The organism is Streptomyces canus (assembly GCF_030816965.1).
GTDB classification, from domain to species: domain Bacteria; phylum Actinomycetota; class Actinomycetes; order Streptomycetales; family Streptomycetaceae; genus Streptomyces; species Streptomyces canus_E.
In genome coordinates this window covers 6,392,754-6,449,703 of record NZ_JAUSYQ010000002.1, presented here as the reverse complement: position 1 = coordinate 6,449,703, position 56,950 = coordinate 6,392,754, and the positions used below count along the sequence as shown (strand labels likewise).

Here is a 56,950-nt window from a genome sequence, read left to right as displayed (position 1 = left end):
GCGTCCTGCGGCTCCGCCGCCACCGGCCCTCGCCGTGCGTCGTAGGTCACCAGCACGAGCACGATCAGCCCGAGCATCACGATCATGAAGAGGAACTGGGGCCAGCCGATCAGCGCCCACGCGACCGCGCCCAGCAGGGCGTGCACCACGGCCGCGCTGATCAGCAGGACCCGGCCGAGCCCGGCGGGCTGCCGGTCGCGCACCGCCACCAGCAGGGCGACCAGTGCGCACAGCGCGAAGTAGAGGCCGAAGACGATCCCGCCGATCTTCGAGGACATCGACATCGCGTCCGGGTCCAGACCGGCCAGCGACATGTTCTGCGCGTCGACGAGGTTGCCCATGAGCCAGTTCAGCATCGCCACGCCGAGAGCCTCGACGAAGAGAACGACCGCCACGATCCACGCCACCGGCCTGCGGATCACCGGTCCCCACCCACTTTCGAGCCGTGTTCTGGCTACCAGACGTACGTTCAATACAGCGCGAACGCTACTAACGGGTAAACCCGGGGACAAGGGTTCGGCCGCAGGCAAAGATTCATTGGGCCATTCGTAGGGACTCCACAAAGAAACGGAGTGGTCCGCAGCACGCTCTCACAGAGACCTTGGCCACAGAGGAAGGCTAGGGTTTCCGGGAGGAGTCCTGCGTAACGAGGTGCGACAAGGGATTTCGCGGGTCGAGCAAGCTCCGCATCACGCTCCGTGTGGGGAAGCTCACCACAGGGGATGGGTCGAAGAGCCGTGTCGGCAGTCCCTAAACTCGGCTTGTTTCAAGGAGGGAGCCTCAATCGTGCGCAAGGTGCTCATCGCCAACCGTGGCGAAATCGCTGTCCGCGTTGCCCGGGCCTGCCGGGATGCCGGTATCGCGAGCGTGGCCGTGTACGCCGACCCGGACCGGGACGCTCTGCATGTCCGCGCCGCGGATGAGGCGTTCGCCCTGGGCGGTGACACCCCGGCCACCAGCTATCTGGACATCGGCAAGGTCCTGGGCGCCGCGCGCGAGTCGGGCGCGGACGCCATCCATCCCGGCTACGGCTTCCTCTCCGAGAACGCCGAGTTCGCGCAGGCGGTCCTGGACGCGGGCCTGATCTGGATCGGCCCGCCCCCGCAGGCCATCCGCGACCTCGGTGACAAGGTCGCCGCCCGGCACATCGCCCAGCGGGCCGGTGCCCCGCTGGTGGCCGGCACGCCGGACCCGGTCTCGGGCGCCGACGAGGTCGTGGCGTTCGCCCAGGAGCACGGCCTGCCGATCGCCATCAAGGCCGCCTTCGGCGGCGGCGGACGCGGCCTGAAGGTCGCCCGCACCCTCGAAGAGGTCCCCGAGCTCTACGACTCCGCCGTGCGCGAGGCGGTCGCCGCGTTCGGCCGCGGCGAGTGCTTCGTGGAGCGCTACCTGGACAAGCCCCGCCACGTGGAGACCCAGTGCCTGGCCGACACCCACGGCAACGTGGTCGTCGTCTCCACCCGCGACTGCTCGCTGCAGCGCCGCCACCAGAAGCTGGTCGAGGAGGCTCCCGCGCCCTTCCTGTCCGACGCTCAGGTCGCCGAGCTGTACTCGTCCTCCAAGGCCATCCTCAAGGAGGCCGGCTACGTCGGCGCCGGCACGGTGGAGTTCCTGGTCGGCATGGACGGCACGATCTCCTTCCTGGAGGTCAACACCCGCCTCCAGGTGGAGCACCCGGTCACCGAAGAGGTCGCCGGCATCGACCTGGTGCGCGAGATGTTCCGCATCGCCGACGGCGAGGAACTCGGCTACGGCGATCCCGAACTGCGCGGCCACTCCTTCGAGTTCCGCATCAACGGCGAGGACCCGGGCCGGGGCTTCCTGCCCGCGCCCGGCACCGTCACCCGCTTCGAGGCGCCGTCCGGCCCGGGTGTGCGCCTGGACGCCGGTGTCGAGTCCGGCAGCGTCATCGGCCCCGCGTGGGACTCCCTGCTGGCCAAGCTGATCGTCACCGGCGCCACCCGCGAGCAGGCCCTCCAGCGTGCCGCCCGCGCCCTGGAGGAGTTCCAGGTCGAGGGCATGGCCACCGCCATCCCCTTCCACCGCAAGGTGGTCACCGATCCGGCGTTCGCCCCGGAGCTGACCGGCTCCGGTGACCCGTTCACGGTCCACACCCGCTGGATCGAGACCGAGTTCGTCAACGACATCAAGCCCTTCGCCGCCCCCACCGAAACCGAGGCCGACGAGGACGCGGACCGCGAGACGATCGTCGTCGAGGTCGGCGGCAAGCGCCTGGAAGTCTCCCTGCCGGTCTCCCTGGGCATGTCGCTGGCCCGCACCGGCCTCGCCGCCGGGGCCAAGCCCAAGCGCCGCGCGGCCAAGAAGTCCGGGCCCGTCGCCTCAGGTGACACCCTCGCCTCCCCGATGCAGGGCACCATCGTCAAGATCGCCGTCGAGGAGGGCCAGGAGGTCCAGGAGGGCGACCTCGTCGTCGTCCTCGAAGCGATGAAGATGGAACAGCCCCTCAACGCCCACAAGGCCGGCACCATCAAGGGCCTGTCCGCGGAGGTCGGCGCGTCGATCACTTCGGGCGCGGCGATCTGCGAGATCAAGGACTGATCAGTCGTACGACATGTCGAGGCGCCCGGCGGACTGGAGCAGTCAGTCCGCCGGGCGTCTCGTCTTCCCGTCCCCTGTGACGGTGGTCTACGGGATCCGGGCCCAGCCGGTGCCGATGGGGGTCCCCCCGCTCGAGCGAAGCTGAGAGTGGGGGAGGGCCAGGACGAGGCCGCCGCAGGCGAAGGCGACGGCCACCATGACGAAGGGCAGCGCGGTCAGGCCCCCGCACCCGGAACCTGCGAGGCCGACTGAAGCCGCCGGCCAAACCGAGAACCTGCGAGGCCGAGGCCGACCGCCCAAAACCCTGCGCCCCGCGAAGCACCGGCCACCGCAAAGGCTTGCACCGGAGCCGTCCCGAGAGACCAACCCGTCGCCGGCCCCGCACCCCCGCCCGATCCCACCCGCGGCGGTCGACCCGCACGCCAAACCCTATGCACGCGAGCCGCATCCGGCTGGCGCACCCCACACCTCGTACCGGCCCCCGCCCGGAGCAGCCCCGCCGAGTTCGCCACCCCGTGCCGCACGACACCCCCGCCCCCGCGTACTGGCAACCGCGAGGCAGCCCCGCCCCTCAAGCGACCCGGCGGTATCGCGCGGGCCGAAAGGGCTCACCGGCGGCGCAGATCCGCCACCCGTGCCCGCTCCGCACCCGGAATCGGCTCACCCAGGGCCGTGGCCGTGCGAAGAGCGGGACCCGGTGAGGAGACCTGGCCGCGGCGGGGGCCTGGCAGGGGCACGTCCCGGCGCTGTTGCTGCCGCGCCGGGACCTGGTCACCCCCCGGTGCTCCCGACGCGCCGGCCACGGCGATCTGCACCCCCTGGTCGGCGAGCGCCTGGAGTTCCGTGGCGGCCCGGTCGTCGTGGGCCGGGGGCTCGTCGGTGACAAGCCGGGTGATCAGGTCCGTCGGCACGGTCTGGAACATCGTGTCCGTACCGAGCTTGGTGTGGTCGGCGAGGACCACGACCTCCGCGGCGGCCTGCACCAGCGCCCGGTCCACGGACGCCGACAGCATGTTGGACGTGGAAAGACCGCGCTCGGCGGTGAGCCCGCTCCCGGAGAGGAAGGCCCGCGAGACCCTGAGCCCCTGGAGCGACTGTTCCGCGCCCGAACCCACCAGTGCGTAGTTGGAACCGCGCAGGGTGCCGCCGGTCATCACGACCTCCACCCGGTTGGCATGGGCGAGCGCCTGGGCCACCAGAAGGGAATTGGTCACGACGGTCAACCCGGGAACCCGGGCGAGCCGGCGCGCCAGCTCCTGGGTGGTGGTACCCGCCCCCACCACAATGGCCTCGCCTTCTTCTACGAGCCCCGCGGCGAGATCGGCGATGGCCGTCTTCTCGGCGGTCGCGAGATGCGATTTCTGCGGAAAGCCGGACTCTCGCGTGAACCCGCCCGGCAATACCGCACCGCCATGTCGGCGGTCGAGGAGTCCTTCTGCCTCCAGTGCGCGCACGTCCCGCCGTACGGTCACTTCGGAGGTCTGGACGACGCGGGCGAGCTCACGGAGCGATACAGCCCCGTTGGCTCGCACCATTTCGAGGATCAATTGGCGACGTTCTGCAGCGAACACGAAACTGACAGTAACGCGGGCGACCGTCTGCTTTCAGCTGTTTGCGCCGAATAGCAGAAGATGTTCGCACAGCTGGGCGGGAAGTGGTATAGGGCCTAATCCCCCCGCCTATGCCGCACGAATGGTCGACAACTCCCCGTGACCAGGCAGGAATCGCTTTCGGCCGTCAGGCTCCCCCGGTCTCCTTGCGCGTGTGCAACTGCCGTGCCACCTCGGCGATCGACCCCGAAAGGGAGGGGTAAACGGTGAAAGCGTTCGCGATCTGTTCGACCGTCAGATTGTTGTCGACCGCGATCGAGATGGGATGGATCAGTTCCGAGGCGCGGGGCGCGACGACGACACCGCCGACGACGATCCCGGTTCCCGGCCGGCAGAAGATCTTGACGAAGCCGTCGCGGATGCCCTGCATCTTCGCGCGCGGGTTGCGCAGCAGCGGGAGCTTCACGGACCGGGCGTCGATCTTGCCGCCGTCCACATCCGCCTGCGAGTAGCCGACGGTGGCGATCTCCGGGTCGGTGAAGACGTTCGACGAGACCGTCTTCAGGTTCAGCGGGGCCACCGCGTCACCGAGGAAGTGGTACATGGCGATCCGCCCCTGCATGGCGGCCACGGACGCCAGCGCGAACACGCCGGTCACGTCACCGGCGGCGTACACACCGGGAGCCGAGGTCCTGGACACCTTGTCGGTCCAGATGTGCCCGGACTCGCGCAGCCTGACGCCCGCTTCCTCCAGCCCCATCCCGGCGCTGTTCGGAATGGCACCCACGGCCATCAGACAGTGCGACCCGCTGATGACCCGCCCGTCCGCCAGCGTGACCTCGACCCGGTCCCCGACCCGCTTGGCGGACTGGGCACGGGTACGCCCCATGACGTTCATGCCGCGCCGCCGGAAGACGTCCTCGAGGACCGCGGCCGCGTCCGGGTCCTCCCCGGGCAGCACCCGATCCCGCGAGGACACCAGCGTCACCTTGGAGCCGAGCGCCTGATAGGCGCCGGCGAACTCGGCACCGGTGACACCGGAACCGACGACGATGAGCTCTTCCGGCAGCTCGGTGAGGTCGTAGACCTGGGTCCAGTTGAGGATGCGCTCGCCGTCGGGCTGGGCGTCGGGCAGCTCACGGGGATGCCCACCGGTGGCGATGAGCACGGCGTCGGCGACGAGCGTCTCCTCGCTCCCGTCGGCGGCCCGCACCACGACCTTCCGCGACCCGTCGAGGGCCTGCATGCCCTCGAGGCGCCCGCGCCCGCGCAGCACCCGGGCACCGGCACGCGTCACGGAGGCGGTGATGTCGTGCGACTGGGCGAGGGCGAGCCGCTTCACACGCCGGTTGACCTTCCCCAGGTCGACGCCCACCACCCGGGCGGCCTGTTCGAGTGGTGGGGTGTCGTCGGCGACGATGATCCCCAGTTCCTCGTACGACGAATCGAAGGTCGTCATGACCTCGGCCGTAGCGATAAGGGTCTTCGACGGCACGCAGTCGGTCAGCACCGACGCTCCGCCCAGACCGTCGCAGTCGACGACGGTCACCTCCGCGCCGAGTTGGGCGGCCACCAGGGCCGCCTCGTATCCGCCGGGTCCGCCACCGATGATCACGATCCGAGTCACGTACTCCATTGTCCCGCACGCCCCGAGGTGCCACGGCCCGGGGGCCGCCCCGAGATGCCACTGTTACGGGAGAGACGCCGGGGAAGGCTGCCGTACCCTCGACCCATGTCGCTCTACGCCGCCTACGCCGGCAACCTCGACGCGCGGCTGATGACCCGCCGCGCCCCGCACTCGCCGATGCGCGCCACGGGGTGGCTCAACGGGTGGCGGCTGACCTTCGGGGGCGAGCACATGGGCTGGGAGGGCGCACTCGCGACGATCGTCGAGGACCCCCTCTCCCAGGTGTTCGTGGCGCTCTACGAGATCGCGCCCGCCGACGACGAGTCGATGGACCGCTGGGAGGGCGTGGGCCTGGACATATACCGCCGCACCCGCATCCGCGTCCACACGCTGGAGGGCCAGGAGCAGGCCTGGACGTACGTCCTGAACGGCTACGAGGGCGGCCTGCCCTCCGCCCGCTATCTGGGCGAGGTGGCCGACGCGGCGGAATCGGCGGGCGCACCCCACGACTACGTCATGGAACTCCGCAAGCGCCCCTGCTGAATCACACAGGTCACCGGCGTCACACCATTGGTTGGAAACGACAAGACAACGATCGCCATCCCGTCAGCTCTGTCATCTACGCGCGTAGGCCCGGACCGGCTACCCTCATCCGCGTGAACGCATCTCTTCTTCCGGACGACATCCAGGGCGACCCGCATGGCGCCGCTGACGCCGCCGCCGCGCGCCTGCGCGAACTGACCGGCGCCGAGACCCACGACGTCGCCCTCGTGATGGGCTCCGGCTGGGCACCGGCGGTGGACGCCCTCGGTGCCCCCGACGCCGAGCTCCAGGTCACCGAGCTGCCCGGTTTCCCGCCACCGGCGGTGGAGGGGCACGGCGGCACGATCCGCTCGTACAAGATCGGCGAGAAGCGGGCCCTGGTCTTCCTGGGCCGCACGCACTACTACGAGGGCCGCGGTGTCGCCGCCGTCGCCCACGGGGTCCGCACCGCCGTGGCCGCCGGCTGCAAGACCATCGTCCTCACCAACGGCTGCGGCGGCCTCCGCGAGGGCATGCGCCCCGGCCAGCCGGTCCTGATCAGCGACCACATCAACCTCACGGCGACGTCCCCGATCATCGGCGCGAACTTCGTGGACCTCACGGACCTCTACTCGCCCCGCCTGCGTGCCCTGTGCAAGGAGATCGACCCGAGCCTGGAGGAGGGCGTCTACGCCCAGTTCCCCGGCCCGCACTACGAGACCCCGGCCGAGATCCGCATGGCCCGCGTCATCGGCGCGGACCTGGTGGGCATGTCGACGGTCCTCGAAGCGATCGCCGCGCGCGAGGCGGGGGCGGAGATCCTGGGTATCTCGCTGGTGACGAACCTCGCCGCGGGCATGACGGGTGAGCCGCTGAACCACGAGGAGGTTCTCCAGGCGGGCCGTGACAGCGCGACCCGGATGGGCTCGCTGCTGGCACAGGTGCTCGGGCGGATCTAAGGATTGCCCATGGAGGTGCCGGGTGCTTTCGTATGGCGGGTGCGGGCCCGTTGTGGCTGGTCGCGCAGTTCCCCGCGCCCCTGGGGAGTTGCAGTCACCCGCACCACGACGGACCGTTCGCCGCACCGCGCGCCACGACGGGCCGGTAGCCGCGTACGGCGGCAAGGGGACGGGGTGGGGGGTGTCCGCCCGCAGCGGCCGGCGTCCGTCATCCAGTACTGCTCAATGGACCGAGCCGCCGGACCGAGGACGGACACCCCCCACCCCGGCCCCGACCCACAACACACCGCACGCGCTACACAAGCCCCCACCGAAGCCGCAACGGGCCGCCGCAGGCATCCAGGGGCGCGGGGAACTGCGCACAACGCCCGCCCCCACCGGACCCGCACACAACGACACAACGAGAGGCTGACGCAACCGTGCACGACGATCTCATCGCCCGGGCCAGGACCTGGCTCGCCGAGGACCCCGACCCGGACACCCGCGACGAGCTCGCCAAGCTCCTCGAAGCCGGTGACGTCACCGAGCTCACCGCACGCTTCAGCGGCACCCTCCAGTTCGGCACCGCCGGCCTGCGCGGCGAAATCGGTGCAGGGCCGATGCGCATGAACCGCACGGTCGTCATCCGAGCCGCCGCCGGCCTCGCCGCGTACCTCAAGAAGCACGGCAGTACCGACGGCCTCGTGGTCATCGGCTACGACGCCCGCCACAAGTCCGCCGACTTCGCGCGGGACACGGCAGCCGTGATGACCGGCGCAGGCCTGAAGGCCGCCGTCCTCCCCCGCCCCCTCCCCACCCCCGTCCTGGCCTTCGCCATACGGCACCTCGGCGCGGTGGCAGGCGTGGAGGTCACCGCCAGCCACAACCCGCCCCGCGACAACGGCTACAAGGTCTACCTCGGCGACGGCTCCCAGATCGTCCCGCCCGCCGACGCGGACATCGCCGCCGAGATCGCAGCGATCGCGAGCCTGAACGACGTCCCCCGCCCGGACACCGGCTGGCAGACCCTCGACGACGCCGTCCTGAACGCCTATCTGGCCCGCACGGACGCCGTACTCGCCGAGAACTCCCCCCGCACCGCCCGCACCGTCTACACCGCGATGCACGGCGTGGGCAAGGACACTCTGCTCGCCGCCTTCGAGCGTGCCGGCTTCCCCGCCCCGGAACTCGTCGCCGAGCAGGCCGACCCCGACCCCGACTTCCCGACCGTCGCCTTCCCCAACCCGGAAGAGCCCGGCGCGATGGACCTGGCCTTCGCGAAGGCCCGCGAGACGAACCCCGACCTGATCATCGCGAACGACCCCGACGCGGACCGCTGCGCGGTCGCCGTCAAGCGGGACGACACCTGGCGCATGCTCCGCGGCGACGAGGTGGGCGCCCTCCTCGCCGCCCACCTCGTGACCCGCGGAGCGCACGGCACCTTCGCGGAGTCGATCGTCTCCTCCTCCCTCCTCGGCAGGATCGCCGAGAAGGCGGGCCTTCCCTACGAGGAGACCCTCACCGGCTTCAAGTGGATCGCCCGGGTGCAGGGCCTGCGCTACGGCTACGAAGAGGCCCTCGGCTACTGCGTGGACCCCGAGGGCGTACGGGACAAGGACGGCATCACCGCGGCCCTGCTCATCACGGAGCTCGCCTCCGAACTGAAGGAACAGAACCGCACGCTCCTCGACCTCCTCGACGACCTCGCCGTGGACCACGGCCTGCACGCCACGGACCAGCTCGCGGTCCGCGTGAAGGACCTGTCGGTCATCGCCCGAGCGATGGAGCAGCTGCGCGAGCACCCGCCGACCGAGCTCGCTGGCCTGGCCATCACCAAGGCTGAGGACCTGACGCGGGGCACGGACCGTCTCCCGCCCACCGACGGCCTGCGCTACACGCTGGACGGCGCCCGGGTCGTCGTCCGCCCGAGCGGCACCGAACCGAAGCTGAAGTGCTACCTGGAAGTGGTCGTCCCCATCGCCACACACGCCGATCTCCCCACGGCCCACGCCCGGGCGACCGACCTCCTGACCGCCATCAAGCGGGACCTGTCGGCGGCGGCCGGCATGTCAACTACCCGGGAGTCAAATACCCGGGACTAAAGTCCCGGGCTTGCACAACGGGCATCACTGGCTGTGATGCTGCGTCTGCGTCCAGCCCGCCCCGGGATGTCCGGGGTGGGGCGGGGGCCGTTGACTGGGCCCCGCGTCGCCACACCTTCCACGCGCGGGCGCGGATGTTGCGGGAGCCTCCCCCACTCTCGGCTTCGCTCGAGCGGGAGGTGCCCCCATCGGTCTGCGTGATCAACGAATCCGCAGTTCCGGCATGCGAGGAAGGCCTGGGAGACCCGGTTCGCCCGGTCGATGTGCCCGCATTCGGCGCAGGTGCGCGAGGTCCCGTCGGCCGCAGCTGACAGCCGAACCTGCCGACAGCACCCGGCACCTGCCCCCGCCGGCAGCAACCCGCACCCAAACCGATGGGCGGCCCCCGTCTGGGCCACCCCTCACCCGTTCAGCCCACCCGCACCACCCCACGGCATCCCATCGGGTGATTCATCCAGGACTGTTGCTCCAGGCTCCCCGCCCACCCCCGGGCAACGGTGGACGCACCGGTGACGGTCACGCTGCCGGCGTCGGTGGCCTGTGGCCCTGTCGGCCCGGGACCGCACGTCCTGACCAGCGGCGGCGTCTACGTCCCCCGAGCCCGCTACCTGCTGCCGGCCTTCCCGCTCCTGCTTCCGATCGCCGTACGTCTGACGGGGGCGCCTCACCGCTGCCGCACGCTCATCTTGATGACGGCAGTCCCGGGTTCGGCAGACGCCACGACAACACGTGGCCCCCCAAACGCGTCACCCGAGGGCCACCAGGATCGTCAGAAGCACCGCCCCGGCCACCGCCGGACCGACGATCTCGTACGCCCACCGCACGGTCACCTCGCCCTGGGAGGTCTGTGCCTTCCCGCGGGCCTCCAGCATCTCGCGCAGTTCGTCGATGATCTTGTCGGTCTCGGCCCGGGTGGGCCCCTCCGGGACGGGCGTACGACCGCCGAAACCGTCCGGCTGCATTCCGCCGCCGAACAGACCGAGGCCCCTGGTGGAACCGCGTCCCGACGACTGCCGGGCGCTCTGCTGGGCCGTCTGCCGTGCCGCCTTCTTGCGGCCGCGCAGGGAGACCGGGATCGCCCACAGCTGGTACTTCGCGCCGGACTTGACGAGCACCTCGTTCGAGTAGCCGGAGCGCAGCATCTCGACCTCGCCCCACGGCACGACGATCACGCGGAAGGGATTGCGGATGCGCAGGCGGTCGTGGTTCGCGAAGACGGCCGGGCGCAGCGTGAAGGCGACGACCAGCGGGACGACGAGGATCAGGGTGGCGAGAGCCAGCCAGGGGGTGCGGCCGGTGCCGGAGACGACGGCGTCGATGCCGAGCCAGCCGATGATGACGAGGACGAGGGAGCCGCCGATCAGCGCCATGGGTGAGCGGTAGATGCGGTCCCTGGACTCGGGGGGTGCGGTCGTCATGAGGCCGATCCTAAGCGCGGCCCGGGTGGGTGTCGGTGTGCGGGTGCCATCAGAACCCGCACACCGGGGTGTACAGCCGCTACGCGCGTAGATATGCTCGTCTGGTGACCATGCCCACCACTGCATCAGCCGCACACCCGCTCACGGACGTGACCGCGTCCGACAGCACGCTGCGCCGGTTCCTTCACGGGCTGCCCGGCGTGGACGCGGTCGGCCTGGAGGCGCGTGCCGCCTCGCTCGGTACCCGTTCCATCAAGACGACCGCCAAGGCGTACGCCATCGACCTCGCCATCTCGATGGTCGACCTGACGACGCTGGAAGGCGCGGACACCCCGGGCAAGGTCCGGGCGCTCGGCGCCAAGGCGGCCCGCCCCGATCCGACCGACCGGACGACCCCCGCCACGGCCGCGGTCTGTGTCTATCCCGACATGGTGCCCGTGGCGAAGGAAGCCGTGGCCGGTTCCGGCGTGAAGGTCGCCTCCGTGGCCACCGCGTTCCCGGCCGGCCGCGCCGCCCTCGACGTGAAGCTGGCCGACGTGCGCGACGCGGTGGCCGCGGGCGCCGACGAGGTCGACATGGTCATCGACCGCGGGGCGTTTCTCTCCGGCAGGTACATGAAGGTGTACGACGAGATCGTCGCCGTGCGCGAGGTCTGCGGTACGGCCGCCCGGCTCAAGGTCATCTTCGAGACGGGCGAACTGTCGACGTACGACAACATCCGCCGCGCGAGCTGGCTCGGCATGCTGGCCGGCGCGGACTTCATCAAGACGTCCACCGGCAAGGTCGCGGTGAACGCCACCCCGGCGAACACTCTTCTGATGCTGGAGGCGGTGCGTGACTTCCGTGCGCAGACCGGCATCCAGGTGGGCGTGAAGCCGGCCGGCGGCATCAGGACGTCCAAGGACGCCATCAAGTTTCTCGTGGTGGTCAACGAGACCGCGGGCGAGGACTGGCTGGACAACCACTGGTTCCGCTTCGGCGCCTCCTCGCTCCTGAACGACCTGCTGATGCAGCGTCAGAAGCTGGCCACCGGCCGCTACTCCGGCCCCGACTACGTGACGGTGGACTGATCACCATGGCATCGGCATTCGATTACGCACCCGCACCCGAGTCCCGCTCGGTCGTCGACATCGCGCCGTCCTACGGCCTGTTCATCGACGGCGAGTTCGTGGACGCGGCCGACGGCAAGGTCTTCAAGACCGTCTCGCCGTCCACCGAGGAGGTCCTCTCCGAGGTCGCCCAGGCCGGTTCCGAGGACGTGGACCGCGCGGTGAAGGCCGCCCGCAAGGCCTTCGAGAAGTGGTCGGCGCTGCCCGGCCCCGAGCGCGCCAAGTACCTGTTCCGCATCGCCCGGATCATCCAGGAGCGCAGCCGCGAGCTCGCCGTCCTGGAGACGCTGGACAACGGCAAGCCCATCAAGGAGACCCGCGACGCCGACCTCCCCCTGGTCGCCGCGCACTTCTTCTACTACGCGGGCTGGGCCGACAAGCTGGAGCACGCCGGGTTCGGTGCCTCCCCGAAGCCCCTCGGCGTGGCCGGCCAGGTCATCCCGTGGAACTTCCCGCTCCTGATGCTGGCGTGGAAGATCGCCCCGGCGCTGGCGACCGGCAACACCGTCGTCCTGAAGCCTGCGGAGACGACCCCCCTGTCGGCGCTGTTCTTCGCGGACATCTGCCGTCAGGCCGGCCTGCCCAGGGGTGTCGTCAACATCCTTCCGGGCTACGGCGACACGGGCGCCGCGCTCGTCGCGCACCCGGACGTCGACAAGGTGGCCTTCACCGGCTCCACCGCCGTGGGCAAGGAGATCGCGCGGACCGTCGCGGGCACCCGCAAGAAGGTCACGCTCGAACTGGGCGGCAAGGGCGCCAACATCGTCTTCGACGACGCCCCGATCGACCAGGCGGTGGAGGGGATCGTCAACGGCATCTTCTTCAACCAGGGCCAGGTCTGCTGCGCGGGCTCCCGCCTTCTCGTCCAGGAGTCGATCCAGGACGAGCTGCTGGACTCCCTCAAGCGCCGCCTGTCCACCCTCCGCCTCGGCGACCCGCTCGACAAGAACACCGACATCGGCGCGATCAACTCCGCCGAGCAGCTGTCGCGGATCACCTCGCTCGTCGAGAAGGGCGCGGCCGAGGGTGCCGAGCCCTGGTCCCCGGAGTGCGAACTCCCCTCCTCCGGCTACTGGTTCGCCCCGACGCTCTTCACGAACGTCACCCAGGCGCACACCATCGCCCGCGACGAGATCTTCGGCCCGGTGCTGTCGGTCCTCACCTTCCGCACCCCGGACGAGGCCGTCGCCAAGGCCAACAACACCCAGTACGGCCTCTCGGCAGGCATCTGGACGGAGAAGGGATCGCGGATCCTGGCGGTGGCGAACAAACTCCGGGCCGGGGTCGTCTGGTCCAACACGTTCAACAAGTTCGACCCGACGTCGCCGTTCGGCGGCTACAAGGAGTCGGGCTTCGGCCGCGAGGGCGGTCGCCACGGCCTGGAGGCGTACCTCGATGTCTGAGCGCAATGACCGTTTGAGCGTCTTCAAGACCTACAAGCTCTACGTCGGGGGCAAGTTCCCCCGCTCCGAAAGCGGCCGGGTGTACGAAGTGACCGACTCCAAGGGCAGGTGGCTGGCGAACGCGCCGCAGTCGAGCCGCAAGGACGCCCGTGACGCGGTCGTGGCCGCGCGCAAGGCGTTCGGCGGCTGGTCCGGCGCGACGGCGTACAACCGCGGCCAGGTCCTCTACCGCGTCGCGGAGATGCTGGAGGGCCGCAAGGCGCAGTTCGTCCACGAGGTGGCCGACGCCGAAGGTCTGTCCAAGTCCAGGGCGGCCGAGCAGGTCGAGGCGACGATCGACCGCTGGGTCTGGTACGCGGGCTGGACCGACAAGATCGCCCAGGTGGTGGGCGGCGGCAACCCGGTGGCGGGCCCGTACTTCAACCTGTCCTCCCCCGAGCCGACGGGCGTGGTGGCCGTCCTGGCCCCGCAGGAGTCGTCGTTCCTGGGCCTGGTCTCGGTGGTGGCTCCGGTGATCGCCACGGGCAACACGGCGATCGTGGTGGCGAGCGAGAAGTCCCCGCTCCCGGCGCTGTCCCTGGGCGAGGTGCTGGCCACCTCCGACGTCCCCGGAGGCGTCGTCAACGTCCTCTCGGGCCGCACCGCGGAGATCGCGACTCCCCTGGCGTCCCACCAGGACGTCAACGCGATCGACCTGGCGGGCGCGGACGAGGTTCTCGCGAAGGAGCTGGAGATCGCGGCCGCGGACAACCTGAAGCGCGTCCTGCGTCCACAGCCTGTGGACAACTGGTCGGCGACTCCGGGCATCGACCGCCTGACGGCCTTCCTGGAGACGAAGACGGTCTGGCACCCGACGGGTTCCCTGGGGGCGTCGGGCTCGTCGTACTGACAACGGGCCGCGATACCGGAGAGCCGCGCCTCCCCTCCGTCCGGGGGGGACGCGGTTCTCCTGCCGTCGTACCGGGATCAGTTGTTCGGCAAGCCCGCCACCTGCCCCACCACCGGCATGCTCCCGATCGACTGCGCCTGCGCAACGGGCCCCCAAAGCGCCCGTGAAGCAATCGGCTGGGAGTCGCCGAGCTGCGTCGCCACCCCGTTGTCCAACGGGTCCACCCCGGTCCCCGCCAGCGGCTTCGGCTCGAGACCGGCGACCGGGCCGGTGACGTAGCCGACGGAGCCGGTGGGCACCTGCACCCCGGCCCGCGGGTCGATGTTGCCCAGCGAGGCCGGCCGGGCGCCCACCATGCCGGCGACCGGCTCGGTGTCCGCGGCGGCCACTTTGGCGCCTGCGCCGAGTGCGACACCCGCGGTGGCGAGGGCGATGAGCGTGCGCCCGACTGTCGGGTTCGCATGTCGTGCCATGTGTTTCCGCCACCTTTTCCGTGCACTGGGTCATCGCGTCGACACGAAGGGTGGTTGAGGTGTGACGCACGCTTCAAAGCCCGCCCGCGGGGTCGATGAACAGCAGGTGAATGCCTCACACTGGTGTCCCGTGAGTTCCCAACCGCCCATACCGACGCGAGTCGTGCTGCTCTGCGGCCCCTCCGGCTCCGGCAAGTCCCTTCTCTCGGCCCGGTCCGGTCTTCCGGTTCTCAGGCTCGACGACTTCTACAAGGAGGGCGACGACCCGACGCTGCCGCTGGTGGCGGGGAGCTCCGACATCGACTGGGACCACCCCGGGTCCTGGGACGCGGACACCGCGGTGGCGGCGATCGTGGAACTGTGCCGCACGGGCCGTACGAAGATCCCGGTCTACGACATCTCGCTGAGCGCCCGCACCGGCGAGGAGGCGGTCGACATGGGCCGGACCCCGCTGTTCATCGCGGAGGGCATCTTCGCCGCCGAGATCGTCACCCGCTGCCGGGAGCTCGGCGTGCTGGCCGACGCGCTGTGCCTGAGCCGGGGTCCGGTGCGGACGTTCCGCCGCCGGTTCCTTCGGGATCTGCGCGAGGGCCGCAAGTCGGTGCCGTTCCTGCTGCGCCGCGGCTGGCGCCTGATGCGCCTGGAGCGCTCGATCGTCGCCCGCCAGACCGCCCTCGGCGCCCACCCCTGCGACAAGGACGAGGCCCTGAGCCGCCTGACCGTCGCGGCAGCGGGGCACCGGCCGGCGGCGACTCCGGCCGCCTGAGCGGCCAGACCGAACGACTTCGGCGCCTTCTCCGTCGTAGGACCGGAAAACGGTCACCTCGGAAGGAACCCGATGACAACTGCCCTCCGGATCCTCGCGGTCGCTCTCCTCGCGGCCGTCGCCGGCTGTACGTCGGGCGGCGAGGCCGCGTCCTCGTGCGCGGGGGTGGTGACGTTCGAGAACCGGGACTATCTGCCCACGGAGAAGACCGGCTTCACCGTGGGCGAGAGGCTCGGCACCGCCACGATCGCCGAGTGCGACGACACTCCGGGCGATCCCGGGGTCACGATCGCTGAGGGGACGACCGGCGCGTACGCGGTCGACGGAGTGGATCCCGCCGAGGCGATCGCGGTGGGTGACTCGCCCGGCGAGGCGATCCTCATGGACCTCCACCGCTGAGCACACACCAAAGCGGGACCGGACGGACCCCCCGGCCCTCCGGTCCCGCTTCTTGGTGCTTCCCCGCTGTCCCCGTGGGTCCCCCGTGACCCCCGTTGATCCCCCCGGGTACCGGCCCCCCAGCCGGCACCCCTGGCCCCCCGTTCCTTGCTCCCCCCACCCTCAGGCGACGAGCTCCCCGAAGGCGTTCTCCTCGTCACGGCCGAAGCTGAGGACCTCGTCCTCGCGCAGCCGGCGGAGCGACCGCCAGATGCTGGACTTCACCGTGCCGACACTGATGTCGAGGATCTCCGCGATCTCCGGGTCGGTGCGGCCCTCGTAGTAACGGAGGACCAGCATCGTCCGCTGGAGTTCGGGCAGCCGGGCCAGCGCCTGCCACAGGACCGCGCGCAGCTCCGTGCCGCGCATCGCGTCCGTGTCGCCGGGCGTCTCCGGCAGTTCCTCGGTCGGTCGTATTCGTTCAGCTTGCGGCGGCGCCACGCGCTGATGTGCAGGTTCGTCATGGTGCGGCGGAGGTAGCCCCCGACCGCGGCCTTGTCGCTGATCCGGTCCCATGCCCTGTACGTCGAGAACAGCGCGCTCTGCAGCAGGTCCTCGGCCTCGAAGCGGTCCCCGGTCAGGTGGTACGCGGTGGCGTACAGGGAGGCGCGGCGCTCCTGGACGTAGGCGGTGAACTCCGCCTCCGACAGCGAACGACGCTCCCCCGTGTCCTCCCTGTACGACGATCCCCCGTGCGATTCCCCCGTGAAGGTGTCAACCACCGACATGTACGCGGTGTGCTGACGCCCGGTGCCGCGAGCGCACCCCCGCCCGCTCACGGCACCGGACTTCTCGGAACCCCGGGTCACGTCGTGCAGCCGCGTGACCACTGCGCTGGTGCTGATGCTGTGCAGCGTGTTCATCTCGCGCCCCCCGTCGTGGACTTCCGGTGTTCGGTCTGCTCGGGCGGTGCTGCCTTGCCCGTGCCGAGAAGCTTGCCCTCGCACCTTCATGGCCGTGTCCGCCGACTGTCACAGACCTGTCACAGGGGCCCGTCTCAGGAATTGCACAGCGGACCCACGGATGGGTGCCGTAAGGACTGCCTGTCCCCACAGGTCGTACCGCACCCCCTCCATGGGCCAGAATGAGCCCGTGCCTTCCCTGTTGCTGATCGAGGACGACGACGCCATCCGTACGGCCCTGGAGCTGAGCCTCACGCGCCAGGGCCACCGGGTTGCCACCGCTGCCACCGGCGAGGACGGCCTGAAGCTGCTGCGTGAGCAGCGGCCGGACCTGATCGTGCTGGATGTCATGCTGCCCGGCATCGACGGGTTCGAGGTGTGCCGGCGCATCCGGCGCACGGACCAGCTGCCGATCATTCTGCTGACCGCGCGCAACGACGACATCGACATCGTCGTCGGACTGGAGTCCGGCGCCGACGACTATGTCGTCAAGCCGATCCAGGGGCGGGTGCTGGACGCCCGGATCCGGGCCGTGCTGCGACGCGGGGAACGCGAGTCGACCGACGCGGCGAGCTTCGGCTCCCTGGTCATCGACCGCGCGGCCATGACCGTGACGAAGAACGGCGAGGACCTCCAGCTCACGCCCACCGAACTCAGGCTGCTCCTGGAGCTGAGCCGGCGGCCCGGCCAGGCCCTGTCGCGGCAGCAGTTGCTGCGGCTGGTCTGGGAGCACGACTACCTCGGTGACTCGCGCCTGGTGGACGCCTGTGTGCAGCGGCTGCGCGCCAAGGTCGAGGACGTGCCGTCGTCCCCGACGCTGATCCGTACCGTGCGGGGCGTGGGTTATCGGCTGGACACGCCTCAGTGACCGAAGCGCAAGGGGGGCTCCGCGGCTGGTTCGCGGCTCGCAAGGGTGTGTGGTCACGGCTGCGTTTCACCAGTCTGCGCCTGCGGCTCGTGGTCGTCTTCGGCCTGGTGGCGCTGACCGCCGCCGTGTCCGCGTCCGGGATCGCCTACTGGCTCAACCGCGAGGCGGTACTCACCCGCGCCCAGGACGCGGTGCTGCGGGACTTCCAGCAGGAGATGCAGAACCGCGCGGGCGCCCTGCCCGAGGACCCCACGCAGGACGAACTCCAGCAGGCGGCGGGGCAGATGGCGGGCAGCAGCCAGCGCTTCAGCGTGCTGCTCGTCGCCGACGACGCCAACGGCAGGACGGTGTACGGCAATTCGGGCGCCCTGGACGGCTTCACGCTCCAGGACGTGCCCGTGTCGCTGCGCGAGGCGGTGAACGAGAAGCAGAAGGTCGACTCCGCCAACAAGTACGCCTACCACCTGTACTGGCAGCGGACCGTCGACCACGACACCCCGTATCTGGTCGCCGGCACGAGGGTGATCGGCGGCGGCCCGACCGGTTACATGCTCACGTCCCTCGAGCCGGAGGCCAAGGACCTCAACTCCCTCGCCTGGTCGCTGGGTATCGCCACCGGGCTGGCCCTGATCGGCTCCGCGCTGCTCGCGCAGGCCGCCGCGACGACCGTACTGAAGCCGGTGCACCGGCTCGGGGTCGCCGCGCGCCGGCTCGGCGAGGGCAAGCTGGACACCCGGCTCAGCGTGACGGGCACCGACGAACTCGCCGACCTCTCGAGGACGTTCAACCACGCGGCCCAGGCGCTGGAGAAACGGGTCGCCGACATGGCCGCCCGCGACGACGCCTCACGGCGCTTCGTGGCGGACATGAGCCATGAACTCCGTACGCCGCTCACCGCGATCACCGCCGTCACGGAGATCCTGGAGGAGGAGCTGGAGGCGGAGACCGGCTCGGTGGACCCGATGATCGAGCCGGCCGTGCGGCTGGTGGTCAGCGAGACGCGCAGGCTCAACGACCTGGTCGAGAACCTCATGGAGGTCACCCGCTTCGACGCGGGTACGGCCCGGCTGGTCCTCGACGACGTCGACGTGGCCGACCAGATCACCGCGTGCATCGACGCGCGCGCGTGGCTGGACGCGGTGGAACTGGACGCCGAGCGCGGCATCCACGCCCGCCTCGACCCGCGCCGCCTCGACGTGATCCTGGCCAACCTCATCGGCAACGCCCTCAAGCACGGCGGCTCCCCGGTGCGGGTGGCGGTGCGCACGGCGGCCGACGAGGTGGTCATCGGGGTCCGCGACCACGGCCCCGGCATCCCCGAGGACGTCCTCCCGCACGTCTTCGACCGCTTCTACAAGGCCAGCGCCTCCCGCCCCCGCTCCGAGGGCAGCGGCCTCGGTCTGTCCATCGCCCGGGAGAACGCCCACATCCACGGCGGCGAGATCACCGCGGCGAACTCCCCCGACGGAGGCGCCGTCTTCACGCTGCGGCTCCCCCGGGACGCCTCGGAGCTGGCCGAGGAACTCCTGGAGGCCAAGAAGGACGACGGCGCGTCGAAGAAGGGGGACGCCTGATGAGCTCCGAGAGGCGACACCGGGGGCAGGCCGTACGGTCGGAAGGGGCGCGCCCCGGGCGGAACGTACGCCGGCTGCTGGCGTTGCCCCTGCTCGGGCTGCTGGTCGCCGGGTGCGGGATCCGCTCCACCGAGGTGCCCACCGACTTCGGTCCTGCGCCCTCGCGGGTGCGGTGTTCGTTGTCCGAGCCGGACACGGCGACGCAGGCCTCGCGAGGGCTGGCCGTACAGGTGTTCCTGCTGTGCGGGTCGTCGCTGGTGGCCGTGGACCGGAGCCTCAGGGTCCCGGACGGGACCGCGGACTCCGCGCGAAGGGTGCTGGTCGCCCAGGGGCTCCTCGACCAGCTCGCCGAGACACCGTCGGCAGCCGAGCGGGAGGCCGGGTACCAGACGTATGTGCGCGGCGGCATGACCGTCAGCGGACCGCGCGCCAAGGACCCCGAGGACACGCTCCGGCTGAGCACCCCACCCACCGAGCTCTCCGCCTACGCCCTCGCCCAGCTGGTGTGCACGTTCTCCGACTCGGCCGCGGCCGAGGGCGACGGTTCCGTCATCCTCGGCGGCCCCACGACCGCCCCTCTGCGCCGCTACGAGTGCACGGACGAGGTCCGCTCCCAGCCGGGCAGCCGGCAGCCCGCGTCGAGCGAGGTGACGGGCGGCTGACGGGGGTCCGACGACCACGTGTGGCGCAGACCTCACCCAGGTACCTCGGGGTGTTCCGGAACCGATCGTGGCGAGCGGGGCGTCTAGGGGGTCGTGCAGCGTCAAGGCTTCGTCGGCGGCAGTGCCGCCCTTCGCGTCCGTGTGGCAGGAGGTGCCCTCCTGGTCGCACACCTCGCGTTCGTCGCCTGGTTCACGCTGCGGCCGCTGGACGTGCCCTGGGTCGTCCCGGCCAACCTGCACCCGCTGGCCGGCATCCGAGCCGACCTCGCTCTCGGCTGGCAGGAGGGGGCCCGCCGTATCGGCGAGGGACTGGCCCTGCTCGCCCCGCTCGGCTTCCTGCTCCCGATGGCGCACGGCAGGCTGTGGGCCTCTCCGCTCGGCTCCCTGATCCGTACGTCCGCCGCGGGCGCCCTGATCTCCCTGGGCATCGCGCTCCTCCAGACCGGTGTCCCGGGCCAGGTCGTCGACATCGACTCGCTGCTCCTGAACACCGCCGGCGTGGCCCTCGCGCACCTCGCGGTCGTGCCGTCGGCACGCCACTGGCTCCGCCGCGGGACCGAGCGCCGCCGGCGCACCGCCGTCCGCCAGGAGGAGCCGGCTCAGGGTCGGACCCCGACGATTCCCAGGGTCGGGATCGCACCGTAGAGCGACGCTTTGTGCCGTTCGTCTCCGTAGCGTTGAGGACAGTTGGAGAGGGTCACCCGGACCCGACCACCGACGCTCACGAAGGAGCCGCAATGTCCCGCCTTGCCCGCCCCACCAACGGCCGCATGATCGGCGGAGTGTGTGCCGCGCTGGCACGGCGCTTCGGCACCTCCGCGACCACGATGCGCGTGATCTTCCTGGTGTCCTGTCTGCTGCCGGGCCCGCAGTTCCTGCTCTACATCGCGCTGTGGATCCTGTTCCCCTCGGAGGAGAAGGCGCAGGCCGCCTGGTAACACCCCCTACGCACGTACGCCGGTGGGGCGCACCCGAGACCACGGCGTGCGCCCCACCGGCGCGTGCGAGGAGTGCCGGACTCAGCCGAGCGGCAGGCCGTTCAGGCTGGAGTCGCCGCCCAGCAGGAGCTGGCCGGCCGGCAGGCCGCCGAGGAGACCGGCGACGGGCGTGGCCCGACCGTCGGCGAGCACCTTCTCGGCGGCGGGCTGCGCGGTCGCGAGGCCCGCGCCGAGCGTCGGCTGGGCCTGCGCCAGCGACTCACCGCCACCCGGCAGCGCCTTGGTGACGTTCTCGGTGGGGAGCCCCTCGGAGACGGAGCCGAGCGCCTGAGTGGCGTCCGGGACCGCCGGAGCGGCGTTCGCGGCACCCGCGCCGGTGGCGGCGAAGGCGGCACCGAGGGCGGCGGCACCGAGGGTCTTGGCAGCAGACTGCTTCAAAAATGCGTCCTCGAAAATGGTTTACGCGAATGCCAGCGGTTCACGACCGTAAACGGGCGGGCCCGCCGGCCGCAAACATCGAAATGCGGACGAATGGTGAACACCCGCCCGCATTTCGTACCCGGGAATGTGCTCGGTCAGCTCTCCTCGGCCACAGAACCGCTGGTGGAAGCGGTCTGCCGGAACAGCCATTCGGACTTCAGCTCGGCATATCCGGGCTTGATGACATCATTGATCATCGCGAGTCTTTCATCGAACGGAATGAACGCTGATTTCATCGCATTGACGGAGAACCACTGGAGATCGTCGAGCGTATAGCCGAACGCGTCGACGAGGTGCTCGAATTCCCGGCTCATACTGGTGCCGGACATCAGCCGGTTGTCGGTGTTCACGGTCGCCCGGAAGTGCAGGCGCCGCAGGAGCCCGATCGGGTGCTCGGCGTACGACGAGGCCGCCCCGGTCTGCAGATTGGAGCTGGGGCACAGCTCCAGCGGGATCCGCTTGTCCCGGACGTAGGAGGCGAGCCGCCCGAGCTTGACCGTGCCGTCCTCGTGGACCTGGATGTCGTCGATGATGCGCACGCCGTGCCCGAGCCGGTCGGCGCCGCACCACTGCAGGGCCTGCCAGATGGACGGCAGCCCGAAGGCCTCTCCGGCGTGGATGGTGAAGTGGTTGTTCTCGCGCTTCAGGTACTCGAAGGCGTCGAGGTGGCGGGTGGGCGGGTAACCGGCCTCCGCGCCCGCGATGTCAAAGCCGACGACACCGCCGCCCGCCAGGTCGCGGTAACGGTTGGCGAGTTCGGCGATCTCCAGGGCACGGGCCGCGTGCCGCATCGCGGTGAGCAGGGCGCCCACGCGGATGCGGTGGCCGTTCGCCCTGGCCCTGCGCTCCCCTTCCCGGAAGCCCTCGTTGACGGCCTCGACGACCTCTTCGAGGGTCAGGCCCTTCTCCAGGTGCTGCTCGGGGGCGTAGCGCACCTCGGCGTAGACGACACCGTCCTCGGCGAGGTCCTCGGCGCACTCGGCGGCCACCCGCACCAGCGCGTCACGGGTCTGCATGACGCCGACGGTGTGCGAGAAGGTCTCCAAGTACCGCTCCAGCGAACCGGAGTCGGCGGCTTCGCGGAACCAGACGCCCAGTCGGTCCGCGTCGGTCTCGGGGAGCCCGGAGTAACCGGCGTCCCGGGCGAGGTCGACGATCGTGCCGGGGCGCAGCCCGCCGTCGAGGTGATCGTGCAGCAGAACCTTGGGTGCCCGGCGGATCTGGTCCGAGCTCGGGGGGTTCCCCATCCGGTCAGTCTTGCTCGTCATCTTGGCACTCTAACGCCTACGCGCGTAGACGGCTCGTTGTACGAATCCGCCGATACGTAACGGTGACCGCCCCGCCCCGTGTCGTACACCCGCGCTTCTGACACTGTTCTGTCATGGCACAGCAAGCGACGCCGGTTCGCAGCGCCCGACTGGGCAGGACACTCGGCCCGGACCCGGCGGCGGTGAGCGGGGTGGTGCTGCTCCTCCCGGGCGGCGACGAAACCTCTCTGCGCAGGCCCGCCCCGATGCGACTCCCCTCCGCCGTACGGGCGTTGGGGCGGCGGCTCGCCCGGTCGGGACACGCGGACGGGCTGGCGGCACACCTGGTGCACTACCGCTATCGCGGATGGAACGGCAGCGAGGCGCATCTCGCGCACGACGCGACCTGGGCCGCCGACGAGATCGTACGGCGCTACGGCGACGTCCCCGTGTCCCTGGTGGGCATCGACATGGGCGCACGGGCCGCACTGCGCGCGGGCGGGCACGAGGCCGTCAACTCCGTGGTGGCGCTCGCTCCTTGGCTGCCCGAGGTGGATGTGGCGGCCGCCCCCGAACCGGTGAAGCAGCTCGTGGGGCGGCGGGTGCTGATCGTGCACGGCACGAACGACCAGCAGTCGGACCCGGAGTTGTCGTTCCGGCTCGCGTCCCGGGCGAAGAAGGCGAACCGGGAGGTGTGCCGGTTCGAGGTGCACTCCGACGGACACGGGCTGCATCAGTACCGGGCCGAAGTACAGGCACTGACCGAGGACTTCGTCATGGGAGCGCTGTTCGGGCGGGCGCTGTCGCGGCCTGTGCAGGACGCGCTGGCCGCGCCTCCGCCGCTGGGGCTGCGGATGCCGCTCGCCTCCGGGTTCGGGCGCAGACGGTAGGTCAGGGCAGCAGGTTCCCCCTTCTCGACAGCAGGAACTTCTTGAAGGCGGCCACCGGGGGTGTGTCCGGGTGGCCGTCCAGCCAGGCCACTCCGATCTCGCGGGCCGCGCGTGGGGCCGTGACCGTCAGTTCCGCGACCCCTGGGCGGGGGAAGGCCGGCGGGGGCAGGAGGGCGACGCCCAGTCCTGCCGCCACCAGCCCTCTCAGCGTCTCCGCCTCCTCTCCCTCGAAGGCGATCCTCGGCTTGAAGCCGGCCTCCTGGCAGAGGTCGTCCGTGATGCGGCGCAGGCCGTAGCCGGGCTCCAGGGTGACGAAGGACTCCTCGGCGGCCTCGGCGAGGCGCACCCGCCTGCGGGCCGCGAGGGGGTGATCGGCGGGGACCACGAGCCGTAGCTTCTGTTCGTCGAGGCGGCGGGCCACGAGGTCGGGGGCGTCCGGGACCGGGGAGGTCAGACACAGGTCCAGCTCCCCCGCCCGCAGGCGTTCGATCATCGCCTCGCCGTAGTTCTGGACCAGGCTGAAGCGGACACGGGGATGGTCGGCGCGGAAGGCCCGGATGAGGCCGGGGACCGTTTCCGAGCCCATGGTGTGCAGGAAGCCGAAGGCGACCTTGCCGGTGGCCGGGTCGGCGTCCGCGCGGACCTCGTCCGCGGCGCGCTGGATCTCGGCGAGGGCGCGTTCGGCGGAGGCGAGGAAGGTGCGGCCCGCGGGGGTGAGGGAGACCGTGCGGCCGATCCTGGCGAACAGGTCGACGCCGAGGTCCTGTTCCAGGCGGACCATGGCGCGCGAGAGGGTCGACTGGGGTACGTCCATCTCCTGCGCGGCGCGGGTGACGTGCTCGGTGCGGGCCACACCGGCGAAGTAGGCGAGCCGCGGGGCCAGCACCATCACCATGTCTTCTGTGTCACTGGATGGTGACAGGCGCGCCTGTGACCTCTGCTGATGCTCCATGGGAACGATTATGGCGAATCCATGCATTGGACGGATGAGCGGAGTCGTACGTAACTTCGAAGCATGCCTGCCAGTACCGAGGCGCCCACCCGCGTGGGCGCCGTATCTCCCGCCTCTGCCGCCTCTGCCGTCGTCGATTCCCGTCTGACCCCGGGTGGCCCCGGCTACCGCCGGATGAGCTTCGCCCTCTTCCTCGCCGGTGTCGCGACCTTCGCGCTGCTGTACTCCACGCAGGCCCTTCTCCCGCTGATCTCGGGCGACTTCGGGGTGGCGGCGAGCGAGGCGAGCTGGACGGTGGCGGCGGCGACCGGTGGTCTGGCCCTCTTCGTGCTGCCGATGAGCGCCCTGTCGGAGCGCTTCGGACGCCGTACGGTCATGACGGCGTCACTGGCGGTCGCGGTGACGGTCGGTCTCCTGGTCCCGTTCGCGCCCTCGCTGACCGCGCTGGTCGTGCTGCGGGCCGTGCAGGGGGCGGCCCTGGCGGGGCTGCCCGCCTCCGCGACGGCGTATCTCGCCGAGGAGGTCAGGCCGAAGGCGCTGGTCACGGCGATCGGGCTGTTCGTCGCCGGCAACAGCGTCGGCGGAATGAGCGGCCGGGTCATCACCGGCTGGGTCGCGCAGGAGTGGGGCTGGCGGGTGGCCGTGGGGGTCATCGGCGCGATCGCGGTGGCCTGCGCGGTGGCGTTCCGCCTTCTGCTGCCGGCGCCGAAGCACTTCGTGGCGGGCTCGCTGCGGCCGCGGGTGCTGCTCGGCACGGTCCGCGAACACCTGGGCGATCCGCTGCTGCGCCGCCTCTACGCGATCGGCGCGCTGTTCATGACGGTCTTCGGCGGCGTGTACACGGTGATCGGCTACCGGCTGACCGAGGCGCCCTTCTCGCTCCCCCAGGGCATCGTCGGCTCGATCTTCCTGGTCTACCTGGTGGGCACGGTGTCCGCGTCGACGGCGGGCCGGCTGGTCGGCCGCCTGGGCCGCCGGGGCGCGCTGTACGCGGCGGGCGGTACGACGGCGGCCGGCCTGGTGCTCTCCCTGGCCGGCTCCCTGGCGCTGGTCCTGCTGGGCCTGGTCCTGATCACCGGCGGCTTCTTCGCCGGACACGCGGTGGCGTCCTCGGCAGTCAGCAAGACGGCCACCCACGGCCGCGCCCAGGCCTCGGCCCTCTACCAGTCCGCCTACTACATCGGCTCCAGCGCGGGCAGCACGGTCGGCGCGCTCGCCTTCCACGCGGGCGGCTGGACCGGGACGGTCGGGGTCGGACTGCTGGCGGTGCTCGGCGTGGTGTCGATCACCGTCCTTGGTACGCGTGCGGCGAGGGCCGACCAGGCACATTCCTGACGTCCGCCCGAAGGGCGGGCCGCGCGGCGCCTGGTGCGTGCGATCGCAAGGCGCCGGAGCGCGCTCGTGGCGGAGCCACGTGCGTGGTTCGGCAACGCGGCGAGCGTGCGTGCCAGGCGCCGCGCGGCAGGCAGGAATGTGCCTGGCCGGCCCCAGGGCCCAGCAGCGGGTCGCGACGGCCTGAGCCGCACATCCCCTTTCCCCCCGGTCGAGGTCGGTCGACCGGGGGGAACGGTTTGTCCGGAGGGTGTGCTGCACACGGCCTCCCACCTGGGTGTTCGTCCGCTCCAGGGGCCGTTGTCAGTGGGCTGCGGTAGTTTCCGAGTAGTGGGCGCAAAGGCGCGGCACAGCACGGCCACAGGGGTGGGTGGACGATGACGGACGCTACGGCTACGACGACGGACCTCGACGTCAGGCTCGAGAAACACCGAACGGAGCTGACGGGGTACTGCTACCGCATGCTCGGTTCCTCCTTCGAGGCCGAGGACGCGGTGCAGGACACGCTGGTGCGGGCCTGGCGGAGCTACGACAAGTTCGAGGGCCGCTCCAGCCTCCGCTCCTGGCTGTACCGCATCGCGACGAACGTCTGCCTGGACATGCTGACCGCGGGCAACAAGCGCGCCCGTCCCATGGACCTCTCGGAGTCGACCCCCCTCGCCCAGGCCGCCCTCTCCCCCCGCCCCGACCACACCTGGCTGGAGCCGATGCCGGACAACCGCATCCTGCCGACGGTCGAGGACCCGGCGGAGGCGGCGGTCGCCAAGGAGACCGTGCGCCTCGCCTTCATGGCCGCCCTCCAGCAGCTGCCGCCCAAGCAGCGCGCGGTGCTGATCCTGCGCGAGGTGCTGGCGTGGAAGGCGAGCGAGGTCGCCGAACTGCTCGACACCTCCGTCGCCTCGGTCAACAGCGCCCTCCAGCGGGCCCGCGCCACCCTCGCCGAGCGGGAGGAGCACGGCGCCGACGCGGCCGTGTCCGACCCGCTGAACGAGGAGCAGCAGAGACTCCTGGACCGCTATGTGAAGGCGTTCGAGGGGTACGACATGACGGCGCTGACGGCCCTCCTCCACGAGGACGCCATCATGACGATGCCGCCGTTCGACCTCTGGCTGACGGGCCACGACGACATCACGGGCTTCATGACGACCCTGGGCTCGGCCTGCGAGGGATCACGTCTGGTGCCGGTGCAGGTCAATGGCCTGCCGGGGTTCGCCCAGTACAAGCCGGACCCGGAGAAGGGTGGTCACACGCCCTGGGCGGTACAGGTGCTGGAGATCTCAGACGGCCGGCTCACCGGGTTCCACTTCTTCCTCGACACCCAGCGTTGGTTCCCCCTGTTCGGACTGCCCCTCCACCTCGAAGCGGAGGCCGACGAGGTCAAGGAGGGCGTGTAGGCCGGGGTCGGGGTCACGGAGCCTGATCCGGCCCCCGTCGCGCCGGGCCGCGAGCTGGAGCCGGGCGAGCAGCTCGACCGTGCCGAGCCCCGGCGGCCCGAGCCCGGCGACATCGCAGACCACCACCCCGGCACGGGTCGTCCGCAACAGCGCACGGACCTCGTCGCTCAGCCCCGTCACCTCGTCCCGGGTGACGGGGCCGGCCAGCACGAGTACAGCGGGTGTCATGGCGTCCACGATCGGTAGACCGGGCGGGCGGGCGCAACTCATCGGCCGACGCCCTGTCCGCGCGGGCAGGATCACGTTGACCTGCGGGCCGCCTTCCCGCGAGGGTTACCTGTATGCGCCACCCATCAGCACCTCCCTGGATATGCCACGCCCTCCTCACGCTTGAGGAGTCTCCGTGCAGGGAGTGCTGACCGGCTTCGCGGTCATCGCGGTGGTCATCGGGGTCGGGTATGTCATCGGTCTGCGCGGCTACCTCGGCGACCAGGGCCGGGAGGTCCTGACCAAGCTGGCCTTCCATGTGGCGTCCCCGGCCCTGCTGTTCACCACGCTGGCGCGGGCCGACCTGTCGGTGATCTTCTCCAGCCGTCTCCTGGTCACCGCGCTCAGCACGGCAGCGGCGGCGGGTGTCTTCGTGGCGGTGGGTGTCGTACGGGGCTGGGGGCTGGGCCGTACGACGATCGGCGCGCTGTGCTCGTCCTATGTCAACTCCGGCAATCTCGGCATCCCGATCGCGGTCTACGTCCTCGGCGACGCGTCACTCGTGGCGCCGGTTCTGCTGTTCCAGCTGGTGGGGGTGACCCCGATCGCGCTGACGGTGCTGGACCTGGCGTCGGGCGAGGGGGAGAAGGGGCCACTGTGGCGGAGACTGCTGGCCCCGCTCCGCAATCCGATCGCGGTGGGCTCGCTGACCGGCGTGGCGGTCTCGGCGGCCGGTCTCAAGGTCCCGGCCCCCGTCATGGACCCCCTGACCCTGATCGGCGGCATGTCGGTCCCGGCCGTCCTCCTCGCCTTCGGCATCTCCCTGTGCGGCAGCACGATGCCCGGCCGGGGCCCGGACCGACAGCTGGTCCTGCTCTCGGTTGCGCTGAAGTCGGTGGGGCAGCCCGCGGCGGCCTGGGCACTGGCGGCCGGGGTCTTCGGCCTGCACGGGGCCCAACTCCTCGACGTGGTGGTGACGTCGGCCCTGCCGGCCGCGCAGAACCTCTACACGTACGCCTCCACCTACGGCGTGGGCGAGCGGTTGGCCCGGGACTCGATCCTGGTGTCGACGGTGTTGTCGGTACCGGTGCTGGTGGGGGTGGCGGCGTTGCTCGGCTGACTCAGGTCTCGGGGAACTCGCTGGTGTCGATGACGAGGTCGAACGGCGCCGGGATGGTGAGAAGTTCGCCGAACTTCGCCACGGCCAGGGGGCGGTAGACGTCTCCCTGGGGCTCGCCGTAGAGCGTCGCGGTGGGACCTTCGGGCGCCCAGCGGTCGACGAGGAGGTAGAGCGGGATGCCCGCGGAGGCGTAGGCGGCCGGCTTGCTCACGCGGTCGTGGCGGGCGTTCTTCCTGGAGGTGACCTCCACGACCAGTTCGGCGACGGCACCCGGCAGGTAGGAGTCCGCCTCGGTGCACTCCTGAACCGGGGCGACCAGGATGTCCGGGATGAACATGCCCAGCCGCGACGGGACTGCGATGGCCTGGGTCTGGAAAATCTCCCAGTCCTCAGGGATCACGGAGTACAGGCGACGCTGGATACGGGCCGCGATCACGTTGTGGCGGGGCGCGGGAGCGGGTGACACGGTGATGATCCCCTCAATGATCTCCACCTTGCTGCCCTCTGGCCATTCCATCTCCTCCCAGAACCGGACGAGGTCGTCCCAGCTCTGCTCGGGGTCGTGGCCCACGGTGAGTGCGCTCATGGCGGTCTCCTATCGGTGCGTCACCGAGTCCAGCATGCCGAACGGGACCGGCGGCGGTCCACCGATCCCGTTCACCCGAAAGTGGAAGTACCTGGTCAGGCGATACGTTCCAGCACCACCGGGGACGCCGTGAAGGCCGTCCCCGTCGCCCCGATGTCGTAGGAACCCTCGACCGCCTGGAGGGCGTACTCGAAGCGCTCCGGGGTGTCGGTGTGCAGGGTCAGCAGGGGCTGGCCCTCGGTCACCGTGTCGCCCGGCTTGGCGTGCAGTTCCACGCCCGCGCCCGCCTGGACCGGGTCCTCCTTGCGGGCACGCCCCGCGCCGAGGCGCCAGGCGGCGACGCCGATGCCGTAGGCGTCGAGTCGGGTCAGGACGCCCGAGGCTCCCGCCTTGATCACGTGCTGTTCGCGGGCCACCGGCAGCTCCGCGTCCGGGTCGCCGCCCTGCGCCGCGATCATCCGGCGCCACACGTCCATCGCCGAGCCGTCGGCCAGGGCCTTCGCGGGGTCGGCGTCGCGGACGCCCGCCGCGTCGAGCATCTCGCGGGCCAGCGCGAGGGTCAGTTCCACCACGTCCGAGGGTCCGCCGCCCGCCAGGACCTCGACCGACTCGCGTACCTCCAGCGCGTTGCCCGCCGTCAGGCCGAGGGGCGTGCTCATGTCCGTCAGGAGCGCGACCGTCTTCACGCCGTGGTCCGTGCCCAGGCTCACCATCGTGGACGCCAGTTCCCGGGCGTCCTCGATGGTCTTCATGAAGGCGCCGGTGCCGACCTTCACGTCCAGGACCAGCGAGCCCGTCCCCTCCGCGATCTTCTTCGACATGATCGAGGAGGCGATCAGGGGGATGGCCTCGACCGTCCCCGTGACGTCACGCAGGGCGTACAGCTTCTTGTCGGCCGGAGCCAGACCGTCGCCCGCCGCGCAGATCACCGCGCCGGTGGTGTCGAGGACGTTCAGCATCTCCTCGTTGGACAGCAGCGCGCGCCAGCCCGGGATCGACTCCAGCTTGTCCAGCGTGCCGCCGGTGTGGCCGAGGCCGCGGCCCGAGAGCTGGGGGACGGCCGCGCCGCAGGCCGCCACCAGGGGCGCCAGCGGGAGCGTGATCTTGTCGCCGACGCCGCCCGTGGAGTGCTTGTCGGCCGTCGGCCGGGACAGGGACGAGAAGTCCATGCGCTCGCCGGAGGCGATCATCGCGGCGGTCCAGCGGGCGATCTCGCGGCGGTTCATGCCGTTGAGCAGGATCGCCATCGCGAGCGCGGACATCTGCTCGTCGGCGACCTCCCCGCGGGTGTACGCGTCGATGACCCAGTCGATCTGCTCGTCGCTGAGTTCACCGCGGTCGCGCTTGGTGCGGATGACGGAGATGGCGTCCATGGCCATGCAGGGCTTTCCTTCCGGGAATTACTTGGTGAGATGCCCCGGCCCGAAGGCCTGCGGCAGCATCTCCGACAGCGGCAGGATGCCCGCCGGGGTCTCCAGGAGCAGGTCCGGGCCGCCGAACTCGTACAGCAGTTGCCGGCAGCGGCCGCAGGGGACGAGGATCTCGCCCCGGCCGTCCACGCACGTGAAGTGGGTGAGACGGCCGCCGCCGGTGTTCTGCAGCTCCGAGACCAGACCGCACTCGGCGCACAGGCCGAGGCCGTACGAGGCGTTCTCGACGTTGCAGCCGGTGACCGTACGGCCGTCGTCGACCAGGGCGGCGACGCCGACCGGGTAGCCGGAGTACGGGGCGTACGCCCGGGACATGGCGTCCCGGGCCCGCTCGCGCAGCGACTCCCAGTCGACGTCGGACGGCGGGGTCACTTGCCCTGGCCCTTCCGGTAGCGCATGCCGTCCGCCTTGGGCATCCGCAGGCGCTGCGCGGACAGCGACAGCACCAGCAGCGTGACGACGTACGGGGTGGCGCCCACGAAGTCGCTCGGTACCTCGTCGGTGACCAGGTACCAGACCAGGACGCCCGCGGCCACCATGAGGCTGATGCCGCCCTGCCAGTGCGCCTTCTTGTACAGCTTCCAGCCGGCCATCGCCAGGAGCAGCACGAACAGCAGGAGCAGCAGCGCGTGGACGGTCTCGCCGCCGTTGCGCAGCTGGAGTGCGTCGGAGTAGCCGAACAGGCCCGCGCCCATGGCGAGTCCGCCGGGCCGCCAGTTGCCGAAGATCATGGCGGCGAGGCCGATGTAGCCGCGTCCGCCGGTCTGGCCCTCCAGGTAGGTGTGCGAGGTGACCAGGGCCAGGAAGGCGCCGCCGAGGCCGGCGAGGCCGCCGGAGACCGCCACGGCCATGTACTTGTACTTGTAGACGTTGACGCCGAGGGACTCGGCGGCGATCGGGTTCTCGCCGCAGGAGCGCAGCCGCAGGCCGAACGGGGTGCGCCACAGCAGCCACCAGCTGCCGACGAACAGCACGAACGCCAGGACCGTCACGATGGACAGGTTGGTGAACAGGCCGCCGAGGATGCCCGCGATGTCGGAGATCAGGAACCAGTGGTGGTTCTCGACGGAGTGCAGACCGCTGGACAGGCCCGGGACGTCGAAGCTGGGCAGTGAGTCCACGGGCGGGGACTGCTTGGGGTTGCCGCCCGCTTCCGCCGCCTTGCCGTCCACGAAGAAGAGCTTGGCGAGGTACTGGGTGGTGCCGAGGGCGAGGAGGTTGATCGCGACACCGGAGACGATGTGGTCGACTCCGAAGGTGACGGTCGCGACCGCGTGCAGCAGGCCGCCCAGGACGCCGAAGCCGACGCCGCACAGCAGGCCGAGCCAGGGGCTGGACTGCCAGCCGATCCAGCCGGCGCCGAAGGTGCCGAGGATCATCATGCCCTCGAGGCCGATGTTGACCACGCCGGACCGCTCGGACCACAGACCGGCCAGACCGGCGAGGCCGATCGGCACGGCGAGGCTGAGCGCCGCGGAGACCTGGCCCTCGGAGGTGAGCTGGTCGGAGCCGGAGATGACGCGGACCGCTGCGACGAGCAGCAGCGCACCGGCGACGATCATGAGGATCTGGCCGAGCGAGCGGCCCGACCGGGTGGCGGTGTCCGCCTTGGGTGCCGCGGGGGGCGGCGTGTGGGTCGTCGTGGCAGTCATCACGCCACCTCCTGCTTCTGGGTCGGGGCTGCGGCCTGGGCGGCGAGCTCGGCGCCGACCCGCTGCTGCTGGCGCTTGAGTCCGTAACGGCGTACGACTTCGTAGGCGATGACGACGGACAGGACAATGACGCCCTGGATCACGCCGAGGATCTCCTTGTCGTAGCCCTCGAACTCCAGGTGGTTGGTGGTGCGCTCCAGGAAGCCCCACAGCAGCGCGCCCAGCGCGATGCCGACCGGGTTGTTGCGGCCGAGCAGGGCGATGGCGATACCGGTGAAGCCGATGCCTACGGGGAAGTCGTTGCTGAACTGGTGGCTGTCGTTGAGCAGCGTCGGCATGCCGATCAGGCCGGCCACCGCGCCCGAGATGAGCATGCTGGTGGCGATCATCTTCTTGACCGAGACACCGCTCGCGGCAGCGGCGCTCTCGGACTGGCCGACGGTGCGCAGGTCGAAGCCGAAGCGGGTGCGGCCGAGCACGAACCAGTACGCGATGCCGACGAGTACGGCGATGACGATGAAGCCCCACAGTTCGCCCGCGGCGCCGGTGTCGATCTGGAAGAAGTACGAGGACGACGGCAGCGGCTTGGTGGAGACGACCGTGCCGCCGGCCTGGAGCTCGGCGAGCTTTCCGGGCTGGAGCAGGTAGGCGATGATCGCGGTGGCGATCGCGTTGAGCATGATCGTCGAGATGACCTCGCTGACGCCGCGGGTCACCTTGAGGATGCCCGCGATGCCCGCCCATACGGCGCCGGTGCCCATGGCGCACAGGATGATCAGCGGGATGGAGATCCAGCCGGGCGTGGTCAGCGCGCCGCCGAGGACGGCGGCGAAGAACGCGGCGATGCGGTACTGGCCGTCGACGCCGATGTTGAACAGGTTCATGCGGAAGCCGATGGCCACCGCGACACCCGCGAGGTAGTACGTCGTCGCCTTGTTGAGGATGTAGACCTGGCTGTCGCTGGCGGAGCCGTAGGTCAGCATGTCGCTGAAGGCGGCGCCCGGGTTCTTGCCGGTCGCGAGGATCACCAGGGTGGTGACGACGAGCGCGGCGACGAGCGCAAGCAGCGGGGCCGCGATGCCGAGGAGCAGCCGCTCCTTGTCGATGCGTTGGGTCAGCTTGTTCATCGGGCGTCGTCCTCGTGGTCCTCGGCGGAGTCCTCTGCGTGCTCCAGGTGGCCGGTGGCCGCACCGGTCATGGCGGAGCCCAGCTCCTCGGGGGTGATGGTGGCGGGGTCGGCGTCGGCGACCAGTCGGCCGCGGTACATCACCCGCAGGGTGTCGGACAGGCCGATGAGCTCGTCCAGGTCGGCGGAGATCAGCAGCACGGCCAGGCCCTCACGGCGGGCCTCGCGGATGTGGTCCCAGATCGCGGCCTGCGCGCCGACGTCCACACCGCGGGTGGGGTGGGCGGCGATGAGCAGCTTGGGCGCGTGGCTCATCTCGCGGCCGACGATCAGCTTCTGCTGGTTGCCGCCGGACAGGGAGGCGGCGGTGACGTCGATGCCGGGGGTGCGGACGTCGTACGCCTTGATGATGCGCTCGGTGTCGGTGCGGGCGGCCTTGATGTCGAGCAGCTGGCCGCGGGAGTTGGGCTTCTCGGTGACATGGCCGAGGATGCGGTTCTCCCACAGCGGGGCTTCGAGGAGCAGGCCGTGGCGGTGGCGGTCCTCGGGGATGTAGCCGACGCCGGCCTCGCGGCGGCGGCGGGTGGGGATGTGGGAGATGTCGGTGCCGTCGAGGGTGACCGTGCCGGAGTCGGGGTCGCGGATGCCCATGATGGCCTCGACCAGTTCGGACTGGCCGTTGCCCTCCACGCCGGCGATCCCGAGGACCTCGCCCTTGTGGATGGTGAAGGAGATGTCGTCGAGGATGATCCGCTCGATGCCGTCGAGGTCGGTCTGGGCCAGGCGCAGACCGTCCAGCTTCAGCAGCGGGACGCCGGTGACCGTGGACTCCTCGGTCTCCGGGGTGGGCAGTTCGCTCCCGACCATCAGCTCGGCGAGCTGCTTGGAGGTGGTGCCGGCGGGTTCGACCGTGCCGACGGTGGTGCCGCGGCGGATGACGGTGATCTCGTCGGCCACCGACAGGACCTCGCCGAGCTTGTGCGAGATGAAGATGACGGTGAGGCCCTCGGCCTTGAGCTCGCGCAGGTTGTCGAAGAGGGCGTCGACCTCCTGCGGCACGAGGACGGCGGTGGGCTCGTCGAGGATCAGGGTCTTGGCGCCGCGGTAGAGGACCTTGAGGATCTCCACGCGCTGGCGGTCGGCGACGCCGAGCTCCTCAAGGAGGACGTCGGGCCGTACGTTCAGGCTGTACGCGTCGGAGATCTCCCTGATCTTCGCGCGGGCCTTGGCGCCGATGCCGTACAGCTTCTCCGCGCCCAGGACGACGTTCTCCAGGACCGTGAGGTTGTCGGCGAGCATGAAGTGCTGGTGCACCATGCCGATGCCACGGGCGATGGCGTCGGCGGGGGTGTGGAAGGTGACCGTCTCGCCGTTCACCGTGATGGTGCCCTCGTCCGGCTGCTGCATGCCGTAGAGGATCTTCATCAGGGTGGACTTGCCGGCACCGTTCTCACCGCACAGGGCGTGCACGGTGCCCGTGCGGACGGTGATGTCGATGTCCTTGTTGGCCACGACGCCGGGGAATCGCTTGGTGATGCCGCGCAGTTCGACGGCAGCGGGAGGGCTGGACGCGTTGATGGCGCACTCTCCTCGGGGAAAAGGGGCTGCGTAGGGGAGGGCAGGCGTCGGTGACGCTAGCGCGGCAACTCCGTGCTACACGCGTAGAGTTGACACATTGTTATGGCTCGACGAGGGGGTTGTCGAGGCCCCCTCGTCGAGCCCGGGTTCCGGCGGGAACCGTCAGGTCAGCTGGTCTTGACCTTGATGGTGCCGTCGACGATCTTCTTCTTCGCCTCGTCCAGCTTGGGCTGGATGTCGTCGATGAAGCCACCGCTGGTGGACAGGGCGACACCGCCCTTGGCGAGCGAGTAGAGCTGGTTGCCGGTCAGCGGCTTGCCCTCGTGGACGGACTTGATGAAGTCGTAGACGCCGACGTCGACGTTCTTGACCATCGAGGTCAGGATCGAGTTCTTGAACTTGGCCAGACCCGGGATGTTGTACTGGTCCGAGTCCACGCCGATGGCCCAGGCGCCCTTGACGCCGGAGACGGCCTCGATCGAGCCGTTGCCGGAGGAGCCGGCCGCGGCGTAGATCACGTCAGCGCCGTTGTCGAGCATGCCGGACGCGGCTTCCTTGCCCTTGGCGGGGTCGGCGAAACCGGAGAAGTCCGAGCCATGGGTCAGGTACTGGACGTCGACCTTGACCTTGGGGTTGGTGTCCTTGACGCCCTGGGCGTAGCCCGCCTCGAACTTCTTGATCAGCGGGGTGTCCACGCCGCCGATGAAGCCGACGTGATCCTTCTTGGTCTTCAGCGCCGCGGCGACACCGGCCAGGTAGGAACCCTGTTCCTCGGTGAACGTGATGCTGTCGACGTTCTTGGCGTTCGCGACCGCGTCGATGAGGCCGAAGCTGACCTTCGGGTACTTGGCGGCGACCTTGTCGACCGAGGTGGCGTAGGAGAAGCCGACGGCGACGATCGGGTTGTAGCCCGCGTCGGCGAGGTCGGTCAGGCGCTGCTCGCGGTCGGCCTCGGTGTCGGAGCTCTTGGCGGTCAGCTCCTTGAGGGAGCCGCTGAACTCCTTCTGGGCCTTATCGGCACCGCGCGCGGCGGAGTCGTTGAAGGAACGGTCACCACGGCCGCCGACGTCGTAGGCGAGGCCGATCTTGATGCCGCCCTTGCCGCTGCCCGCGGAGGCGGACGAGGAGCTGTCGTCCTCGGAGGAGGTGCTGCCACAGGCAGTGGCAGTCAGTGCGAGAGCTGCGGTGGCGATACACGCAGCGGAAAGCTTGGCTACCCGGCGCACGGGAGGCTCCTTCACCTGACCTGAGCGCCTTGTCGGCGCTTCATGTGAGCACCATGCCAGTGCCCGGGCCTGTACGCCCCTGCGGCGTTGGCTTCGCGGCATCGTAACGCGCGTAGATGTCGGAAACAGACCTCTTCCAAAGCCGTTATCGATTCGAGGCAAACAGGGTCTGAACTCAGGCTCTTCGGCCTTGGCACACCGGGATTTCGATGTGCGCACAATTGGCTTACGACCATGTTGCGCCGGTCGGCGGAACGGCCCCCGAGGGGGCCGTCCGTCACGCTCGGATCACTGAGCGGCGTCCAGCAGGGCCGCCGCCGTGAACATCTCCACACCGACGGTGATGGCGGACTCGTCGGCGTCGAAGTCGCCCTGGTGAAGGTCGCGCACGGTCCGCTCCCCCGGCGTACGCACTCCGAGGCGGGCCATGGCACCGGGGACGTGCTGCAGGTACCAGGAGAAGTCCTCGCCGCCGAGGCTCTGCTCGGTGCTCTCGACGGAGTCGGCCCCGCGCCGGGCGGTCATGGCGTCGCGCATCAAGTCGGTGACGCCCTCGTCGTTGACGACGGGCGGGACACCGCGCACGTAGTTGATCTCGGACTTGGCCCCGTGCAGATTGGCGACCTCGTCGATCGCGGCAACCACGATGTCCGGGGCCTGCCGCCAGGTGTCGAGGTCCAGGCAGCGCACGGTCCCGGAGAGCTCGGCGTGCTGCGGGATCACATTCGGCGCATGCCCCGACTCGATGCGCCCCCAGGTCACGGCGAGCCCGGCCCGCGTGTCCACCCGTCGCCCGACGATGGCGGGCACGTCGGTGACGACGCGGGCCGCGGCGGTGACGAGGTCGGTGGTGAGGTGGGGCCGGGCGGTGTGCCCACCGGGCCCGTCGAGGGAGATCTCCAGCCGGTCGCAGGCGGAGGTGATGGCGCCGGTCCTGAGCCCGACCTTCCCGGCGTCGACCCGCGGGTCGCAGTGCACGGCGAGGATCTTGCCGACGCCCTCCAGCACCCCGCAGTCGATGGCGTCGGCGGCACCGCCGGGCAGCACTTCCTCGGCGGGCTGGAAGAGCAGCCGCACGGGCCGCGGCAGCAGCCCACGCTTGTGCAGGTCGGCGAGGACGAGCCCGGCCCCGAGCACGACGGTCGTGTGAACGTCATGCCCGCAGGCATGCGCCCGATCAGGCACGGTCGACCGGTACGAGCACTCGCTCTTCGTGTCCGGGATGGGCAGGCCGTCGATGTCGGCGCGCAGGGCGAGCATGGGCCGCTCGCCGTCCCACTCCCCGATGTCACACACGAGCCCGGTCCCGACGGCGAGCACGCGCGGCTTCAGTCCGGCCCTCTCCAGCCGTTCCTTGATCGCCGCGGTGGTGCGGAACTCCTGGTTGCCGAGCTCCGGGTGCATGTGCAGGTCGCGTCGGAAGTGGACGAGTTCGGCGTGCAGCGCGTCGCTGAGCACGCCGGGGAGCATGGCTTCCCCGGGCAGATCGACCTCGGACTCCAGTGACATCAGTTGCTTCACCCTCTAAAGGGTAGGACGCCGGGGCGACCAACCGACCCGCGATCAACAAAACTTCAACCCACACAGGGCAGAAAATCTGGCCGCTCGACGCATGGACGTGATTTGAGGTGGGTAGGAACCTCTTTTCCCACACATACCATGCCTCCGCTCCCGCATGCCGATCTGTTCACCTTTCGGAACTCCACGGAGGCGGAATCGGATCGAGGTCCCGGAAGCATCACCACCACGTGACGATTGCGCCACGCAGCGCGATCGACGGGCGTGAGCCGGGCAACCTTCCCCGCATGAACGCGTGCGGATGCGGCGAGGACCAAATTCCCTGGATGCTGGCGAAATTCGGTTTCCTGGGCTCGGCGGCGCTGATCCTGGGAATACTGATCACCATGATCGCGGCGGGCTGGCTGCTGTCCTCGCTGGTGTGGCTGGTACGCCGACGCCACACACCGGCACCGGCACCGGCGCCGATCGACGAAGCCTCGCAGCATCCTCTGGCGGGATTCACCTGGACGGACGAGCCGCCCCGCGGGGGCTGAGCCCTGCCGAGTCCCGCCTCAAGCCGCGGCCAGTTCGCACCACACGTACTTGCCCCGGTTGCCCTGCCTGGACAAGGGCTGCCATCCCCACAGATCCGCGCATGCCTTGACCAAGGCCAATCCCCGCCCCTCCTCCGCCTCCCCCATGGCGTGCAACGCACCGGGCGGCTGGGGAGGTTCAGGGTCCGCGTCCCACGCCCCGATCCGCAGCACCCCCGCCGACCAGCGCACCCTGAGGGCGGCCGACCCTTTCGTGTGCAGTACGGCATTGGAGACCAGCTCGGCCGCGAGGAGCTCGGCGGTGTCGGTCAGACGGATCAGGCCATGCATCGTGAGGATGAGCCGGAGAGTACGGCGGGCGACGGTGACGGCTCGGACGTCGTTCGGGATGTACAGGGTGTACTCCCAGGGGGCGTTTTCGGGCATGGCTCAACTCCAGCTCTCCAGGTGGCTTCGGGCGGTGGCAGTGCCGCAGCCGTCGTGGCAGGACGGGGCGGTGCGCTTCCGGGATCCCGGCGATTCCGCAGCGTGTGCGTCGCGTCACCGACGGTAGGGCTAATTGTTTAAATTCCGCAAGCCGATCGCGTAGTGTGACGCCCGAACGAGTAGTGCCCACAGGGGCCTTGGGAGGAACAGTCATGGCACTGAGGGCCGAGCCGACAGCACGTCAGGCGCGGCTGGCGGTCGAACTGCGCCGCCTCCGCGACGCAGCAGGGCTCACCGCCCGCGAAGCGGCAGCCCTGCTTGGGGTGACTGCTCCGGTCATCAGCCAGATCGAGTCGGGCATCGCGGGGGTGAGCGAGAAGCGCCTACGCCGGCTCGCGACCCACTACGCATGCACAGACAGTGAGTTCGTCGACGCTTTGGTCTCGATTGCCACCGACCGGACAGCAGGTTGGTGGGAGAAGTACCGGGGCCAGCTTCCCACGTTGTACCTGGATCTCGCCGAGCTGGAACACCACGCCACCTACCGACATGACGTGGAGTTCCTCCACATTCCAGGCCTCCTCCAGACAGCGGAGTACGCCCGCGCCATGTTCTCCTACCAGGTCCCGCGGCTGCCGGACGAGGATCTGGAGCTGCGCGTCCATCACCGAATGGCACGCAAGGCCGTGCTCGAACGCCCATCCCCGCTGCCCTACAAGGCAGTGGTCCACGAGGCTGCGCTGCGCATCAGGGTAGGCGGCCGCACCGCCGCACGGACTCAGCTCAGACGCGTTCTGGAGTTCTCCGAAGCCGAACACGTCACCGTGTGCGTCATCCCTTTCGAGCTGGACGACTTCGCGGGCGCCTGGAGCGCCATGATGTACGCCGGTGGTGCCGTACCGAAGCTGGACACTGCTGTACGCGACGCACCGCACGGAACGGCCTTCATCGACTCAGAAGCCCAACTGGCTGTCTTTCGAACGCTTTTCCGTAAAGTAGAAGCTGACGCTCTCGGCCCAGAACCCTCTCGTGACTTCATCCACCGGCTGGCGAAAGAACTGTGAGACACACAATGACGACGCCCGACAACTGGCGTAAGTCCTCCTACTCCGGCGGAGGCGAGGGCAACAACTGCGTGGAGATCGCAACCCGCACCACCCACATAGCGATCCGCGACTCCAAGACCCCGACCAGGGCAACCCTCACCTTCCCGACCGGAACCTTCACGGCCTTCCTCGAAGCCCTCAAGTCCCTGGACTGCACCGCCCGCTGACCGCCAGGGAAACTCCACGCGGCGCTCCGTAACTTCCCACCCGCCGCCCCGAGACCCCCCGCTAGGGTGCAGCGAGTGAACGCCGAGACCCCCGACTTCATACGGGCCACCCGAACCGCGTACGACACGATCGCCGAGCCCTACACCGAGCAGTTCTCCGACTGGGCCGGCATCCCCACGCTGGACAGAGCCCAGATCACCGGCTTCGCGGAGTTGGTGAAGGAGCAGAGCAAGGGCCCGGTGGCCGACATCGGCAGCGGCCCGGGACACGTGACCGCGGCACTCCACGAACTCGGCGTCCGGGTCTTCGGCGTGGACGTCTCCCCGAAGATGGTGGAACTGGCCCGCAGAGCCCATCCGAACCTCCGCTTCCACGTGGGCTCGATGACGTCGCTGGACCTACCGTCGGAAACCCTGGGCGGCATCACCGCGCTGTACTCGATCATCCACGTCCCGGACGACCACCTCCCGACGGCCTTCGCGGAGTTCCACCGCGTCCTCGCCCCCGGCGCCCACGCCCTGATCGGCTTCCAGTACGAGCCCGGCGGCACCCACATGCACCTCGACGAACGCTTCGGCCACAAGATCTCCCTGGACTACTGGTTGCGCGCCCCGGAGACAGTCGCCGAGCCCCTCATCAAGGCAGGCTTCCAGGTGATCCTCCGGGTCCTCAGGGAGCCCCTCGGCGAGGAAAAGCTGTCCCGCGCATACCTGGTGGCGCAGAAACCGGCGTAGGACAGCATCAATTGAGCGACAGGCCGAAGCCCGCCAGGGCCGCCGGACCGAAGATCCGCTCGGGCGCTAACCTCCGACGCATGGCTCAATCCCCGCGTTCCCTGCAACTCATCACGCGGCTCGTTGACGGGCACATCTGCGCCTATGACCTGGCTGCCGATGCCAGGGGCGTGCTGTCGCCCGCGATGGTCTTTCGGCCAGCCCCCGAGGACGATGTCGTTGGCCACGCCGTTGCAGCTGGTCTTCGGCGCGCCTACTACACGACCCTCAACGCGGCCGTTTGCGTGACGGCAGACGGGGCCGAGCTCTGGCGGTCGCAGTTCGAGCCACAGTCAGATCAGCAATACGGACACCGGCCCAGCTGTGTGCTGTCGCGGGACGACCGTGTGGTGTGGGTCTACCGGCCCGACGCCATGGCTGACCGTAACCGCCCCGACCAGTGGGTCGCCTTGGACGCCGAGGCCGGAACGGTCATCGCGCAGGCGGATCTCCAGACCGTCGGGCACGGCGGACAGCAACTGCGGCACCCAGCGAGTGATCAGGTCCTCCTCGACGTGGGCGAAGGGCAGGACGGCTCGGTCATCTACCGTGCGTCGCTGACCGGGGACCGGATGGACCTCTTCTGCTATCCCTGGAGCGAGCGTTGCCTCATCGACCTGTCGCCCGACGGACACCACTTCATGACCGTTCACCACGAGCAGGCCGACGTCGCCATCCACACGTACCCCGACGGCGAGGTGACGTTCGCCCTCCCCGTCGACGCCTTCGGACACGACCCGGACGAGATCTACGTGGAATGGAGTGGCGGGTACTTGAGTCCGGACACTGCCATCGTCACCCTCGTCGGCGAAACCGAGGACGAGCAGGAGTGGTTCCGTCACTACCGCGTCGATGTGCGCTCGGGCCAAGTCCGCACTGAGTTCGACGCGCACTCTGCCAATCCCTACGACATCCAGCCCCTTGGCGACGGAACCTGGCTCACCACAGACGCATCCGGTCACCCGAGCCGCTGGACCGACTCATAAAAGTCCCGGGCCGCAAACCCTTCAAGCACAGGACATCTACGGACTACCGACAAAGGCAGCAGAGGTAAAGTAAGATTTCATCTACGTTAGGATAGATCTACGTTAGATGCGAGGTCGCTTCGTGAAGTTCCATGGTCGGGCCGCAGATCTTGAACTGTTGACTGAGCAGCTCGCATCGGTGACAGAAGGTCGTGGGACCACTCGGGGACGAGCTGTGATCATGACTGGTCGGCGCCGGGTGGGAAAGTCACGGCTGGTTCAGGAGTTCTGCGACCGCTCGGGACTGCCGTACGTGGTGTTTCAGGCCACCCGCGGGCGCAACCCCGTGACGGAGCGTGCCGAGTTTGCCGCAGCTCTGGCGCAGTCCCCGCTGCCGGAGGCGGAGCTGGTCGCCGGTCTCCAGGCACAGGACTGGAACCAGGCCTTGCGCTCGCTGGCGCTCGCGGTCGCCGATGACTCACCCAGCATCGCGGTAATCGACGAGGTGCCCTGGCTGGTCGAGCAGGATCAGGAGTTCGAGGGCGCACTGCAGACCGTCTGGGACCGTCATCTGTCCTCCAAGCCGGTGCTGCTCCTGCTCGTCGGCAGCGATGTGTCGGTGATGGAGGCGTTGCAGTCTTACGGGCGGCCGTTCTTCGGTCGGGCGACGAAAATGACCGTCTACCCCCTCAACCTGGCCGACGTGCAGACCATGACCGAGTTGAACGCGGCAGACGCCATGGATGCCCAGCTGATCACGGGAGGTTTTCCGGAGATCGTGCAGTCGTGGCGTCCGGGAATGAGTCGCGTCGACTTTCTCCGGGCTTCCGTCGCCAACCCCCTCTCTCCCTTGCTGGTGGCCGGCGAGCTGTCCCTCTTGGGTGAGTTCCCCGAAGCGTCGCACTCACGGGCCGTCCTGGAAGCAGTAGGCAGTGGTGAGCGCACGTTCAGCGCGATCGCGGCACAAGCCGGTGGTGGCGGAGCGCTGCCGTCCGGCACACTTTCCCCGCTGCTGACGACCTTGCAGGCCAAGCGGGTTCTGGCGGCTGATCTCCCGCTGTCCGTCAAACCGGACAGCAGGAACAAGCGGTATCGGATCGCTGACCCGTACCTGCGGTTCTGGCTGGCCTTCCTGCAGCGCGCGATCCCGCTCATCGAGCGCGGGCGTGGTGACGTGGCGCTGGAACGCATCGAACGATCCTGGACCACCTGGCGTGGTCGTGCGGTCGAGCCGCTGATTCGCGAGTCATTGCTGCACCTGCTTCCGGACGACGAGTGGCCCGAGACCGAGGCCATCGGCGGCTGGTGGAACCGGCAGAACAATCCCGAGATCGACCTCATCGGCGCCGACCGCGAACCAGTGGCCCGGCAGGTGCACTTTGTCGGGTCGATCAAGTGGCTCGAGAACCAGTCTTTCGGCCGCCATGAGTACGACGCTCTCGTCCGGGACATGCTTGCCGTCCCCGGCGCCGGTCCCGACACCGCACGTGTCGTGGTCTCACGCTGCGGAGTGACAGACGGTCTGCCGCTGACCGCGTATTGGGGGCCGGAGGATCTCGTACGGGCATGGCGACCCCGGTAGCCCTATCGGAAGGGAATGTTGAGCCAGAGACTGCCGGCTTCCCGGGTCAGGGTCCTGTGGACGGGGGGACTTATAGCAGCGAGCTGCGTTGTACCCGCCCTCGAACGGTGGCCTCCGCTTCCGGCAGGCTGGAGTAACGCGTGCTCGGACCCCAGCGGGCCATGCAGGAGGCGCGGCTCACGTCCCAGGCGTCGGCGGAGGTGACGTGCTGCCCGTCACCGAGGATGTGGTCGGCGCGCATACGGGCCTCGTAGCGAGTGACACGGCCAATGAGGTAGGCGGAGTTCCCCGGCAGGTAGGCCTACAGCTCGATGGGGCGGTAGGCGAGGGCCCTGTCCACTACCTCTTCCGCTGTCAGTTTAGGGTCGCTGTAATAGATCAGGTCAGTAATACTGGGATGAAAAATGCTCGACTTCAGTCCCTTAATGATTTGATCTTCTTCCTCCTCTGCGAGATTCGCGTCAATAAGCAACTGAACCGTGCGAACCAGTTCTTCGCGGGACGTGTTTACCACTATCTAGCATCATCCTTTCTAGCGGTAATTCCAGCTGGCCGAAATGGTACACCCCGGAGATACCGGCCCGCCTGCCACTATATTTCAGAGTCCCTCAGGGAGCGATGCCAGGAACGCCTCAACCTCGCACTTCTCATAGGTCGACAGATCGATCAGCAAGGTTACGGCGTCTTTTAGCTCTCGCGCAAGATCGGGATGAGCGGTCCATACTTCCGAGCTTCTCGTGACCACCGAATAAAGCAAGTCACCGTCGATGAAACCACCAGCAGGCTGTTTAAGCACTCCGTCCCGAAGAATCTCCACCGCCAGAGGGAGCAGCCACAGCAAGCCGACATCCTGGCCGATCAAACGTGCTAGCTCGTCGGGTTCCAGCGTTCCGATAGGTCGTCGGCGCCACTCATGAACTGTTCTGACCAGTGACGTCGCATCGGCAGGCGGGTCTCCCCAGCGCTCGCTGTCCAACTGTTCAAGGGACTTGGTACGGTCGACAGATCGCGTTATCGTCGGGTCCCTTCATAGTCATTGCGGGAGATGGGCGGCACCCCACGGGTCGACATGAGGTGGATGTGAGACAGATCGCGCGTTACCAACGTTCCCTGAGGGTTTGTCGTCAATCGGCCGCCGATCCACGGAACACATCCCAGAGCTCTCGAATGGCGGCATAGAGCTCCTCATCAGGCGGAGGGTGATGCGGCCCGCTTCTTCGTGGTCGTAGCGGATGGCGCCGGCTCGGGTGATGCGGGTGCCCGTATAGGTACGGTCCCCCGTCGACTCGGTGGCCGGGGTGCGTGGAGGGCCAGGTCGCCGACGTTTGGTTGCCCGCCTCGTCGTAGGCGTACGTCTCCGTCCAGTCGCCGCGTGCACCGCCATCATCCGGCCCACCACATCGACGTCGAAGCGGCATGTGCCATTCAGGTGGTGTCGATGGCCTAAGGGCTGCCGTCGGCCCGGTAAGTGTACGCGCGGCGCTGGAGGCGCCTGCCGGTCGGGCCGACCACGTCCTGTTTCGTCGCCCAGAATTCAGCAGCATCCGAGGGGCATATCTCATCGACTCGAACTCTTCTACCAGTCTCAATATCTCCTGCAATGCACTCAGCCGAGGAGGCCGCCGCCTTGAACTGTCCAGAACGACCGTGCCTAGCTGATCCCCAATCGCCTCCGTGAACCCTCACTTCCTGAGAAGTTCCGACGCATCTTCCTGAGAGATTTCCATCAGTGCCTCGTGTACGTAGGAATCCATGTCGCTCGCGTAGGCTGGTAGCTCCAGTCGCTGAGAGCAGAAAGTGACATGCGCGGTGAGTGAGTCGCCCTCGATTCCTCCCTCGGACAGGGAGACATATCCCAGTACCGGCCACCGCTGGCTGGCCGGTACTGCCAGCAGAGCTGAGCAGGCGTATCCGAGGGACCTTCGCAAGAGTGACGCGCGCCTCTCGGGGCCTGATTTCGGGAGGTCATAGTCCATCATGCCGCGACCGTTCACAGTGGCCTCGTAGTGAACGACGTCCTGGAACTGCTGCCTTCTAACTCCGGAGTAGCCGGAATGGAGGGCCGTAAGTAGTTGCGCCTCACCGTCCACGGTCCACCCCTCACGCACAACTGCACGGAACTGGTCCGGCACATCTTCTTCTCGAACGCAAAATTCGCCACCCTCAAGGAGTTCTGCCATACTGGCATTCATCTTCATGGTCGCTCTTCTCCGAGCATACGCAGTCCCTTGTCAATACCGGCCTGAAATCCAGGGCTCTTGCCGACTTCCTTCTCGATCGCGCGGGGAAGTCCCTCAAAATTCCCAGTTTCAAAATTATACTGGTACTTCGCGGTGAGATTGCTTTGGTCTTGGAAGTGCAACTGTCCGGCCCGCTGCCCGGGATTAGGGTTCTCGACATCGATGCGATACGGGCCGTGGTTCCACATTGTCTTGCTCGTCACTTGTGTGCCGTTGGCGCCGATCATGCCGCTGGCAGTAGCAGCCGGAGGAGGCTCCTCGATCCCGTACAGCCGGCGCATGTCCTCAATGCGCCGTCTGACAACGTCAGGGTTATAAGGGTCGTTCCTGAAAGCCGGCTGTGAGCTGTGTCCCCTGGGCAAGGGGCGGCACCCCGCCAGGCCGAGAGGATCTATCCATGTGTGTGGATTGTGAACGTAGGTGGTGGGATTGGGTGCGGGGGCCAGCCCGAGGGGATCGAGGCTGGTGTAACGGCCGGTTTCGGGGTCGTAGTGTCGGAAGTAGTTGTAATGCAGACCGGTCTCAGGGTCGTAGTACTGGCCCGGGAAACGGAGCGGGGTGTATGCCGTGCTGTCGGCGGCCCAGGCTGTTGTGCCCCACAGGGTGCTGCGGGTGCGCCAGGCTATGTCGCCGGATTCGCCGATCAACTCAGTCGGGGTGCCGACCAAGTCCGTGACGATGGCGAAGAAGCGGGAGTCGATCTCCTCCTGCGGGGCTTCGGCCCCGGTGATGCGTTCCGTCTGAGCGAGCGGGTGCAGGCCCTGGTGGTCCCAGGTCAGCGTCACCGGATTGGAGTAGGACGGGGACTTCGTCGTCTGTTCACAGAGAGTTGTGCCGTCCCAGGTGAAGTCCACCTGCTCCAGGACTGATTCGCCGTCCGGGGCCAGGCGTTGCTTCGCGACCCTGCGGCCCAGCGGGTCATAGCGGTAGCGCCAGCGGGTGCCGTCCGGGGTTGTCACCGCCGTCAGGCGGTCCTCCGGGTCCCATTCGTAGCGCCAGGTGTCCGGCTTGCGGGAGAGGCGGGTTTTCTGGCGGAGGGTGATGCGGCCCGCTTCGTCGTGTTCGTAGCGGATGGCGCCGGCTCGGGTGATGCGGGTGCCCGCATACGCTCGTGCGCCCACGGCGTCCTGACCCGGGTGCGTGGAGGGCCAGGTCGCCGACGTCTGGTTGCCCGCCTCGTCGTATGCGTACTTCTCCGTCCAGTTCGCCGCGTGCACCGCCGTCACCCGGCCCGCTGCGTCCAGGTCGAAGTGGCGTGTGCCGTTCAGGTGGTCGTCGATGGCGGTGAGGTTGCCGTCGGCCTGGTAGGTGTACGCGCGGCGTTGGAGGCGTCGGCCCGTGGGGCCGACCAGGTCCTGTTTTGTCAGGCGGCCCAGTGGGTCGAAGGACTGGGTCAGGGTCACCGACTCGCCTATGTGGCGGGTCAGTTCGCGGCCCGCCTCGTCGTGCTTGAAGGTGAGGGTGCGGCCCGACACGACCATGCCGGTGCGGTTGCCCGACGCGTCGTACGACCACGTCGTCGTCGCGCCGGTGGGAGTGGTACGGCCCGTTCTGCGGCCCAGCTCGTCGTAGGTGTAGGTGAGCGTACGGTCGTTCACCGTCTCCGACAGCACTCGGCCCGCCTCGTCACGGTGCAGCCTCAGGACCGCGTCCGGGCCCGTCGCCTGCGCCAGGGCGCCCGACGGGTCGTAGGCGTATGTCGTGACCGCCCCGGCCGCCTCCTTGCGGATCACCCGGCCCAGGACGTCACGGGAGAAGGTGATCGACTCGCCGGATGCCGTGGTGCTGCTGCTCAGTTGGCCTGCCCGGTCATGGTCGTAGGTCAGCGTGCGGTCGTCGAAGTCCGTCTCCGCGATCAGGCGGCCCGCCGGGTCGTACTCATAACTCCACGTCAGGCCCTGCGGGTTCGTGACCCTTGTCAGGCGCAGTTCCGTGTCGTGGGCGAACTCGTAGCGCACCCCGTCCGGGCCCGTGCGGGCCGCCAGCAGGTCGAAGTGGGTGTACTCGAAGCGGGAGACCTTGCCCAACGCGTCGGTGTGGGCGACGCAGTTGCCCTCGCCGTCGTACGTCCAGGATTCCGACGTGCCGTCCGCCGCCGTACGGCGGGACAGGCGGCCCTCCACCGTCCATTCCAGGGCCGTCACCGCACCCGTGGGGTCGGTGATCCTCACCGGGCGGCCGAAGGCGTCCCGTTCGTAGCGGGTCACCGCGCCCAGGGGATCGGTGACCTCCAGGGGCAGGCCCGCCAGGTTGCAGCGCACCCTTGTGGTGTCCCCAAGGGCGTTGGTGACGGACTCCAGATGGCCCCGGTCGTCGTACGTGAAGCAGGTCGTCGTCCTCGACGCGTCGGTCACCGCCGTGCGGTTGCCGAACTCGTCGAACTGCTGGGTGACTTGAGTGCCGTCCGCGCCCACCACCGTGACCGGCAGGCCCTGGGAGTCGTAGGCGACGCTGGTGTAACGGCCGTCCGGGCGGACCGCCAGGACCGTGCGGCCCGCCTCGTCGTAGGCGTAGCTCACCGTGCGGCCCAGGGGGTCAATGACCGTGAGGGGGCGGTGGGCACGGTCGTGGATGGTGCGGGTCGTGGCGCCGTCTGGGGTGGTCACCGCCGTCACTTGTACGTCTCTGTTGATCTCATACAGGGTGCTGTGGCCCAGGGAGTCGACTGCTGTGACGATCCGGTTGCCGGTCGCCGGGTCCGGGTCGCCGTAGGTGTAGGTGTAGGTCAGGTGGCCCGCCTCGCCGCCCTGGGAGATGCAGCGATCTTCATCGTCGTAGACGTAGTGGTACGAGGAGTTGTTCGTGTCCGTCCAGGCGGTGATCCGACCGAGGGTGTCGTTGGTGAAGCGGGTCGGCAGGCCGGAGGACTTCGTGACCGTCGTCAGGTGGCCTGCGTCGTCGTAACCGAAGCGGACCAGCTCGATGTCGTCGCCTGAGGCAAGGTGCAGGGCGGTGATCCGCTCGCCCTCGGTGGTGATCTGCAGGTGGTACCCGGCCGAGTGGACGATCCCTGTCGGAGCGCCCCGGTCGTCGTACTCAAAGGTGAGCCACTGGCCGGAGCGGTCGATGATCTGGGAGAGGAGGGCGATGCCGTCGCCGTCGCCGCCCGGGCCCGCGAAGTCCCACATACTACCACTGGCGGGGTCGGTGACGGTGTAGTCGCCGTACGCGTCCACCGTCAGCGGGTGGCCCTCGCCGGCCAGGGGCAGCACCGGAACACCGGGAGCCGGATGCGGGTACGCCAACAGGGAGCCGTCCTCGCGGACGAAGACGACGCCCTCGGCGTCGATCTCCAGGCGCTGGTCGGCCGTCGAGGCCCAGCAGGGGCCGAACCAGCGGCCCGCCCGGTACGACGACTCGAACTGGCGCGAGAACACCAGCGGAAGTCGGGCGGGGAGCGTCACATCCGTCTGTGGCAGCGACATGCGGCCGGTGGCCATGTCGATCGGGTCGCTGCCGAAGAGCTTGCACTTCAGTTCCCGGGCGACGTCCATGAGTCCCCGGCGCGTGCCTTGCCGTGCGGCTCCCGTCGCCGCGTCCTTCGCCACCCCGCGCAGAGCGTCACGCCCAACTGCCCGGCCCAGGCCGCCCGCGCCCTTCCCCCCGATCAGGTTCGAGAACAGATACCCCGCCGAGTCCCCCGGATCGCTCGACCACCCCGTCCCCAGGATCGACATCGGCAGCCGCTCCGGGTGCGCCGCCGTCCCCACCAGGCCCGCCAGCAGCAGCTGGGAGTTCTTCGTCCACTCGCCGGGGTGGGTCAGGTTGTACGGGTCCAGGGGGTTGACCGTGCGGGCCAGTTTCAGCATGTCCGTGCCGCCGCGCAGGAGGCCGCCCAGGACGTGGACCGAGTTGAGCTGGGTGCCGACGAACAGGTCGGCCGCGCCCGCGCCCAGGCGGTCGGTGAACTCCGGTTTCGGCGGGGCCGATTCCAGGGCTGCGGCCAGCTTGCGGCGGGCGTCCTGCGCCGCGTCCGTGCGCAGACGGCGGGCGTGGGACAGGATCTCCTGTGCTTCCTCGCGGCCCACCGTCCCAGGGTCGACGAAGTCGCCCGGTTTCGTCGGCTTCGCTCCCGGATCGCCGCCCGCCTCGGCGGTCGCGTTGTAGCGGTCGGCCGCCTGGTTGTACGCCGTCACCTTCGCGTCGTACGCGTCCGCCGCCCGTCGTGAGGCGTCCTGCGCCCTGCGGTAGGCGTCGATCGCCACCTGCGCCTGCTGCTGTGCCCAGCCCACCATGTCCGCGTACGCGTCCAGAGCGGTGGCCGCCGCCGTGCACGCGTCCGCCGCCGTCAGCCACTGCTTCGGCTGCACGTCGAACTTCGCGCGGAACGCGTCCGCCGCCTGGCCCCGCCACTCGCCCGGGTCGAGCGAGCGCATGCCCTGGCCGACGTTCTCGAAGGCCCCCGCGAACTTCAGCAGATGCCCGGCCCGCTCGCGGAGCGCCGACTCGCTGCCGTGGACCAGTTCCTTCGGGTCCTCGCTCTCCCCCAGCGCGCGCTCGGAAACCGTGCCGCCCAGGCGGTTGTTCACGCTCTCGCCGAAGTCGCGGACCTTCTCGGCCGCGCCATCCGCGCCCACGTCCGACAGCAGTCCCGCCGTCTTGTCCGTGCCCCAGTTGACCGCCTCGCCGACACCCTTGTTCAGGCTGTCGGAGGCGCTCTCCAGGCCGTCGCCGAAGTCGTCGACCAGATCCCCGAAGCCCATCAGCCCTCACCCTCCCCGTCTGCGGAGGGCGGGCCGCTCCACTGCCAGTCCGTGTCCGAGCCGAACAGCCCCACCGGGTCGAACATCGCGTCCGGCGTCACCGTCGACGTCTGCACGTCCTCGGCCGCCTGCGACCAGGCCGCCTTCACCTCGTCCGCGCCCGACGTGAAGGACTCCGCGCTGTAGTCCGCGTTCGCCACCTGGCTGACCGGGTTGTCCTTCAGCGTCTCCGACCAGGATCGTGCCTTCACCTCGTCCGGGGACAGGTACGGGTTGCCCGTGCCGGCCGTCCACACCGACTTCAGGGTGTCGGAGACGTACTGCTCCTGCTCGTGGTAGATCCCCGCCGACAGGCCCAGCCGGCCCGCGAACTCGTTCGCGTCCTGCATCAGCGAGCGCACGCCCCAGCCCCAGCGGTCGCAGAAGTCGGCGAACACCTGCTGGAGGCCGTCGTCGCCCACCTCCAGGCCCGTCATCGACAGGTCGTCGAAACCGCGGCCCAGGTTCGCCTCGATGTCGAAGCCGAACTCCTTGAGCTCCGCCATCGCCTGGTTGATGCCTCGGGTGATCCGTTCCATCGCCTCCGGATCGACCTGGTAGCCGTCGCTCACGCCGCCCCAGCTCCTTCCGAAGCGGCATCCACGGCCACCGCGTCCGGCACGATCCCCGTCACCGGGGGCAACACCAGGCCCGACGGACTTCCCGCGTCCACCGCTATCCCGGCCGGACCGTCCACCCTCGGGATCACCTGGTCCAGCAGACGCGCGCCGTACACCGGTATTCGCTCCGGTACGGCCTCACCCCGCGCCTCGGCGAATCGTTCCAGCGCCGCGAGATCCGTGAACGCAAACAGCCAGCGAATCCCGCCCGCCTCCGCCGACAGCAACGACCCGGCCACGACCGGCACCAGTACCTGGCTGCGCCGGAACTCCCCCACTGCCGCACGCAGGTTGCCCTGCCGCAACGTCTCGGCATTCACTCCAGCCGCCCCCGTCGTAACCCTCATCGAACGTCACACAAGTGAACGACGATGCTAGACGATGCAGCTGAGAGCGACTTGGGCGTTTTCGGCCAGGCCCCGAACTCACACCGTCGCCACCGCCGACAACCGGTGCACGTCCCGGGCCGTCCCCGTGACCCCCGACAAGAACCCCTGCGCCCGCGGCGAGGCCGTCTCCGTCAGCCACTCCGGGTCGATGTCGCACACGGCCACACGGACCCCCGTGCCCGCCAACGCCAGCGGCAGGGTGTGCACGACCGTGGAAGGGAAGCTGAGGATCGTACGGCCGATGGGTCCGCGTCGGGCGATCAGCTCCAGTGGGAGGTCGGGGCGGACGATCTCCAGCCGCGTCTCCACGGCCAGCCGGTGGAGCTTCTCCGTCGACTCGCGGCGGTGGGCGAAGTAGCGGGTCGCGCCATGGGACTTGGCCAGGCGGGTGACCGCCTCCACATAGCGGTCGGCGTCCACCACTCCTGTCTCCACCAGCGAGGTGCCGACCATGTCCGCGCCCTTCGTGATGCGCGGCGGGCCGAAGCGGCCGCGAGTCCAGGCGAAGGAGTGGGACGAGACCGTCACGCCAGCCGGGGTATCCGCCATCGGCATCGAGGAGAAGATCTCGACTCCCCTGCCCTCCCCCGGCGTCAGACGCCTGCGGGCCGCCGCCGAGATCGGGGCGAACGCGAGGTCCCGGGGGCTCGGGCGGCCGCCCTTGCGGTGCCAGCGCACCAGGCGTTCGCCGCGGGCCAGTTGGGACACGAACTCCATCGTCGCCGTGCCGTCGTCGACCACGACCAGGTCGGTGGCGCGGGTGATGGTCAGGAGCAGCTGTACATAGCGGGAGAAGGGGTCGCCCAGGACCACGCGGTCCGCCTTGCGGAGCATGCCCGCCAGGCCCCCGATGGTCTGGAAGGGGGCCGCGGGGCCGCCCCTGGCCTCCTCCCAGCGGACCTCGTGGCCCTCCTCGCGGGCGAGTTCGGCCATCCGGCGCAGCTGGCCTCGGGTCATGGGGTCGGTCGGGGACAGCACGACGAGGGTGAGCTCCGCGCCGGGCGCGTGGCCGTGCGCCCACTCCAGCACGTTCAGCAGCTGGACCGGGCTCTCGACGAACGCGAGAGTGGGGGGGCCGGTGTTCCCGGCGCGGGGGCTCATCGACGTACGACCGTCCCGTCGTAAGGCGCTCATGCGGCGCGGGTGATGATCACCGGGTCCCCGGAGCGACAGCCGCCGGGGACCCGGTATCTGGTGGTTCAGACCGAGACCGGCTCGCCCGCGGCGGCGGCGATCTCCGCCTCGGCGACGACGCCGGTGACGCGGCGCAGCTTCTTCATGGGGCCGAGCTCGGAGTCGTAGACCTTCTTGACGCCGTCGCCGAGGGAGGCCTCGATGGTGCGGATGTCCCTCACCAGCCTCTGAAGGCCCTGCGGCTCCACCGACGCGGCCTGGTCGGAGCCCCACATGGCGCGGTCCAGGGTGATGTGGCGCTCGACGAAGGTCGCGCCGAGGGCGACCGCGGCCAGCGTGGTCTGCAGGCCCGTCTCGTGGCCGGAGTAGCCGATCGGGACGTTCGGGTACTCCTCCTGGAGGGTGTTGATCACGCGCAGGTTGAGCTCCTCGGCCTTCGCGGGGTAGGTCGAAGTGGCGTGGCAGAGAAGGATGTTCTCCGAGCCGAGGACCTCGACCGCGTGGCGGATCTGCTTCGGGGTCGACATGCCGGAGGACAGGATGATCGTGCGGCCGGTGGCGCGCAGCGCCTTCAGCAGCTCGTCGTCCGTGAGGGAGGCGGAGGCCACCTTGTGGGCCGGGACGTCGAACTTCTCCAGGAAGGCGACGGCCTCGGTGTCCCACGGGGAGGCGAACCAGGCGATCCCCTTCTCCTTGCAGTACTCGTCGATCTGGCGGTACTCGTCCTCGCCGAACTCCACGCGGTGGCGGTAGTCGATGTAGGTCATCCGGCCCCAGGGGGTGTCGCGCTCGATGTCCCACTGGTCGCGCGGGGTGCAGATCTCGGGCGTGCGCTTCTGGAACTTCACGGCGTCGCAGCCGGCCTCGGCGGCCACGTCGATGAGCTTGAAGGCGTTCTCCAGCTCGCCGTTGTGGTTGATGCCGATCTCGCCGCAGATGTAGACGGGCTGGCCGGGACCGGCGATGCGCTCGGTGCCGAAGGTGCGCAGGCGGGAGTTAACAGACATGACGGGACGGTTCCTTACGTGTCGAGGGAGTCGAGAGAGGGGCCGAGGATCCAGCTGGCGATCTCTCGGATCGCGCCGTCGCCACCGGGGACGGTGGTGACCGCACGGGCGGCGCCGCGTACCACGTCGTGGGCGCTCGCGACCGCCACGGGCCAGCCCACGAGGGCGAAGCACGGGAGGTCGTTGACGTCGTTGCCGACGTAGAGCACGCGCTCGGGCGCGATGCCCTGCTCCTCGCACCACTGCTTCAGTGCGAGGTCCTTCCGGTCGATGCCGTGCAGCACGGGGATCTTCAGCTTCCGTGCGCGGGCGGCGACGACCGGGTTCTGCTCCGTGGAGAGGGTCAGCATCTTCAGGCCCGACTTGCGCAGGGCGGCGATGCCGAGTCCGTCTCCGCGGTGGACGGAGACGAACTCCTTTCCATCGGCGTCGATCAGCACCCGGTCGTCGGTCTGGGTGCCGTCGAAGTCCAGTACGACCGCGTCCACGTCGCCGAAGGACGGCAGGGCGCCGGCGCGGTCCGCGTCGAAGAGGGGGGCCAGCGCGCGGGCGCGGGCCAGGTCGTGCGGGTCGTCGATCTCCAGCACGCGCGCGGGGTCCGTGCGGACGAGTTCGGTGCGGCCGAAGAAGCGGTGCTGGTGCTTGCGGAAGCCCGGCGCGTCCATCGCGTAGGCGGCGCCGGTCTCCAGGAAGTCCTGGGGGCGGTCCTGGCGGCGGGGGCGGTAGGACTTGTCGTGGTTGACGCCGTGGCCGCCGCGGGTGGCCGCGTCCTGTGAGGACTCCGCGTCCCGCCAGATGAAACCGTGGAAGGGCGCCACGGTGACGGCGGTGTCGGCGCCGTCCTCGACGATCGCGGCGGCGACCCCGTCGATGTCCTCGCGGACGATGAAGGGGCTGGTGCACTGCACGAACACCACCACGTCGACGGCCGCGCCGTGCAGGGCCTCGTGGGTGTCCAGCGCGTGCAGGACGGCGGCCTCCGAGGTGGCCGTGTCACCGGCGATGGCCGCGGGCCGCATCACGACCTCGGCGCCTGCCTCGCGGGCGGCGGCGGCGATCGCCTGGTCGTCGGTGGAGACCAGGACGTCGGTCACCAGCCGGGTGGCGCGGCACTCGCGTACGGCCCGTGCCACCAGCGGCACACCGCCCACCGGGGCGAGGTTCTTCGCGGGCACGCCCTTGGAGCCGCCGCGCGCGGGGATCACCGCGAGCACCCGGCGCACCGAAGCACCTTGGCCCGCTTGCGGGTTGGACATGGGGTCTGCTCCTTGCGAAAGGCCTTGGAAGGTGTTCACAGCTCGCCCATCCGCCGGATCACCGGGGCCACGCGCTGCACCCCGTGCCGGTAGGCGCCGCGGGCCGCGCGGCGGACGATCTGCCGCACCGGGCCCGGCTCCTTGTCGTGGACGGGGGCGCCGGGCAACGGTGTGCCGTCGGGGCCGAGGTGGTGGCGGGCGAGGATGCCGGGGAGGTAGCCGGGGGCGGTGACGGGTGTGTAGTACGGGGTCAGCGGCGGCCGCTCGGGCGAGGCCAGCAGCTTGGCGATGCGCTCGCGCGCCCCGTCGAAGGCGTGCGCGTACGTACCGTCCGCTACGACGCCCTGCCGGGCCACCCACTCCTCGTCGGGCACCGGCCGGTGCCCTTCGTCGAGCTGGTCCCAGGAGGCGAGGCAGCCGGAGCCGACGAAGTGGTGGTTGCCCAGGACCTCGCGCACACCCAGATCAGTCAGCACCACCGTCGGGATGCCGCGGTGCAGCGACTCGAGCGCCGCCGTGGAGCTGATCGTGACCAGCAGGTCGGTCCGGTCGAGGACCTCGCCCATGTTGCCGTACACCAGACGGAAGTTGGCCGGCGGATCGAGCCGCTGGATCAGCTTCTGGTACGGCAACTCCTCGATGTGCGTGGTGTGTTCGCCGGGCCTGGAGCGCAGCTTGAGCAGCACCTCGCGCTCGGGGTGCAGCCGGGCGTGGCCCACGAGCCGCTCCAGCAGGTACACCCGGTCCCTGCGGTTGTCGGGCACGGAGGGCTGGACCGCGAACACCACGGTGCAGGGCCTGCGCCCTTGCTTCGCAGACGGGTCGTGTTCGCCTTCGTAGGCCGCGCCGCCCAGGAACGGCAGCGCCACCTCGGTCACGGAGGAGGAATCCGCGCCGACACCCTCGTACACGGCCCGGAAACGCTCGGCGTCCTGGCGGGAGTTGGCGAGGACCAGGTCGGCTCCGTGCCGCAGGAGCAGGCCGTCGGCGAGCTTCTCGTAGACGACGCCGACATAGCCGGTGACGACGACGGGCCGCTGGCCGCGCCCCTCCCAGACCCGCTTCAGGCCGTGCAGCATGGCCTGGACGCCGCCGCCGACCAGGGCCAGCACGACGATGTCGTACGACGTCTCGGCCATGGCGCGCAGGAACTCGACGGCGGTGACCTCCCGCAGGGAGTCCGCGCGCACACCGACCTCCTCGAGCTGGCGTGCGGTGGGTGTGGCCCGGCCGCGCAGCAGGAATCCGTCCAGCGCGAGGCCGACTTGCGCCCCGCCTCGCGGTCCGGCTTCCATGGACGGATCCGGAGCGATGCGGTCGGCGGTCAGAGCACCCCATTTCCAGCGGGTGTCGGAGTCCGCGAGGACGGCGATTCGAAGGGACTTCGTTGTACTTGGCGGCACGACGAAGACGCTAGGAAGCAATTTCTAGGTCCTGCCCAACCGCGAATCAACGAGAAGTTAACAAAAGCCCACCGAGAGCCGAACTGGCCCGCCGAAGACCGGGAAGTACACGGGATGCACCGTTCCGACACATCGAGTTCACCCACAGTCTCCCTGCCCGAAAGTTCCGCTGCCGGACCGCCTTCTAGCGTTTCTCGGGTGCCAAAGCTCTCCCTCATCGTGCCGTTCTACAACGTGCAGCAATACGCCCCGGACACCCTCCGAAGTCTTCGCATGAATGCGCGGCGAGATTTCGAGTTCGTGCTGGTGAACGACAAATCAAAGGACGAAACTCCGGCGATTCTCGACCGTGCGGCCGAGGAGCTCTCGGACGTCGCCCAGGTGCAGGTCCTCCACCACGAGACGAACGGAGGGCTCGCCACCGCGCGCAACACCGGCCTGGACGCGGCGCGCGGCGAGTACCTGACCTTCCTGGACGGCGACGACTGGCTCGCGCCGGGCTACCTCACGCAACTGGTCACCGCCATCGAGGAGTTGGGCTGTGACTTCGTCCGCACCGACCATGTGCAGACCGTCGCGCGCGCCCGCACCGTGCACCGGGTCCCGATCGGGCGGCGGGGCGAGGTGCTGAACCCGCGGGAGGAGATCCTGCCCGCCGACCGGTCGACCTCCGTCGACTACGCGTACGCGTGGGCCGGCGCCTACCACCGCCGCCTGCTGGACAAAGGCCTGCTGCACTTCACCGACGGGCTGCGCACGGCCGAGGACCGACCGTGGATCTGGAAGCTGCACCGCGAGGCCGAGTCGTTCGCCGTGGTGAGTCTGCTGGGCGTGTTCTACCGGCGCGGGGTGGCCTCCTCCCTCACCCAGATCGGCGACGCCCGCCAGCTCGACTTCATCCGCGCCTTCGACCAGGTCATCGAGGAGACCGCGGCGGACCGGGACTCCGACAAGCTGCTCCCCAAGGCGGTGCGCACCTACTGCGCGATCATCGCCCACCATCTCTCCGACGAGTCCAAGTGGGAGCCGTCCGTGGCCAAACAGCTGCGGGCGATGAGCGCGGCGGCCATACAGCGGATGCCGCAGGACGCGCTCGGTGACGTACTCGACACCATGGACCTGCGCCG

General features: G+C 69.5%; 54 protein-coding genes and 2 pseudogenes (2 of these 56 only partly in view). 25 read left to right on the top strand and 31 right to left on the bottom strand.

Features of this window, described 5'->3' with window-relative positions; all coding sequences use genetic code 11:
* Positions 1-422 carry the 5' portion of a hypothetical protein gene (locus QF027_RS30740; protein ID WP_306977061.1) on the bottom strand. The gene continues 100 nt to the left of window position 1, outside the view, so only the first 422 of its 522 coding nucleotides appear in the window; the start codon lies at positions 420-422; the stop codon falls past the left edge of the window.
* A 364-nt stretch (positions 423-786) separates the two neighbouring features.
* Here QF027_RS30740 and QF027_RS30735 point away from each other — a divergent pair, with 364 nt between their 5' ends.
* Positions 787-2,559, top strand: coding sequence for an acetyl/propionyl/methylcrotonyl-CoA carboxylase subunit alpha (locus QF027_RS30735; protein WP_307078357.1), 1,773 nt, complete (start codon positions 787-789; stop codon positions 2,557-2,559).
* A 608-nt stretch (positions 2,560-3,167) separates the two neighbouring features.
* Here the strand turns inward: QF027_RS30735 and QF027_RS30730 are convergent.
* Both QF027_RS30730 and QF027_RS30725 read right to left on the bottom strand, forming a co-directional pair.
* The gene (locus QF027_RS30730; RefSeq protein ID WP_306977063.1) at positions 3,168-4,130 is read right to left on the bottom strand and encodes a DeoR/GlpR family DNA-binding transcription regulator; all 963 of its coding nucleotides are present in this window, start codon (positions 4,128-4,130) and stop codon (positions 3,168-3,170) included.
* A gap of 166 nt (positions 4,131-4,296) precedes the next feature.
* On the bottom strand, positions 4,297-5,745 hold the full coding sequence (locus tag QF027_RS30725) for an NAD(P)H-quinone dehydrogenase (RefSeq protein WP_306977065.1): 1,449 nt from the start codon (positions 5,743-5,745) through the stop codon (positions 4,297-4,299).
* Between the two features lie 96 nt (positions 5,746-5,841).
* Between QF027_RS30725 and QF027_RS30720 the strand changes: the two genes are divergently transcribed.
* From QF027_RS30720 to QF027_RS30710, 3 genes are all read left to right on the top strand, one after another.
* The gene (locus tag QF027_RS30720) at positions 5,842-6,279 is read left to right on the top strand and encodes a gamma-glutamylcyclotransferase (RefSeq protein WP_307078355.1); all 438 of its coding nucleotides are present in this window, start codon (positions 5,842-5,844) and stop codon (positions 6,277-6,279) included.
* Positions 6,280-6,392: 113 nt separating this feature from the next.
* A complete protein-coding gene (locus QF027_RS30715) occupies positions 6,393-7,217 on the top strand; it encodes a purine-nucleoside phosphorylase (protein ID WP_306977068.1) in 825 nt (274 codons plus the stop codon).
* Between the two features lie 419 nt (positions 7,218-7,636).
* Positions 7,637-9,298, top strand: coding sequence for a phospho-sugar mutase (locus QF027_RS30710; RefSeq protein WP_307078353.1), 1,662 nt, complete (start codon positions 7,637-7,639; stop codon positions 9,296-9,298).
* A gap of 746 nt (positions 9,299-10,044) precedes the next feature.
* On the opposite strand, the gene QF027_RS30700 is transcribed toward QF027_RS30710, so the two are convergent.
* On the bottom strand, positions 10,045-10,716 hold the full coding sequence (locus QF027_RS30700; protein ID WP_306977074.1) for a PH domain-containing protein: 672 nt from the start codon (positions 10,714-10,716) through the stop codon (positions 10,045-10,047).
* 110 nt (positions 10,717-10,826) lie between these two features.
* On the opposite strand from QF027_RS30700, the gene deoC reads away from it, so the two are divergent.
* From deoC to QF027_RS30685, 3 genes are read left to right on the top strand one after another with little or no spacing between them, the layout of a single operon-like run.
* Positions 10,827-11,786 carry a deoxyribose-phosphate aldolase gene (gene deoC, locus QF027_RS30695; RefSeq protein WP_306986558.1) on the top strand — a complete coding sequence of 320 codons (960 nt, stop codon included), beginning with the start codon at positions 10,827-10,829 and terminating at the stop codon, positions 11,784-11,786.
* A 5-nt stretch (positions 11,787-11,791) separates the two neighbouring features.
* Complete coding sequence (locus tag QF027_RS30690; RefSeq protein WP_307078349.1) at positions 11,792-13,228, top strand: aldehyde dehydrogenase family protein; 1,437 nt, start codon at positions 11,792-11,794, stop codon at positions 13,226-13,228.
* A complete protein-coding gene (locus QF027_RS30685) occupies positions 13,221-14,117 on the top strand; it encodes an aldehyde dehydrogenase family protein (protein WP_306977079.1) in 897 nt (298 codons plus the stop codon). The genes QF027_RS30690 and QF027_RS30685 overlap by 8 nt, the downstream gene beginning before the upstream one ends.
* Positions 14,118-14,194: 77 nt before the next feature.
* On the opposite strand, the gene QF027_RS30680 is transcribed toward QF027_RS30685, so the two are convergent.
* Complete coding sequence (locus QF027_RS30680; protein ID WP_307078347.1) at positions 14,195-14,590, bottom strand: hypothetical protein; 396 nt, start codon at positions 14,588-14,590, stop codon at positions 14,195-14,197.
* 106 nt (positions 14,591-14,696) lie between these two features.
* Here QF027_RS30680 and QF027_RS30675 point away from each other — a divergent pair, with 106 nt between their 5' ends.
* On the top strand, positions 14,697-15,356 hold the full coding sequence (locus QF027_RS30675; RefSeq protein ID WP_307082546.1) for a uridine kinase: 660 nt from the start codon (positions 14,697-14,699) through the stop codon (positions 15,354-15,356).
* A 72-nt stretch (positions 15,357-15,428) separates the two neighbouring features.
* The gene (locus tag QF027_RS30670) at positions 15,429-15,755 is read left to right on the top strand and encodes a DUF6281 family protein (protein ID WP_306977083.1); all 327 of its coding nucleotides are present in this window, start codon (positions 15,429-15,431) and stop codon (positions 15,753-15,755) included.
* Positions 15,756-15,917: 162 nt separating this feature from the next.
* Here the strand turns inward: QF027_RS30670 and QF027_RS30665 are convergent.
* Positions 15,918-16,657, bottom strand: a pseudogene (locus QF027_RS30665) (SigE family RNA polymerase sigma factor).
* A 229-nt stretch (positions 16,658-16,886) separates the two neighbouring features.
* Between QF027_RS30665 and afsQ1 the strand changes: the two are divergent.
* The 5 genes from afsQ1 (at position 16,887) to QF027_RS30640 (ending at position 20,738) form a co-directional block, all read left to right on the top strand.
* Positions 16,887-17,564 carry a two-component system response regulator AfsQ1 gene (gene afsQ1 / locus QF027_RS30660; RefSeq protein ID WP_037718821.1) on the top strand — a complete coding sequence of 226 codons (678 nt, stop codon included), beginning with the start codon at positions 16,887-16,889 and terminating at the stop codon, positions 17,562-17,564.
* Positions 17,561-19,138 carry a sensor histidine kinase gene (locus QF027_RS30655; RefSeq protein WP_306977089.1) on the top strand — a complete coding sequence of 526 codons (1,578 nt, stop codon included), beginning with the start codon at positions 17,561-17,563 and terminating at the stop codon, positions 19,136-19,138. Before afsQ1 ends, QF027_RS30655 begins: the two co-directional genes overlap by 4 nt.
* Positions 19,138-19,800, top strand: a complete 663-nt coding sequence (locus QF027_RS30650; RefSeq protein ID WP_307078345.1) for a hypothetical protein — start codon at positions 19,138-19,140, stop codon at positions 19,798-19,800. The genes QF027_RS30655 and QF027_RS30650 overlap by 1 nt, the downstream gene beginning before the upstream one ends.
* A gap of 93 nt (positions 19,801-19,893) precedes the next feature.
* Positions 19,894-20,445: a VanZ family protein gene (locus QF027_RS30645; protein WP_306977093.1), complete on the top strand. Its 552-nt coding sequence runs from the start codon at positions 19,894-19,896 to the stop codon at positions 20,443-20,445.
* 92 nt (positions 20,446-20,537) lie between these two features.
* The gene (locus tag QF027_RS30640) at positions 20,538-20,738 is read left to right on the top strand and encodes a PspC domain-containing protein (RefSeq protein ID WP_037718826.1); all 201 of its coding nucleotides are present in this window, start codon (positions 20,538-20,540) and stop codon (positions 20,736-20,738) included.
* Between the two features lie 81 nt (positions 20,739-20,819).
* On the opposite strand, the gene QF027_RS30635 is transcribed toward QF027_RS30640, so the two are convergent.
* The gene (locus QF027_RS30635; RefSeq protein ID WP_307078343.1) at positions 20,820-21,176 is read right to left on the bottom strand and encodes an ATP-binding protein; all 357 of its coding nucleotides are present in this window, start codon (positions 21,174-21,176) and stop codon (positions 20,820-20,822) included.
* A 137-nt stretch (positions 21,177-21,313) separates the two neighbouring features.
* Complete coding sequence (locus tag QF027_RS30630) at positions 21,314-22,486, bottom strand: adenosine deaminase (RefSeq protein ID WP_307078341.1); 1,173 nt, start codon at positions 22,484-22,486, stop codon at positions 21,314-21,316.
* A gap of 113 nt (positions 22,487-22,599) precedes the next feature.
* Between QF027_RS30630 and QF027_RS30625 the strand changes: the two genes are divergently transcribed.
* Complete coding sequence (locus QF027_RS30625) at positions 22,600-23,355, top strand: alpha/beta hydrolase (protein WP_306977099.1); 756 nt, start codon at positions 22,600-22,602, stop codon at positions 23,353-23,355.
* A gap of 1 nt (position 23,356) precedes the next feature.
* On the opposite strand, the gene QF027_RS30620 is transcribed toward QF027_RS30625, so the two are convergent.
* Positions 23,357-24,307 (bottom strand): LysR family transcriptional regulator, encoded by a 951-nt coding sequence (locus QF027_RS30620; RefSeq protein WP_306977101.1) that lies wholly within the window; start codon positions 24,305-24,307, stop codon positions 23,357-23,359.
* A gap of 63 nt (positions 24,308-24,370) precedes the next feature.
* On the opposite strand from QF027_RS30620, the gene QF027_RS30615 reads away from it, so the two are divergent.
* Together QF027_RS30615 and QF027_RS30610 are read left to right on the top strand one after the other, a co-directional pair.
* Positions 24,371-25,642, top strand: coding sequence for an MFS transporter (locus QF027_RS30615; protein WP_307078339.1), 1,272 nt, complete (start codon positions 24,371-24,373; stop codon positions 25,640-25,642).
* Between the two features lie 374 nt (positions 25,643-26,016).
* Complete coding sequence (locus QF027_RS30610; protein ID WP_307078337.1) at positions 26,017-27,033, top strand: sigma-70 family RNA polymerase sigma factor; 1,017 nt, start codon at positions 26,017-26,019, stop codon at positions 27,031-27,033.
* Here the strand turns inward: QF027_RS30610 and QF027_RS30605 are convergent.
* Positions 26,917-27,303, bottom strand: a complete 387-nt coding sequence (locus QF027_RS30605; RefSeq protein ID WP_307078334.1) for an STAS domain-containing protein — start codon at positions 27,301-27,303, stop codon at positions 26,917-26,919. The two genes, QF027_RS30610 and QF027_RS30605, sit on opposite strands and share 117 nt — an antisense overlap.
* 133 nt (positions 27,304-27,436) lie before the next feature.
* Here QF027_RS30605 and QF027_RS30600 point away from each other — a divergent pair, with 133 nt between their 5' ends.
* Positions 27,437-28,360: an AEC family transporter gene (locus QF027_RS30600; protein ID WP_306977108.1), complete on the top strand. Its 924-nt coding sequence runs from the start codon at positions 27,437-27,439 to the stop codon at positions 28,358-28,360.
* Between the two features lies 1 nt (position 28,361).
* Here the strand turns inward: QF027_RS30600 and QF027_RS30595 are convergent, their stop codons facing one another.
* The 8 genes from QF027_RS30595 to QF027_RS30560 all read right to left on the bottom strand — a co-directional run bounded on the left by QF027_RS30595 (position 28,362) and on the right by QF027_RS30560 (position 37,467).
* A complete protein-coding gene (locus QF027_RS30595; RefSeq protein WP_306977110.1) occupies positions 28,362-28,946 on the bottom strand; it encodes a Uma2 family endonuclease in 585 nt (194 codons plus the stop codon).
* A gap of 95 nt (positions 28,947-29,041) precedes the next feature.
* Complete coding sequence (locus QF027_RS30590) at positions 29,042-30,319, bottom strand: thymidine phosphorylase (protein ID WP_307082544.1); 1,278 nt, start codon at positions 30,317-30,319, stop codon at positions 29,042-29,044.
* Between the two features lie 27 nt (positions 30,320-30,346).
* Entirely contained in the window at positions 30,347-30,748 is a 402-nt protein-coding gene (locus QF027_RS30585; RefSeq protein ID WP_307078331.1) for a cytidine deaminase, read from the bottom strand.
* Positions 30,745-32,028: an ABC transporter permease gene (locus QF027_RS30580; protein ID WP_307078329.1), complete on the bottom strand. Its 1,284-nt coding sequence runs from the start codon at positions 32,026-32,028 to the stop codon at positions 30,745-30,747. Before QF027_RS30580 ends, QF027_RS30585 begins: the two co-directional genes overlap by 4 nt.
* The gene (locus QF027_RS30575) at positions 32,028-33,155 is read right to left on the bottom strand and encodes an ABC transporter permease (protein WP_307078327.1); all 1,128 of its coding nucleotides are present in this window, start codon (positions 33,153-33,155) and stop codon (positions 32,028-32,030) included. Before QF027_RS30575 ends, QF027_RS30580 begins: the two co-directional genes overlap by 1 nt.
* Entirely contained in the window at positions 33,152-34,666 is a 1,515-nt protein-coding gene (locus QF027_RS30570) for an ABC transporter ATP-binding protein (protein ID WP_307078325.1), read from the bottom strand. The genes QF027_RS30575 and QF027_RS30570 overlap by 4 nt, the downstream gene beginning before the upstream one ends.
* 233 nt (positions 34,667-34,899) lie before the next feature.
* Complete coding sequence (locus tag QF027_RS30565; protein WP_307078323.1) at positions 34,900-35,958, bottom strand: BMP family lipoprotein; 1,059 nt, start codon at positions 35,956-35,958, stop codon at positions 34,900-34,902.
* A 288-nt stretch (positions 35,959-36,246) separates the two neighbouring features.
* The gene (locus tag QF027_RS30560) at positions 36,247-37,467 is read right to left on the bottom strand and encodes a M20 family metallopeptidase (protein ID WP_306986562.1); all 1,221 of its coding nucleotides are present in this window, start codon (positions 37,465-37,467) and stop codon (positions 36,247-36,249) included.
* Positions 37,468-37,706: 239 nt separating this feature from the next.
* On the opposite strand from QF027_RS30560, the gene QF027_RS30555 reads away from it, so the two are divergent.
* Positions 37,707-38,012 (top strand): MYXO-CTERM sorting domain-containing protein, encoded by a 306-nt coding sequence (locus tag QF027_RS30555; protein ID WP_307078321.1) that lies wholly within the window; start codon positions 37,707-37,709, stop codon positions 38,010-38,012.
* A gap of 18 nt (positions 38,013-38,030) precedes the next feature.
* Here QF027_RS30555 and QF027_RS30550 read toward each other — a convergent pair whose 3' ends face one another.
* Positions 38,031-38,438 carry an ATP-binding protein gene (locus QF027_RS30550; protein ID WP_307078319.1) on the bottom strand — a complete coding sequence of 136 codons (408 nt, stop codon included), beginning with the start codon at positions 38,436-38,438 and terminating at the stop codon, positions 38,031-38,033.
* A 212-nt stretch (positions 38,439-38,650) separates the two neighbouring features.
* Between QF027_RS30550 and QF027_RS30545 the strand changes: the two genes are divergently transcribed.
* From QF027_RS30545 to QF027_RS30525, 5 genes are all read left to right on the top strand, one after another.
* Positions 38,651-39,502 carry a helix-turn-helix domain-containing protein gene (locus tag QF027_RS30545; RefSeq protein WP_307078317.1) on the top strand — a complete coding sequence of 284 codons (852 nt, stop codon included), beginning with the start codon at positions 38,651-38,653 and terminating at the stop codon, positions 39,500-39,502.
* A gap of 8 nt (positions 39,503-39,510) precedes the next feature.
* A complete protein-coding gene (locus QF027_RS30540) occupies positions 39,511-39,711 on the top strand; it encodes a DUF397 domain-containing protein (RefSeq protein ID WP_307078315.1) in 201 nt (66 codons plus the stop codon).
* A 75-nt stretch (positions 39,712-39,786) separates the two neighbouring features.
* A complete protein-coding gene (locus QF027_RS30535; protein WP_307078313.1) occupies positions 39,787-40,446 on the top strand; it encodes a class I SAM-dependent methyltransferase in 660 nt (219 codons plus the stop codon).
* 80 nt (positions 40,447-40,526) lie between these two features.
* Positions 40,527-41,471 (top strand): hypothetical protein, encoded by a 945-nt coding sequence (locus tag QF027_RS30530; protein ID WP_307078311.1) that lies wholly within the window; start codon positions 40,527-40,529, stop codon positions 41,469-41,471.
* Positions 41,472-41,592: 121 nt separating this feature from the next.
* Positions 41,593-43,032 (top strand): ATP-binding protein, encoded by a 1,440-nt coding sequence (locus QF027_RS30525; RefSeq protein WP_307078309.1) that lies wholly within the window; start codon positions 41,593-41,595, stop codon positions 43,030-43,032.
* Positions 43,033-43,102: 70 nt separating this feature from the next.
* On the opposite strand, the gene QF027_RS30520 is transcribed toward QF027_RS30525, so the two are convergent.
* The 12 genes and pseudogenes from QF027_RS30520 to QF027_RS30470 all read right to left on the bottom strand — a co-directional run bounded on the left by QF027_RS30520 (position 43,103) and on the right by QF027_RS30470 (position 55,823).
* Entirely contained in the window at positions 43,103-43,273 is a 171-nt protein-coding gene (locus QF027_RS30520; RefSeq protein ID WP_307078307.1) for a hypothetical protein, read from the bottom strand.
* A gap of 60 nt (positions 43,274-43,333) precedes the next feature.
* On the bottom strand, positions 43,334-43,546 hold the full coding sequence (locus QF027_RS30515) for a hypothetical protein (protein WP_307078305.1): 213 nt from the start codon (positions 43,544-43,546) through the stop codon (positions 43,334-43,336).
* An 84-nt stretch (positions 43,547-43,630) separates the two neighbouring features.
* Positions 43,631-44,008, bottom strand: coding sequence for a contact-dependent growth inhibition system immunity protein (locus QF027_RS30510; protein WP_307078302.1), 378 nt, complete (start codon positions 44,006-44,008; stop codon positions 43,631-43,633).
* Positions 44,009-44,224: 216 nt separating this feature from the next.
* Positions 44,225-44,550: pseudogene (locus QF027_RS49685) on the bottom strand (hypothetical protein); the annotation flags it as partial.
* Positions 44,551-44,714: 164 nt separating this feature from the next.
* The gene (locus QF027_RS30505; protein WP_307078300.1) at positions 44,715-45,230 is read right to left on the bottom strand and encodes a hypothetical protein; all 516 of its coding nucleotides are present in this window, start codon (positions 45,228-45,230) and stop codon (positions 44,715-44,717) included.
* Entirely contained in the window at positions 45,227-49,975 is a 4,749-nt protein-coding gene (locus QF027_RS30500) for a putative T7SS-secreted protein (RefSeq protein ID WP_307078298.1), read from the bottom strand. The genes QF027_RS30505 and QF027_RS30500 overlap by 4 nt, the downstream gene beginning before the upstream one ends.
* Positions 49,975-50,586 (bottom strand): hypothetical protein, encoded by a 612-nt coding sequence (locus QF027_RS30495; RefSeq protein WP_306977135.1) that lies wholly within the window; start codon positions 50,584-50,586, stop codon positions 49,975-49,977. Before QF027_RS30495 ends, QF027_RS30500 begins: the two co-directional genes overlap by 1 nt.
* Positions 50,583-50,954 carry an SseB family protein gene (locus tag QF027_RS30490; protein ID WP_306977138.1) on the bottom strand — a complete coding sequence of 124 codons (372 nt, stop codon included), beginning with the start codon at positions 50,952-50,954 and terminating at the stop codon, positions 50,583-50,585. Before QF027_RS30490 ends, QF027_RS30495 begins: the two co-directional genes overlap by 4 nt.
* Before the next feature lie 105 nt (positions 50,955-51,059).
* A complete protein-coding gene (locus tag QF027_RS30485; RefSeq protein WP_306986564.1) occupies positions 51,060-52,124 on the bottom strand; it encodes a hypothetical protein in 1,065 nt (354 codons plus the stop codon).
* 98 nt (positions 52,125-52,222) lie between these two features.
* Positions 52,223-53,164, bottom strand: a complete 942-nt coding sequence (locus QF027_RS30480; protein ID WP_307078295.1) for an N-acetylneuraminate synthase family protein — start codon at positions 53,162-53,164, stop codon at positions 52,223-52,225.
* 14 nt (positions 53,165-53,178) lie between these two features.
* The gene (locus tag QF027_RS30475; RefSeq protein WP_307078293.1) at positions 53,179-54,420 is read right to left on the bottom strand and encodes an N-acylneuraminate cytidylyltransferase; all 1,242 of its coding nucleotides are present in this window, start codon (positions 54,418-54,420) and stop codon (positions 53,179-53,181) included.
* 35 nt (positions 54,421-54,455) lie between these two features.
* Complete coding sequence (locus QF027_RS30470; protein WP_307078292.1) at positions 54,456-55,823, bottom strand: DUF6716 putative glycosyltransferase; 1,368 nt, start codon at positions 55,821-55,823, stop codon at positions 54,456-54,458.
* A 198-nt stretch (positions 55,824-56,021) separates the two neighbouring features.
* On the opposite strand from QF027_RS30470, the gene QF027_RS30465 reads away from it, so the two are divergent.
* Positions 56,022-56,950, top strand: the 5' portion of a protein-coding gene (locus QF027_RS30465) for a glycosyltransferase family 2 protein (RefSeq protein WP_307078288.1). 58 nt of this gene lie beyond the right edge of the window; 929 of the gene's 987 nt are visible here — the first part of the coding sequence; the start codon lies at positions 56,022-56,024; the stop codon falls past the right edge of the window.

Excerpts from the sequence above, each read along its gene's own strand:
- QF027_RS30700 (WP_306977074.1), bottom strand. The coding sequence starts at position 10,716 with ATGACGACCGCACCCCCCGAGTCCAGGGACCGCATCTACCGCTCACCC.
- QF027_RS30590 (WP_307082544.1), bottom strand. The coding sequence starts at position 30,319 with ATGGACGCCATCTCCGTCATCCGCACCAAGCGCGACCGCGGTGAACTC.
- QF027_RS30720 (WP_307078355.1), top strand. The coding sequence starts at position 5,842 with ATGTCGCTCTACGCCGCCTACGCCGGCAACCTCGACGCGCGGCTGATG.
- QF027_RS30630 (WP_307078341.1), bottom strand. The coding sequence starts at position 22,486 with ATGACGAGCAAGACTGACCGGATGGGGAACCCCCCGAGCTCGGACCAG.
- QF027_RS30680 (WP_307078347.1), bottom strand. The coding sequence starts at position 14,590 with ATGGCACGACATGCGAACCCGACAGTCGGGCGCACGCTCATCGCCCTC.
- QF027_RS30505 (WP_307078300.1), bottom strand. The coding sequence starts at position 45,230 with ATGAAGATGAATGCCAGTATGGCAGAACTCCTTGAGGGTGGCGAATTT.
- QF027_RS30725 (WP_306977065.1), bottom strand. The coding sequence starts at position 5,745 with ATGGAGTACGTGACTCGGATCGTGATCATCGGTGGCGGACCCGGCGGA.
- QF027_RS30670 (WP_306977083.1), top strand. The coding sequence starts at position 15,429 with ATGACAACTGCCCTCCGGATCCTCGCGGTCGCTCTCCTCGCGGCCGTC.
- QF027_RS30545 (WP_307078317.1), top strand. The coding sequence starts at position 38,651 with ATGGCACTGAGGGCCGAGCCGACAGCACGTCAGGCGCGGCTGGCGGTC.
- QF027_RS30500 (WP_307078298.1), bottom strand. The coding sequence starts at position 49,975 with ATGGGCTTCGGGGATCTGGTCGACGACTTCGGCGACGGCCTGGAGAGC.
- QF027_RS30560 (WP_306986562.1), bottom strand. The coding sequence starts at position 37,467 with ATGTCACTGGAGTCCGAGGTCGATCTGCCCGGGGAAGCCATGCTCCCC.
- QF027_RS30575 (WP_307078327.1), bottom strand. The coding sequence starts at position 33,155 with ATGAACAAGCTGACCCAACGCATCGACAAGGAGCGGCTGCTCCTCGGC.
- QF027_RS30690 (WP_307078349.1), top strand. The coding sequence starts at position 11,792 with ATGGCATCGGCATTCGATTACGCACCCGCACCCGAGTCCCGCTCGGTC.
- QF027_RS30640 (WP_037718826.1), top strand. The coding sequence starts at position 20,538 with ATGTCCCGCCTTGCCCGCCCCACCAACGGCCGCATGATCGGCGGAGTG.
- QF027_RS30480 (WP_307078295.1), bottom strand. The coding sequence starts at position 53,164 with ATGTCTGTTAACTCCCGCCTGCGCACCTTCGGCACCGAGCGCATCGCC.
- QF027_RS30530 (WP_307078311.1), top strand. The coding sequence starts at position 40,527 with ATGGCTCAATCCCCGCGTTCCCTGCAACTCATCACGCGGCTCGTTGAC.
- QF027_RS30520 (WP_307078307.1), bottom strand. The coding sequence starts at position 43,273 with ATGCGCGCCGACCACATCCTCGGTGACGGGCAGCACGTCACCTCCGCC.
- QF027_RS30595 (WP_306977110.1), bottom strand. The coding sequence starts at position 28,946 with ATGAGCGCACTCACCGTGGGCCACGACCCCGAGCAGAGCTGGGACGAC.
- QF027_RS30475 (WP_307078293.1), bottom strand. The coding sequence starts at position 54,420 with ATGTCCAACCCGCAAGCGGGCCAAGGTGCTTCGGTGCGCCGGGTGCTC.
- QF027_RS30615 (WP_307078339.1), top strand. The coding sequence starts at position 24,371 with ATGCCTGCCAGTACCGAGGCGCCCACCCGCGTGGGCGCCGTATCTCCC.
- QF027_RS30625 (WP_306977099.1), top strand. The coding sequence starts at position 22,600 with ATGGCACAGCAAGCGACGCCGGTTCGCAGCGCCCGACTGGGCAGGACA.
- QF027_RS30650 (WP_307078345.1), top strand. The coding sequence starts at position 19,138 with ATGAGCTCCGAGAGGCGACACCGGGGGCAGGCCGTACGGTCGGAAGGG.
- QF027_RS30550 (WP_307078319.1), bottom strand. The coding sequence starts at position 38,438 with ATGCCCGAAAACGCCCCCTGGGAGTACACCCTGTACATCCCGAACGAC.
- deoC (WP_306986558.1), top strand. The coding sequence starts at position 10,827 with ATGCCCACCACTGCATCAGCCGCACACCCGCTCACGGACGTGACCGCG.
- QF027_RS30685 (WP_306977079.1), top strand. The coding sequence starts at position 13,221 with ATGTCTGAGCGCAATGACCGTTTGAGCGTCTTCAAGACCTACAAGCTC.
- QF027_RS30580 (WP_307078329.1), bottom strand. The coding sequence starts at position 32,028 with ATGACTGCCACGACGACCCACACGCCGCCCCCCGCGGCACCCAAGGCG.
- QF027_RS30605 (WP_307078334.1), bottom strand. The coding sequence starts at position 27,303 with ATGAGTTGCGCCCGCCCGCCCGGTCTACCGATCGTGGACGCCATGACA.
- QF027_RS30540 (WP_307078315.1), top strand. The coding sequence starts at position 39,511 with ATGACGACGCCCGACAACTGGCGTAAGTCCTCCTACTCCGGCGGAGGC.
- QF027_RS30485 (WP_306986564.1), bottom strand. The coding sequence starts at position 52,124 with ATGAGCCCCCGCGCCGGGAACACCGGCCCCCCCACTCTCGCGTTCGTC.
- QF027_RS30610 (WP_307078337.1), top strand. The coding sequence starts at position 26,017 with ATGACGGACGCTACGGCTACGACGACGGACCTCGACGTCAGGCTCGAG.
- QF027_RS30620 (WP_306977101.1), bottom strand. The coding sequence starts at position 24,307 with ATGGAGCATCAGCAGAGGTCACAGGCGCGCCTGTCACCATCCAGTGAC.